The organism is Pontibacter populi (assembly GCF_040278685.1).
GTDB lineage: Bacteria > Bacteroidota > Bacteroidia > Cytophagales > Hymenobacteraceae > Pontibacter > Pontibacter populi.
In genome coordinates, this window is the sequence record NZ_JBEOKT010000008.1 from 57,672 (window position 1) to 115,342 (window position 57,671).

General features: G+C 44.9%; 56 protein-coding genes (2 of these 56 cut by a window edge). 36 read left to right on the forward strand and 20 right to left on the reverse strand.

What is annotated here, in order from left to right; genetic code table 11:
- The 3 genes from ABS362_RS10775 to mfd all read right to left on the reverse strand — a co-directional run.
- On the reverse strand, positions 1-740 hold the 5' end (the start) of the coding sequence (locus tag ABS362_RS10775) for a PAS domain-containing protein (protein WP_350412484.1). 3,463 nt of this gene lie to the left of the window's left edge; the window shows 740 of its 4,203 coding nt (coding positions 1-740); it begins with the start codon at positions 738-740; the stop codon falls past the left edge of the window.
- 126 nt (positions 741-866) lie between these two features.
- The gene (locus ABS362_RS10780) at positions 867-1,283 is read right to left on the reverse strand and encodes a PAS domain-containing protein (RefSeq protein WP_350412485.1); all 417 of its coding nucleotides are present in this window, start codon (positions 1,281-1,283) and stop codon (positions 867-869) included.
- 37 nt (positions 1,284-1,320) lie between these two features.
- Entirely contained in the window at positions 1,321-4,692 is a 3,372-nt protein-coding gene (mfd, locus tag ABS362_RS10785) for a transcription-repair coupling factor (RefSeq protein WP_350412486.1), read from the reverse strand.
- Between the two features lie 227 nt (positions 4,693-4,919).
- Here mfd and ABS362_RS10790 point away from each other — a divergent pair, with 227 nt between their 5' ends.
- The gene (locus ABS362_RS10790; protein ID WP_350412487.1) at positions 4,920-5,411 is read left to right on the forward strand and encodes a hypothetical protein; all 492 of its coding nucleotides are present in this window, start codon (positions 4,920-4,922) and stop codon (positions 5,409-5,411) included.
- 325 nt (positions 5,412-5,736) lie between these two features.
- Here ABS362_RS10790 and ABS362_RS10795 read toward each other — a convergent pair whose 3' ends face one another.
- Complete coding sequence (locus ABS362_RS10795; RefSeq protein WP_350412488.1) at positions 5,737-6,282, reverse strand: REP-associated tyrosine transposase; 546 nt, start codon at positions 6,280-6,282, stop codon at positions 5,737-5,739.
- Positions 6,283-6,484: 202 nt separating this feature from the next.
- Between ABS362_RS10795 and ABS362_RS10800 the strand changes: the two genes are divergently transcribed.
- Positions 6,485-6,940 (forward strand): YybH family protein, encoded by a 456-nt coding sequence (locus tag ABS362_RS10800; protein ID WP_350412489.1) that lies wholly within the window; start codon positions 6,485-6,487, stop codon positions 6,938-6,940.
- A 79-nt stretch (positions 6,941-7,019) separates the two neighbouring features.
- Here ABS362_RS10800 and ABS362_RS10805 read toward each other — a convergent pair whose 3' ends face one another.
- The 4 genes from ABS362_RS10805 to ABS362_RS10820 form a co-directional block, all read right to left on the reverse strand.
- Positions 7,020-8,807 carry a DUF6044 family protein gene (locus ABS362_RS10805; RefSeq protein WP_350412490.1) on the reverse strand — a complete coding sequence of 596 codons (1,788 nt, stop codon included), beginning with the start codon at positions 8,805-8,807 and terminating at the stop codon, positions 7,020-7,022.
- Positions 8,808-8,888: 81 nt separating this feature from the next.
- Positions 8,889-9,953: a coiled-coil domain-containing protein gene (locus ABS362_RS10810; protein ID WP_350412491.1), complete on the reverse strand. Its 1,065-nt coding sequence runs from the start codon at positions 9,951-9,953 to the stop codon at positions 8,889-8,891.
- 98 nt (positions 9,954-10,051) lie between these two features.
- Positions 10,052-10,690: a hypothetical protein gene (locus ABS362_RS10815; protein ID WP_350412492.1), complete on the reverse strand. Its 639-nt coding sequence runs from the start codon at positions 10,688-10,690 to the stop codon at positions 10,052-10,054.
- Positions 10,691-10,902: 212 nt separating this feature from the next.
- Positions 10,903-11,349: a PepSY-like domain-containing protein gene (locus ABS362_RS10820; protein WP_350412493.1), complete on the reverse strand. Its 447-nt coding sequence runs from the start codon at positions 11,347-11,349 to the stop codon at positions 10,903-10,905.
- A 217-nt stretch (positions 11,350-11,566) separates the two neighbouring features.
- On the opposite strand from ABS362_RS10820, the gene ABS362_RS10825 reads away from it, so the two are divergent.
- From ABS362_RS10825 to ABS362_RS10865, 9 genes are all read left to right on the forward strand, one after another.
- A complete protein-coding gene (locus ABS362_RS10825; RefSeq protein WP_350412494.1) occupies positions 11,567-12,094 on the forward strand; it encodes a DUF2911 domain-containing protein in 528 nt (175 codons plus the stop codon).
- Between the two features lie 140 nt (positions 12,095-12,234).
- Positions 12,235-13,626, forward strand: coding sequence for a hypothetical protein (locus ABS362_RS10830; protein WP_350412495.1), 1,392 nt, complete (start codon positions 12,235-12,237; stop codon positions 13,624-13,626).
- A gap of 1 nt (position 13,627) precedes the next feature.
- The gene (locus ABS362_RS10835; RefSeq protein WP_350412496.1) at positions 13,628-14,254 is read left to right on the forward strand and encodes a HEAT repeat domain-containing protein; all 627 of its coding nucleotides are present in this window, start codon (positions 13,628-13,630) and stop codon (positions 14,252-14,254) included.
- 83 nt (positions 14,255-14,337) lie between these two features.
- Positions 14,338-15,306: a DUF2157 domain-containing protein gene (locus tag ABS362_RS10840; protein WP_350412497.1), complete on the forward strand. Its 969-nt coding sequence runs from the start codon at positions 14,338-14,340 to the stop codon at positions 15,304-15,306.
- Positions 15,290-16,366 (forward strand): DUF4401 domain-containing protein, encoded by a 1,077-nt coding sequence (locus tag ABS362_RS10845; RefSeq protein ID WP_350412498.1) that lies wholly within the window; start codon positions 15,290-15,292, stop codon positions 16,364-16,366. The genes ABS362_RS10840 and ABS362_RS10845 overlap by 17 nt, the downstream gene beginning before the upstream one ends.
- Positions 16,356-16,913, forward strand: a complete 558-nt coding sequence (locus ABS362_RS10850) for a GDYXXLXY domain-containing protein (protein ID WP_350412499.1) — start codon at positions 16,356-16,358, stop codon at positions 16,911-16,913. Before ABS362_RS10845 ends, ABS362_RS10850 begins: the two co-directional genes overlap by 11 nt.
- Positions 16,888-17,373 carry a hypothetical protein gene (locus tag ABS362_RS10855; protein WP_350412500.1) on the forward strand — a complete coding sequence of 162 codons (486 nt, stop codon included), beginning with the start codon at positions 16,888-16,890 and terminating at the stop codon, positions 17,371-17,373. Before ABS362_RS10850 ends, ABS362_RS10855 begins: the two co-directional genes overlap by 26 nt.
- Before the next feature lie 117 nt (positions 17,374-17,490).
- Entirely contained in the window at positions 17,491-18,858 is a 1,368-nt protein-coding gene (locus tag ABS362_RS10860) for a serine hydrolase (protein WP_350412501.1), read from the forward strand.
- Positions 18,859-18,942: 84 nt separating this feature from the next.
- Entirely contained in the window at positions 18,943-20,127 is a 1,185-nt protein-coding gene (locus ABS362_RS10865; RefSeq protein WP_350412503.1) for a hypothetical protein, read from the forward strand.
- 21 nt (positions 20,128-20,148) lie between these two features.
- Here ABS362_RS10865 and ABS362_RS10870 read toward each other — a convergent pair whose 3' ends face one another.
- Positions 20,149-20,580: a GNAT family N-acetyltransferase gene (locus tag ABS362_RS10870; RefSeq protein ID WP_350412504.1), complete on the reverse strand. Its 432-nt coding sequence runs from the start codon at positions 20,578-20,580 to the stop codon at positions 20,149-20,151.
- Positions 20,581-20,736: 156 nt separating this feature from the next.
- On the opposite strand from ABS362_RS10870, the gene ABS362_RS10875 reads away from it, so the two are divergent.
- The 4 genes from ABS362_RS10875 to ABS362_RS10890 all read left to right on the forward strand — a co-directional run bounded on the left by ABS362_RS10875 (position 20,737) and on the right by ABS362_RS10890 (position 25,242).
- Positions 20,737-21,234 carry a YajQ family cyclic di-GMP-binding protein gene (locus tag ABS362_RS10875; protein ID WP_350412505.1) on the forward strand — a complete coding sequence of 166 codons (498 nt, stop codon included), beginning with the start codon at positions 20,737-20,739 and terminating at the stop codon, positions 21,232-21,234.
- 97 nt (positions 21,235-21,331) lie between these two features.
- Positions 21,332-22,123 (forward strand): TerC family protein, encoded by a 792-nt coding sequence (locus ABS362_RS10880; RefSeq protein ID WP_350412506.1) that lies wholly within the window; start codon positions 21,332-21,334, stop codon positions 22,121-22,123.
- A 112-nt stretch (positions 22,124-22,235) separates the two neighbouring features.
- Positions 22,236-24,569 carry a M20/M25/M40 family metallo-hydrolase gene (locus ABS362_RS10885; RefSeq protein ID WP_350412507.1) on the forward strand — a complete coding sequence of 778 codons (2,334 nt, stop codon included), beginning with the start codon at positions 22,236-22,238 and terminating at the stop codon, positions 24,567-24,569.
- Between the two features lie 106 nt (positions 24,570-24,675).
- Entirely contained in the window at positions 24,676-25,242 is a 567-nt protein-coding gene (locus ABS362_RS10890) for a DUF4142 domain-containing protein (protein ID WP_350412508.1), read from the forward strand.
- A 14-nt stretch (positions 25,243-25,256) separates the two neighbouring features.
- Here the strand turns inward: ABS362_RS10890 and ABS362_RS10895 are convergent, their stop codons facing one another.
- Positions 25,257-25,916, reverse strand: a complete 660-nt coding sequence (locus ABS362_RS10895; protein WP_350412509.1) for a hypothetical protein — start codon at positions 25,914-25,916, stop codon at positions 25,257-25,259.
- A 225-nt stretch (positions 25,917-26,141) separates the two neighbouring features.
- Positions 26,142-27,155: a dipeptidase gene (locus ABS362_RS10900; RefSeq protein WP_350412510.1), complete on the reverse strand. Its 1,014-nt coding sequence runs from the start codon at positions 27,153-27,155 to the stop codon at positions 26,142-26,144.
- Positions 27,156-27,460: 305 nt separating this feature from the next.
- On the opposite strand from ABS362_RS10900, the gene hemH reads away from it, so the two are divergent.
- Positions 27,461-28,489 (forward strand): ferrochelatase, encoded by a 1,029-nt coding sequence (gene hemH / locus ABS362_RS10905; protein WP_350412511.1) that lies wholly within the window; start codon positions 27,461-27,463, stop codon positions 28,487-28,489.
- 70 nt (positions 28,490-28,559) lie between these two features.
- Here hemH and ABS362_RS10910 read toward each other — a convergent pair whose 3' ends face one another.
- From ABS362_RS10910 to glmM, 4 genes are all read right to left on the reverse strand, one after another.
- A complete protein-coding gene (locus tag ABS362_RS10910; protein ID WP_350412512.1) occupies positions 28,560-29,006 on the reverse strand; it encodes a hypothetical protein in 447 nt (148 codons plus the stop codon).
- A gap of 72 nt (positions 29,007-29,078) precedes the next feature.
- Positions 29,079-29,660 (reverse strand): LOG family protein, encoded by a 582-nt coding sequence (locus ABS362_RS10915; protein ID WP_350412514.1) that lies wholly within the window; start codon positions 29,658-29,660, stop codon positions 29,079-29,081.
- Positions 29,661-29,746: 86 nt separating this feature from the next.
- A complete protein-coding gene (locus tag ABS362_RS10920; RefSeq protein ID WP_350412594.1) occupies positions 29,747-30,889 on the reverse strand; it encodes a cysteine desulfurase family protein in 1,143 nt (380 codons plus the stop codon).
- 134 nt (positions 30,890-31,023) lie between these two features.
- Positions 31,024-32,418: a phosphoglucosamine mutase gene (gene glmM / locus ABS362_RS10925; RefSeq protein ID WP_350412515.1), complete on the reverse strand. Its 1,395-nt coding sequence runs from the start codon at positions 32,416-32,418 to the stop codon at positions 31,024-31,026.
- A gap of 128 nt (positions 32,419-32,546) precedes the next feature.
- Here glmM and mazG point away from each other — a divergent pair, with 128 nt between their 5' ends.
- From mazG to ABS362_RS10990, 13 genes are all read left to right on the forward strand, one after another.
- A complete protein-coding gene (mazG, locus tag ABS362_RS10930; protein WP_350412516.1) occupies positions 32,547-33,356 on the forward strand; it encodes a nucleoside triphosphate pyrophosphohydrolase in 810 nt (269 codons plus the stop codon).
- Positions 33,357-33,876: 520 nt separating this feature from the next.
- On the forward strand, positions 33,877-34,749 hold the full coding sequence (locus ABS362_RS10935; RefSeq protein WP_350412517.1) for a MotA/TolQ/ExbB proton channel family protein: 873 nt from the start codon (positions 33,877-33,879) through the stop codon (positions 34,747-34,749).
- Positions 34,750-34,769: 20 nt separating this feature from the next.
- A complete protein-coding gene (locus ABS362_RS10940; protein WP_350412518.1) occupies positions 34,770-35,381 on the forward strand; it encodes an ExbD/TolR family protein in 612 nt (203 codons plus the stop codon).
- Between the two features lie 77 nt (positions 35,382-35,458).
- The gene (locus ABS362_RS10945) at positions 35,459-35,926 is read left to right on the forward strand and encodes an ExbD/TolR family protein (RefSeq protein ID WP_350412519.1); all 468 of its coding nucleotides are present in this window, start codon (positions 35,459-35,461) and stop codon (positions 35,924-35,926) included.
- Positions 35,927-35,931: 5 nt separating this feature from the next.
- Entirely contained in the window at positions 35,932-36,753 is an 822-nt protein-coding gene (locus ABS362_RS10950) for an energy transducer TonB (protein WP_350412520.1), read from the forward strand.
- 202 nt (positions 36,754-36,955) lie between these two features.
- The gene (locus ABS362_RS10955) at positions 36,956-37,801 is read left to right on the forward strand and encodes an energy transducer TonB (RefSeq protein WP_350412521.1); all 846 of its coding nucleotides are present in this window, start codon (positions 36,956-36,958) and stop codon (positions 37,799-37,801) included.
- Between the two features lie 128 nt (positions 37,802-37,929).
- The gene (locus ABS362_RS10960) at positions 37,930-38,187 is read left to right on the forward strand and encodes a hypothetical protein (protein WP_350412522.1); all 258 of its coding nucleotides are present in this window, start codon (positions 37,930-37,932) and stop codon (positions 38,185-38,187) included.
- Positions 38,177-39,118 (forward strand): PstS family phosphate ABC transporter substrate-binding protein, encoded by a 942-nt coding sequence (locus ABS362_RS10965; RefSeq protein ID WP_350412523.1) that lies wholly within the window; start codon positions 38,177-38,179, stop codon positions 39,116-39,118. The genes ABS362_RS10960 and ABS362_RS10965 overlap by 11 nt, the downstream gene beginning before the upstream one ends.
- Before the next feature lie 58 nt (positions 39,119-39,176).
- Positions 39,177-40,820, forward strand: a complete 1,644-nt coding sequence (locus ABS362_RS10970) for a tetratricopeptide repeat protein (RefSeq protein WP_350412524.1) — start codon at positions 39,177-39,179, stop codon at positions 40,818-40,820.
- A 703-nt stretch (positions 40,821-41,523) separates the two neighbouring features.
- Positions 41,524-42,411: a GTPase Era gene (gene era, locus ABS362_RS10975; RefSeq protein WP_350412525.1), complete on the forward strand. Its 888-nt coding sequence runs from the start codon at positions 41,524-41,526 to the stop codon at positions 42,409-42,411.
- Between the two features lie 69 nt (positions 42,412-42,480).
- The gene (der, locus tag ABS362_RS10980; RefSeq protein WP_350412526.1) at positions 42,481-43,794 is read left to right on the forward strand and encodes a ribosome biogenesis GTPase Der; all 1,314 of its coding nucleotides are present in this window, start codon (positions 42,481-42,483) and stop codon (positions 43,792-43,794) included.
- 80 nt (positions 43,795-43,874) lie between these two features.
- On the forward strand, positions 43,875-44,066 hold the full coding sequence (locus tag ABS362_RS10985; RefSeq protein WP_162428421.1) for a hypothetical protein: 192 nt from the start codon (positions 43,875-43,877) through the stop codon (positions 44,064-44,066).
- A 192-nt stretch (positions 44,067-44,258) separates the two neighbouring features.
- The gene (locus ABS362_RS10990; RefSeq protein ID WP_350412527.1) at positions 44,259-44,450 is read left to right on the forward strand and encodes a hypothetical protein; all 192 of its coding nucleotides are present in this window, start codon (positions 44,259-44,261) and stop codon (positions 44,448-44,450) included.
- Positions 44,451-44,508: 58 nt separating this feature from the next.
- Here the strand turns inward: ABS362_RS10990 and ABS362_RS10995 are convergent, their stop codons facing one another.
- Positions 44,509-45,078 carry a hypothetical protein gene (locus ABS362_RS10995; protein WP_350412528.1) on the reverse strand — a complete coding sequence of 190 codons (570 nt, stop codon included), beginning with the start codon at positions 45,076-45,078 and terminating at the stop codon, positions 44,509-44,511.
- A 205-nt stretch (positions 45,079-45,283) separates the two neighbouring features.
- Here ABS362_RS10995 and ABS362_RS11000 point away from each other — a divergent pair, with 205 nt between their 5' ends.
- Positions 45,284-46,369, forward strand: coding sequence for a hypothetical protein (locus tag ABS362_RS11000; protein WP_350412529.1), 1,086 nt, complete (start codon positions 45,284-45,286; stop codon positions 46,367-46,369).
- 10 nt (positions 46,370-46,379) lie between these two features.
- Here ABS362_RS11000 and murQ read toward each other — a convergent pair whose 3' ends face one another.
- The 4 genes from murQ to ABS362_RS11020 form a co-directional block, all read right to left on the reverse strand.
- Positions 46,380-47,198, reverse strand: coding sequence for an N-acetylmuramic acid 6-phosphate etherase (murQ, locus tag ABS362_RS11005; RefSeq protein WP_350412530.1), 819 nt, complete (start codon positions 47,196-47,198; stop codon positions 46,380-46,382).
- A gap of 30 nt (positions 47,199-47,228) precedes the next feature.
- Positions 47,229-48,101: a hypothetical protein gene (locus ABS362_RS11010; protein WP_350412531.1), complete on the reverse strand. Its 873-nt coding sequence runs from the start codon at positions 48,099-48,101 to the stop codon at positions 47,229-47,231.
- A 52-nt stretch (positions 48,102-48,153) separates the two neighbouring features.
- The gene (locus ABS362_RS11015) at positions 48,154-48,417 is read right to left on the reverse strand and encodes a cytochrome b5 domain-containing protein (protein WP_350412532.1); all 264 of its coding nucleotides are present in this window, start codon (positions 48,415-48,417) and stop codon (positions 48,154-48,156) included.
- 158 nt (positions 48,418-48,575) lie between these two features.
- A complete protein-coding gene (locus tag ABS362_RS11020) occupies positions 48,576-49,733 on the reverse strand; it encodes a formimidoylglutamase (protein WP_350412533.1) in 1,158 nt (385 codons plus the stop codon).
- A 241-nt stretch (positions 49,734-49,974) separates the two neighbouring features.
- On the opposite strand from ABS362_RS11020, the gene ABS362_RS11025 reads away from it, so the two are divergent.
- From ABS362_RS11025 to ABS362_RS11050, 6 genes are all read left to right on the forward strand, one after another.
- Entirely contained in the window at positions 49,975-51,738 is a 1,764-nt protein-coding gene (locus tag ABS362_RS11025) for an AMP-dependent synthetase/ligase (RefSeq protein ID WP_350412534.1), read from the forward strand.
- 149 nt (positions 51,739-51,887) lie between these two features.
- Positions 51,888-52,475 (forward strand): hypothetical protein, encoded by a 588-nt coding sequence (locus ABS362_RS11030; RefSeq protein ID WP_350412535.1) that lies wholly within the window; start codon positions 51,888-51,890, stop codon positions 52,473-52,475.
- A gap of 178 nt (positions 52,476-52,653) precedes the next feature.
- Positions 52,654-53,088 (forward strand): MarR family winged helix-turn-helix transcriptional regulator, encoded by a 435-nt coding sequence (locus ABS362_RS11035; RefSeq protein ID WP_350412536.1) that lies wholly within the window; start codon positions 52,654-52,656, stop codon positions 53,086-53,088.
- Positions 53,089-53,112: 24 nt separating this feature from the next.
- On the forward strand, positions 53,113-55,515 hold the full coding sequence (locus ABS362_RS11040; protein WP_350412537.1) for a 3-hydroxyacyl-CoA dehydrogenase/enoyl-CoA hydratase family protein: 2,403 nt from the start codon (positions 53,113-53,115) through the stop codon (positions 55,513-55,515).
- 89 nt (positions 55,516-55,604) lie between these two features.
- On the forward strand, positions 55,605-56,783 hold the full coding sequence (locus tag ABS362_RS11045) for an acetyl-CoA C-acyltransferase (RefSeq protein ID WP_350412538.1): 1,179 nt from the start codon (positions 55,605-55,607) through the stop codon (positions 56,781-56,783).
- A gap of 175 nt (positions 56,784-56,958) precedes the next feature.
- Positions 56,959-57,671: the 5' end (the start) of an acyl-CoA dehydrogenase FadE gene (locus ABS362_RS11050; protein ID WP_350412539.1), read on the forward strand. The gene runs 1,081 nt beyond the window's last position; the window shows 713 of its 1,794 coding nt (coding positions 1-713); it begins with the start codon at positions 56,959-56,961; the stop codon falls past the right edge of the window.

Sequence of the window (57,671 nt, forward strand, 5' to 3'; positions counted from 1 at the left end):
GAGTGATAAATGATATAGCCTTGGTCCAGTACCGGTATGTAGGTGCCATCTGCTTTCCTGAAACGGTATTCGCCGGTCCAGATCTTACTGCCAGTGGCGTTCGCTTTTTCTATGCTTGCCTGTACGGCTTCAAAATCATCGGGGTGGACGCGCTCATCCCACGACTCGCCTCCCGGGCCCATTTCTTCCGGTGTGTAGCCAAGTATCTGTTGCAGTCCCGGTCCCCATTCCATCTTGTTCAGAACAGGATCATATTCCCACGACACTGCATCCAGCGCGTTATTTAACACCGTAATTTGTTCGTTAGCCTGCGCTGTGCCATTTTTTTCAGATAACTCGCGGGCCTCGTGCAGAATATAGAGCAGGTTGCCCTTATCATCCAGAATCGGGGAGTTGGTCACACTCCAGTAGCACTCCTTATAGTTGCCACCCAAGGCCTCCGGCAGTTTTAAACTATAGCAAAAGGTTGAGATATGGTGTTTCTGGTTGGCAAAAAGTACGTGTTGTAATGATTGCTCCAAAGCCTGGGTAGGAGGTGTGTTAAGCAAAACGGAACACCCTTCAAACGTTTTTATCAACGATTTGCCTTGCAGTTGATCGCGCGAGGTATGGCGCGCTTGCAGGTAAGCATCTGTTACTTCTAAAATTGTAAACTCCGGCGAAAGAGCAATATACCAACCTGGTAAAGAGCGGAAAACAGGGCCAAGGTCGGGTAACGTAGTTATTTGCTGAGCTGACATGGAAAAATAAGTTTCCTCCCTCGGGTAAAAGGGTTGGTCAGTAAATTTAATTAAAGAATCTTCCTATTCAAATGTTTATTTGGCTGATAACCCTAAAATTAAACTATAGTGTATCCTGCTCAGCAACTAAAATGGCTCCATGTCCTGCTTTTCATTGTCTATATCGGTATAAGTGCCAAACCACATAATGATTTCGCCGTTTGCGTCGCGGATGGGCATGGCCTGTTCCAGGAACCATTTATATGAACCATCTGCACCGTTTCGGATGCGGCACTCCATGTGATAATCGCCGGACTGAAGCGACTTGTTCCAGGCTTCGATTACCTGGAAGGAGTCTTCAGGATGCACCGTTTTCAGCCAACCATCCGTGGGGCCGGCGGGTATGCGGGTATAGTCGTACCAGGCTTTGTTAAAGTATAAGATTTTACCACTGGGGCTGCCTGTCCATGCCATTTGCGGTAATGCATCCATAAACTCGATCAGGTACTCGTTACTTATTTGTAGCGCATTTTTAACCTGCTTGTATATTGATACATCCATCATGGCAAGAGTGTCTAAATCAGGAGTTTACGTCACCTCTTTAAGCAGGGTTAATTTCCCTGATACCTAACTCCTCGAAAACTTCCCTGGCATCTGCTATACTTCGGATGTCCTCAACTATAACTATAAGCTTGACCTTGGCCTCTTTTAAGCGTGACCGACGCTGGTGCTGCTGCACATACTTGAGGATATTACCAAACGTATCTGATTGAAAATACTTGTCATTGTTCTCGCTTGGCAGGTAGCCTTTCATCACTTCTTTTTTGATAGTCAGCTTCTCGAAACCAAGCTGCTGCGCCTGCCAGCGTAGTTTAACAATGTCTATCAGTTTCTGGACCTGCTCCGGCAACGGACCAAACCGGTCCACTATACTGGCACGCAATTTTTCCAGGTCATCCATGTCTTTGGTGCTGTCGAGTTTGCTGTACAGGTTAAGGCGCTCCGAAATGTTGCTCACGTACCAGTCCGGTATCAGCACTTCCATGTCGGTTTCGATGTTACAGTCGCGCACCGGCTCAATAAACTGCTCCAGGTTATCGCCCAGGAATAGCTCCCGGAATTCTGTTTCTTTCAGTTCCTTCACGGCATCATCTAGGATCTGGTGGTACATCTCGAAACCAAGGTCGGTAATAAAGCCGCTTTGCTCGCCACCCAGCAGGTTACCTGCCCCGCGGATGTCCAGGTCACGCATGGCAATCTTGAAGCCTTCGCCCAGATCAGAGAATTCTTCGAGGGTGCTCAAACGTTTGCGGGCATCACTTGGCAAACCAGATACAGGTGGTGTTAGCAAATAGCAATAAGCCTTTTTGTTGGAGCGACCCACGCGGCCACGCATCTGGTGCAGGTCAGATAAACCGAACATGTGCGCCCTGTTGATGATGATGGTGTTGGCATTCGGGATATCCAGGCCGGACTCGATGATATTAGTGGAAACCAGTACATCATATTCTCCTTCCACAAATTTCATCATGCGTTTTTCCAGCAGCTCGCCATCCATCTGGCCGTGGGCAAACGTAATACGGGCATCCGGCACCAGTTTCAGGATCATGTTAGCGATCTCGTCAATATCCTTCACACGATTATGTACAAAGAATACCTGGCCGCCACGCTTTAGCTCCGCCGCAATAGCATCGCGTATCAGCAACTCATCGAACACATGCAGTTCGGTTTGCACAGGCTGGCGATTTGGCGGCGGCGTAGCTATAACCGAAAGGTCGCGGGCACCCATCAGCGAGAAATGCAGCGTGCGCGGAATAGGCGTGGCGGTAAGTGTAAGCGTATCTACATTCACGCGCATTTCCTTTAATTTTTCCTTTGTCTTTACACCAAACTTCTGCTCTTCATCAATTATTAGTAAGCCCAGGTCTTTAAACTGGATATCCTTGCTCACAATTCGGTGTGTACCGATCAGAATGTCTACTTTGCCTTCGGCTACGCGCTTCAGGGTGTTTTTAACATCTTTGGCCGTTTTAAAGCGGTTGATGTAATCTACGGTAACCGGGAACTGCTCCAACCTGTCGCGGAATGTTTTAAAGTGCTGCATGGCCAATACCGTAGTAGGCACTAACACGGCAACCTGCTTGCCATCGCAGGCGGCTTTAAAGGCAGCGCGTATAGCAATCTCTGTTTTGCCGAAACCCACGTCGCCGCACACCAGGCGGTCCATCGGGTGCGGTTGCTCCATGTCGGCTTTTACATCTTCGGTAGCTTTGCCCTGATCCGGGGTGTCTTCGTAAATGAATGACGACTCCAGTTCGGCTTGCAGGAAGCCATCGCGGGTAAAGGAATAACCGGGAGCAGCCTTGCGCTTGGCGTATAGTTTAATAAGCTCGGCGGCAATGTCTTTAACCTTGCTTTTAACTTTCTTCTTCTTGTTTTCCCACTCCGGCGAGCCAAGTTTGCTCATGCTTGGCGGGCCGCCTTCTTTGCCGCTATACTTGCTTATTTTGTGCAGCGAGTGAATACTGGTATACAGCAGATCATCGTCGCGGTAAACCAATCTTATCGCTTCCTGCAAACGGCCACCCACTTCTACTTTTTCCAGTCCGGCAAAGCGGCCGATGCCATAGTCTACGTGCGTAATATAGTCGCCGGGCTGCAGCGAGCGCAGCTCTTTCAGCGTCATGGCCTTGGACTTGGAATGCCCTTCCTTGGCCTTGTGCTGGTAAAATCTGTCGAACAGCTGGTGATCGGTGTAGCAGGTAAGTTTTAAAGTCTGATCGATGAAGCCTTCGCGCAGGGAAATAGCCAGGTGCTGGAAACGAATATCGTGGTCGAGCTCATCGAAAATGGTTGTCAGGCGATTTATCTGGCGCGGCGAATCGGTAGCGATGATGTTTACAAAGCCATTATTCTGGTGCTCGTGCAGATCTTTAACCAGCCTGTCAAAATCTTTGTTGAAAGATGGTTGTGGCTTAGCTGAAAAAGGTATTACCTCGGCAGTTTTAAAATGGAAACGCTTGCCGATCTCGATGATATTAAAGTTATCTAACAGCTTCTTAAACTGCTTCTGTGTCTGGAAAAGCTGTTCCGGATCTGACACGATCTGGGTGCCGCCGCTGCCTGCCATTAATTTATCAAATGCATGCGATGCCTTATCGAAATACTCATCGATCACATCCAGCGTTTGGCGCACATCCTTGAACCAGATAGTAGTATCGGCAGGTAAAAAGTCCAGAAATGCTTCGCGGGTTTCCTGTAGTAGTTTTGTTTGTACGTTCGGTATGATCGAGATCGCTTTCTTTGTCTCAACAGACAGCTGTGTGTCCGGGTCGAAGGTTCTTATACTTTCAATCTCGTCGCCAAAAAGCTCGATACGGTAAGGCAGGTCGTTGGCGTACGAGAACACGTCCACAATACCGCCACGCACGGCATACTGACCCGCTTCATACACAAACTCGGTGCGCTCAAAACCATACTCTGCCAGCATCTCGCTCAGGAAATTCACGTCCAGTTTTTCGCCCACTTTAGCGCCCAGCGTATTCTCGACCAGCGATTTTTTGTTTATAACTTTCTCGGTCAGCGCTTCGGGGTAGGTAACTATAAGCTCGCCTTTGCCGGTTTTCTGGTTCAGGCGGTTCAGCACTTCGGCGCGCATGAGTATGTTGGCGTTCTCGGTATCGTCGAAACTATACGGCCGCTTGTACGATGTCGGGAAAAGCATGACCTCCTTCTCGTCGCCGAGCAGGTTTTTGAGATCAGTATAAAAATAAGCAGCCTCCTCTTTGTCGTGGAGCACGAAGAGTTGGTGCTGGTGATTTATAGTATAAACTGCCGAGGCCAGTACGGCATCCTGGCTACCGGCCATACCTTTTAGCTGCAGGCGGTGCGCTGTATTGGCTTTCAGGCGTTCGGCAATGGTTTGCACCACGCTGTCGAGGCGGTACAGTTCTAAGAAATCAGATACTTTCATTCAGTTCTATAACAAAACAGCAAAGGCAGAACACAAGGCTTATAGTTTAGCCGTGTTCTGCTGGTTGTACTTCTACAAAGATACGGAAGTTAATGTTTTGTTGGGAGTGGAGGAGTTGGGGGAGAAGGTTGGGCGGATTTATTGATGTTGAATAAAGTATATGTTCTTTTCAGAATGTATATATTTAATCTTTTATAAAAAACTCTAACCATTAGCACGTATTTACAATGGCGTTGAAGTCTCAAATTGTTTCTATTAATAAGTCTAAACTCATTATTCACATTGATAATGATTGGAGCTCAAATGAGTTTTTGAAATTATTTGAAGCTATAACTTGCTTATATGACTACCATTTTCTTCTAGAGCGTGCCATTTATTCATATAATTCAAAAGGGGATGAATTAAATTGGTCACAAAGTTTGAATAGTTTACCAGAGGTTCAATATCATCGCGAAAGCCTTAAAAAATCAGCATTTAGAATTCTTAATAATTCAGCAGATTATAGTTTAGAGGATGCTTTAATGAGTATTGGTGGTGGCAATCTTGTCACTTTACAAGTAAATAAAATAAAGTTTGGTTCTAGAGGTAATATAGATCTTATAGGATTAGGAAAGGTTTTTGAAATAATAAGAGATTTGATAATTCACTATTTGCCAAATAAGAATCAAAAGATAGAAAATGAGCTTAAGGAGCAAGAGGTTATTTCTGCGAAAATTTAGAATTTGAGAAAGATGGGATTTTCTAATCTTGAGGTACAAACACTAATTGGGCTTGAATCATATCAGGTGGAAAAAATCAATAAATTGATAGTAGATAATAAAATCATTGATTTCGAAATCTCTGAAGAGCAAGTCAATTAATCTCTCCCGCTCTTTCGGATTTGCAATCCGAAAGCACTTACTGCGAGGATTTGTAATCCGACCTCAACACCGCTTTACTAAAGCAGACTGCCAACATCAAAAGTGTAAAAGCGGATTACAAATCCTGATAATATTCGTTTTCGGATTGCAAATCCGAAAAAGCAAAATGGATTGCAGTTTGACCTTACTCCAGCAAAATAACATCCAATAACCCGGGTTCTCCGGCGTAGTTCAGAGCGGAGCTATACAGATAATGCTCAGGTTCGGCTACAATTTCTGCTACTACAGGGTTTTGATGAATGTACTGCAGCTTCTGTTCTATAAAACTGTTTGTGTGTAATTCTTTGGCTTCATTGCCGTCCTGCCAGAACTTGAAGTTTTTGGTTTTTATATCGTTACCCGCTGCGAAAGAAAAACGGTTTAGCAACCAGTCTTTGCGGCTTTCGCTTTCTTCCTGTATAGCCTTAATTACGGCTTTGCTGGAAAACTTCTTAAAATCGCGAAGTATATCCGAAAGGTTATATCCGTCTTCTGCACCGGCTATCAGATGCAGGTGGTTGCTCATCAGGCACCAAGCATACAACTCCAGTCCTTTGTGTTGCTGGCAATATTTCAGCGAATCTATAAGGATATGGCGGTATGTCGGGCGGGTAAATACGTCAACCCAATCTACAACAGTTAGTGTCAGGAAGTATAAATATCCTGCATGTACTTTGTTTTTCAGTCCCATTCAACTGAATACGTGATTGAAATCGGATTATAAATCCTTGCAGTAGAAAACTTTCGGATTGCAAATCCGAAAGAGCGGCGGCGGAGTGGCACGGTGAATGCAGGCAAGTATAAACCCAGCCTATTTATACTTCGCCTGTGATAAATATTTTAAAATCTGCATATTTGCCATACGAAATCCATACTTCTAACTACTGCACAAAATGAAATTATTGAACGCTATAAGCGGCGCTATACTTGCTGCTTCCCTTTTATTTACCGCTTGTAACACTCCTGAAACTGCTACAAAAGAAAAGGCAGACTTTACGCAGGTTATCCCGACCCTGAATGCCATTACAGCCGACTGGAACAAAGGTGACCTGGACAAGTTTGTAACTGTTTATGACAGCGCGGCTACTTTTATGCTGCCAAAAGGCCCGATAGGAGTAAATGAGATGAAAGAGCACTACAAAGCTGCTTTTACCGAAACCGGCACACCAACCTCAACCCTAAGCTTCGATAGCCTGGAAATGCGCCCGTTAGGTGATAGCCATGCACTGGTTACAGGCCGTTATATTCTAACTGCACAGGATTCTTCGAAGCAAAGTGGCCGCTATACGTTGGTGTTTGAGCATTCTGAGGATAAAGGCTGGAAAATACTGCACGACCATTCGAATTAAATTTTTTCTATCATACACTCGCATTGTGCTTAGCTCTTGCGAGTGTATGGTATTTTGTCTATAGAAATAGCTACTCAACTTAAATAGAATACAAATAAATCCTCCAGGGTGAATCTTCGCGCTCAAACACTTTCTCAAGGTGCATTTCATTTTCAGTGGCATTCTCAATTTTAATGGATGAGAATATATACTCAGCTCCCATGCTTTTTGCAGCAGATGTGTTAATGTCTAATTGCCTGATTCTGGCTTCTTTGGTTTTTACATTATCATAGTAGTTTTCCAGTTCTGCAGGAAGAATATAAAACCTACTTCCCCAACCTTCAAAGTAGTTATACCATTTTTTGTTTTTTGCAAGTTCTTCGGAGATTATCTTTCTGAACTGTCTTTTATATTCCAGCGGATAGTTGTTCTGATAACCATCCAGGGTATAGAAGCCATTAAACTGAGCGATACTTGGGTGAAAACCAATACTCAGTACACGATAGGACGCCTGCGGTCTGTTTATGTATTCTTTGATCTGTGCAAATAGCTCCTCAGAGTAAAACTCTTTGTAAGTTACAGACAGGTTTTGCGGAGGCCTTGGTGTGCCTAAATACTTTGCCATGAGCAAATGACGGTTTTCATTAAACTCATTTGTAGTTTGCGTGGTGCTTTTGAGACAAAAAGCTAACTGAAGCAGCACACAAAAGCCAGCCAATATTTTCCCCCATTTGGTGTCTCGTGAGATAACTACCAGTGACAATGCAAAAGTTATGAACCACACTAGTGGTCTGAACCAGAAGAACCTGGAGAAGTCGAATGTTTTAACAATACTAATAGTGTTTTTTAACTCTACCAGTATAAAGCTTTTATAAATGGTGTAGGATAACGATAAAAGCAGGGCAATAATTAAAAGCGTTATGATATTACCATAAGATCTATAATCCTTCCTTCTCCAGGCAATAAATAAAGCAATTATGGCTGTAATAAGTACCGGGCGATGCACTGTGGCGGCATGATAATTCCCAAACACGAAGCTATCTGCTGTCTGCTGTACCAACTCTATAATATCATGTGAAACGATGTTTTCAGGGGTGTAATCAGTTCTATGTGAAACATAACTAGTATCCAGTAACATCATGTATAGGAGATTGTGCTCCGTAATTACATAACAAAGACCTAATACTATAGTACCTAAAAGTAATGGGAGATTAACTACGCGGTTTTGGTAGTAATACACTATGAGCCAACCTGCAAGTGCAACAAGTATAAAAAAGCCTGTTAAAGGTAGGCTCGAGTAGAAAGCATACAAAACGATTATAGCATAGCTCTTCCAGTTATGGCCTTTGTTTAAAAGTGTTAGAAAAGCGTAAAGCAGCAGTGGTTGTCCTGTTATGGATAGGCCGTACACAGAGTAAAAAGGCAATGCAGCAAATGTTACCGATACTCCCAAAACTATCCAACTATAGTTCTTTGCAGGTAATACGTACTTTTTAAGTAGCAGGAACATGCCTATAAAAGCTACAGCATGAACTACTATTTCATTAACCACATATGCCTGAAAGGGACTCAAGAACAGGAAAAACCAAACGGAAATGTTCAGCTGGCTTGGGTATAGTTTGGACGGAAAACCGTTCATAACCCGCTGGGTAACTGCATTGTCGCCAATCAGTTGCCCGCCCTCGGTCATGATCATTTTCCAGACTAGTTCGGAGTCCAGGTTATCATGTATGGTTATGTAAGAGTCTTCGCCTAGTATTATTCTGGGCAGCGAAAAGAGTAATACAATAAATGCAAGGCCTATCCAAAAAAGAAAGCTTATTGGCTCTTTGGAATTGTAAATATTGGTGTTATTGATCTTATCTGCTGGTACTGTTTTTAAAGCCATTTCAAAAATAATCTTACATAACAAATGTACTTATTTTTCTTAAGTGCTTTATAGTTTACCAAGCGCTCGAAGTATATAACTCTACTTCAAAATAACCTTGATCATCTGCGGATCATCCTGCAGGGTGCGGACGTTTTGTTTTAGCTGGTCCAACTCTCTGGTCAGGTCTTCTTTGGCGGATTTAAATTTCTGATCCATTTGTTTGGGGCTGCCACAGAAGCGGGTGTAGAAGCCGGCATCGTGACCGGTTGCCAGTGCCTGAAACTCTGCCTTTAACTCATCCAGCTGGTCGGTCAGAATCTTTACATAGTATTGTAGCTGCTCATCCTGCAGCGAGTCCAGTGGCTGGCCTTGTTCCTGCATAAACTCCATTTGCAGGCGAAGCAGCTCAAAAAAGTCGTCGTAGTGATAGGCCTGGGTGACGCGTTTCATGGCTTCCTCTTTCCAGGCTCGTTTAGTTTCGTCGCGTTCTTTGTCGGGGTGAAGTTGTTTGGCTAGCTCGGTGTACACGCGGCGACTGGCTTTGCTGATGTTGCTGAGTTCTGTTTTTGCCTGGGCTTCTTTAGCTAATTGTGCTTTGGTTTTGCGACTTTTCTGGCGGTTCTGCTTTTCCTGTTCGCGTTGCTCGCGTTCCCGGTCCAGCTGGGCTTGTATGCGCTCAAAATCATCCAGGTCATCAAAGTCGTCTTCTATAATTGGCTCATCGTCAACTATAGTTTCATCCAAGTCTTCTTCTGCAGTAAAGGTAGTGCGTTCGGCGTAGGTATATTCGGCATAGCGGTCGTGCAGTTCTATCATATCCCGGCGCTCATAGTTAGAGATCAGGTCGAAGGTGATGTTCTCGATAAGAGCGGATATTTTTAGCTTCTCCCGGATACTGAAAATGGGAAGTGAGAATGCCTGATCTAATAGATTAGCTAACTCAACACGTTTTTCCAGTTGCAACTCTATTATGGGACGTAATTCTTTTTCGATGCGCTTCTGGGCCAGATTTATGCTTTCGCGGCGGGTGCTTATTTCCTTTTTAAGCAACTCTATCTGTTCGGTTTTCTGGTTAAACTCCTGCTGCAGCTTACTTAGTCTCCGCTCTGCTGATGTGGAGATCTGGGGTGTGAGATTAGGAACAGGTTTTTCGGAAGCGGGCATACAAAAAGTGTAACGGATAGTCAGAACAAAGGTACTTGTTTCGTGCCTATCCGTTTCTAAAAATTGATTTTAGTGTAGTGTTAGTCAGCTATAGTTTATTACTGCGCATCAAACGGTATAAAACGCCCATTCTGCAATAAATACATAGTGGTCCGGTTGTCTTTCAGCACAGAGATTCCATCTGTTTTCAGGTTCATGCTTTTTTGTAAACGAGGGTTGCGCACAAGTGAATCCTGAGGAGCAAGCTTTAACTGGTAGGGACTATAATACTGGTTGTTCAGCTTCTGGGCAGGGTAGGCAGCTACCTTTACTTCGCGGGCATTTTGGGTATAATCCAGGAACGCAATAATGTGAATGGAGTCGTTTTGCAATACCTGAACCGCGTAATCGGGCGTTTTGTTGCCGTTAAGGTTGCCCCGTACATAAAGCGGATTGTCGACCTGCAGGCGCTTGTTTGCCATTGTCTGATCTGTAAGGGTTGCAACTTTAGTGGGCTGTTGCCTTTTTTGTAGCAGCGTTGTTAAGGTATCCGGGAGCGGATGCAGAATGTTACCTTCAGCGGTGGCCTGTGCGACACTATCTATGGCGTTTTTGGTATCGCTGTCTACCTGGTCTTCTATCAGTTTATCGTCAACAGCGCGATTATAGTTACCATCCGCTGAATCGGAGCCGCATGAGGCCAGAGCCACCAAACAAGTAAATCCTAAAATGTATAGTTTCATTAGCATTTGTTTCATAGGTACGGTTTATCCATTATGCCTGCATACAGTGCTGCTTACCTGAAGGTTACGAAGGCGAGTGCCTGTGCTATCGGGGGCAAATCTACATTACGGTCCCCTATCTGCTGGTGGCAAATAGTACAATATAGTCGATCAGCACGAAGATCTTAGCATAAAAAAGCACCTGTAACTATAGCTACAGGCGCTTTTTACTATGCGAAAGCTAACGGTTAGTCCCAGTAAGTGATGTTGGATGCGGCACTGCCATCGGTAGTAAATACAAGCTGTTTGCCGCTGGCTTTGTCATTCAGTTCTACCTGGTAATAGGTGGTGCCACCTTTTTCCAGTATTTCTACATCATCCAGCTTCAGGCCCTTGTAGTTCTGGGTTATAGATGCGTTAATAGCCTGCGGTAGCTCCTTTTTATCCACGTCGCGTTTGGTCATCAGTATTCTTCCGGTTGGGTCTACTAATACCGTATGCTCTGTGCGATTAATCTTAAATTCTGCTTCGTAGTTCGATTCATTCATCTCCCAGTCAATTTTAGTGGCATTCGTGTATTTCTGAGATATGGCATTTGTAACTGCAGTTGGCACGTCCTTAGGATTTACGTCCTGTGCGTTTACTGCCAAGCCGGTAACGCCTGCAAATACAAATCCAAATAATAGCGTCTTCATAATCAGTTAGTTTTAAGTTAAATAATGAATCAATGCTGTAAACTTACCAGCCAATTCTGAAGGAAATCTGAACAGGTGAAAAAAGTACAGACACCTGTTACCAACTATAGTTAGCTGCAGTTATACTTTAGATTACCTCTTCTGCGTTAGTCTCGTAGACAGAATTTATTATAAAATAACTTTGTTAAATTTAACTTTAACTTTAAGTAAGAGCACTATGAAGAACACGCGTATTTTTAGCTTGCTAGCCCTGTTACTGGCATTTGTATTTTCAACTGCTGTTATGGCCCAGGAACAAAAGCAAAAGGCCAGCCCAGCAGCGACAGCAACAGGTAAAATTGGCGATGCTACTGTAACTGTAAACTATAGCAGTCCGTCGGTAAAAGGCCGTACCATTTGGGGAGATTTGGTGCCTTACGGAAAAGTTTGGCGCTCTGGTGCAAACGAGGCAACTACTGTTACTTTTGATAAGGCTGTGATGGTGGAAGGTAAGCCGTTGGCAGCAGGTACGTATAGTTTCTACACCATTCCGGCTGAAGATAAGTGGACCGTGATATTTAACAAAACTGCCAAGCAGTGGGGTACGCAATACGACGAAAAGCAGGATGCCCTGCGCGTAACTGTATCTCCAACCAAAGCTAAAGCTATGAATGAGCGCCTGAAATATGACGTGACAAGCGATGGCTTATTATTAAGCTGGGAAAACCTGGCTGTGCCGGTTAAAATTACCACAGCTAAAAAATAACTCAACGCATAAGCTTACCTAAAGCGGCAGTTGCTACCAGGCAGCTGCCGCTTTTTTTATTGCCTGAAAGCCAGTTTGTATATGGGTTTTACTATATTGATTGCTGAAATCATTTATAGTTTATACTTAACCCTGAAAACATGCTTAAAACATTTACTGCAAACCTGAAGCAAACCGCTTCCGACCTGCTCAGCTTCCTGAGAAAACCAACCGACAGCCCAGAAACTGATATGCCAACCAAAGGTAAATTAAGGGAGTTATTGAACATGATAATCATAAAGGCCCTTATTGCTATAGTTTTTTCAGGTCTGATCTGGCTCATACAGGAATTAGGTTTGTACAAAATTGATGGGCATGCGATGGAAGGAATGCTCAGGAACAAGCCTGTTTGGGAAATTATACTGTTAGGTATCGTTCTTATTCCGTTGCTGGAAGAAATCATTTTTAGGTTCGGGCTAAGGTTCAGGAGAGGCTATTTTACCTTCCTGTTATTGGTAGTATTGCTGGCAATAGGTGTTTATGCCTTTAAGATGATGCCTTTGATGTGGGCACTAACTATAATATTTCTATCAAGTGTGCTGATGGTTCTATACCTGATCAAGGCCTACGCTATTGGCGAGTTCCTGGAGCGTATCTGGCCACGCGTATATGGCATGCTGTTTTATGGTGTAGCTATAACTTTCGGGCTGGTGCACATCTTTAACTATTCAGACTTCGACTTTACTTCTTTAGCTGTGTTGTTAATTCCTGTACTGATAGGGTCGCAGATCTGGGGCGGTTTATCGATGGGGTATATGCGCGTAAAGTATGGTTTTGCCTGGGGCTTCTTCTTGCATGCTGCGCATAACGCTGTCTTTATGATCCCTGGATTATTATTTATAAATCAGTTGGAAGAAAAACTGAATGTTAATAACGATACTTATAGTTTGACGGTGGAAGAGCATTTCTATTACGATAGAACTTTAGATTCTAAAAGAATGATTTCAGTTGATACAGCGGCATTTGTAAATACAAAACTTAATGAAGTGATCGTGCACTTGATTCAGGCAGAAGATGTATCGATAGTAAATAACACCGGCAGCAATTTTACACCAGCAGTTAATCTATACTATAAAAGCGAAACAGCAGATCTTGCCAAAACCAACAAAACTATACTTTCTGAATTACAGAAGCTCTATAAGTTTGATATAACCAAAGCGAATGTTGAAAAGGAAATGTGGGACGTGGAAGTGGAGAACAATACCGCTTTAGCAGCCAGCGCATCTGATAGAGGCGGCATAACATCAGAAGTAACTATAGATAAGAAGGGGATTGAGATGCATAACGTAACTATAGAGCAGCTGATTTCAACGCTGCAAAACGAGTACAGCGTAGCGATGGCCGATAAAACTACGGATGCAGGCAGGTATAACTTTACGTTCTCTAAAAAGGGTTTTGAGGAATTAAAGGAAGAGTTAAAGGGAAAATACGGCTTAGTCTTGCAATCTAAAATGATAGAGGCACAGCAGGTATTAGTTGAGTTCAGAAAGTAAGATGGCGCTGATAGACAAACTGGCCACCAGCCTGAACCGCCGCGATGAAGAGCCGAACAAGCAACTGGCGCAAACTATATCTGAAGCCAACGACGAATCAGCTATAAAGGAACTGGTTGGTTTACTGCATCACAAAGACAAAAACATACAAAGCGACGTCATAAAGGTGCTAAATGAGACTGGCAAACTGAAACCAGAACTGGTAGTGCCTTATATTCCGGAACTGGTAAAGCTACTGCGATCGAAAAATAACCGTATGGTGTGGGGCGCGATGGCTGCACTTAGCGCTGTTGCCCCAGCCGCACCAACTATACTATACAAAAACCTGAACGCGATACTGGATGCCGCCGCTAAAGGCTCGGTTATCACCAAAGATCACGCAAATAAGATACTGGTAATACTTGCAGTCACGCCCGCTTACACCGACGATTGTATAGTTCTGCTGCTCGACCAATTAAAAGACGCGCCTGTAAACCAGCTACCCACTTACGCCGAAAATACTGCAACTATAGTTACATCCAACTATAAACCGGAAATGGTTCGCATCCTGACAGAAAGGTTGCCCGACATAACACAGGATACCAAGCGCAAACGACTTACTAGACTTCTGCAAAAGTTACAGAAATAGCCAGAGATTTATAGTCATAGAAATCCATTGTTTAACAGCTGCAATTTTTGTAAATTCCTTAACCTAAACAACTTACCAAAACTATGGAAAAAATAAACCGCGAACTGATCCACAGCATTGCCCGGCACAGCAACTGGAGCGGGCAAAGTATAGCTGCCTGGCTCCGGAAAGAAAAAGTATATGCCGGCACACAGGATTGGATAAAGTTTCTGCAGTTGTTTTTGCTAGGCCTGGGCGGGAGTTTTATAGTTGCCGGTGTGGTGTTCTTTTTTGCCTACAACTGGGCTGATATGCACAAGTTCGTGAAGCTGGGTATGCTGGAAAGCCTGCTGATCATTGTTACACTGGTAGCTGTGTTCGGTAATTTTAGCAAAGTGGTGAAAAATGTACTGCTTACAGCCAGTGTCATGCTGAGCGGGGTGATGTTTGCTGTTTTCGGGCAGATCTACCAGACGGGCGCCAATGCCTACGACTTCTTCCTGGGCTGGACACTAAGCGTAGCAATTTGGGTACTGATTTCACGGTTTCAGCCACTATGGCTCCTTTTTATGGCGCTCATCAACACCACTTTTATACTCTACACCAACCAGGTAGCCACCAACATGCCGTTCAGTTATGTCGTGAATATACTTTTCGGGATAAATGCCTTGGTTGTTATAATTTGGGAAGTATTACTGTGGCGCAACGCTATTTCGGACAGGCACAAATGGTTTCCGAGAGTGGTGGCGCTGGCTGCCATTTCGGCGTTAACTATAAGCATGATCGTGGGGATGTATGATGATTTCAGGGGAGATTATGGGTTGGCTTTTGTATTGGCGGCAATTGCTTTCTCGGCAGGCATATGGCACGGGCTACGCACCAGAGACCTGTTTTACCTCTCGGTTATTCCGTTCAGTGTAATTATAGTGGCGGCGGCAGGTATCATTCGGTTGGCTGGTCCTGATCCGGTTGGTATATTTTTGCTGGCCAGCGTGTTTGTGATCGGAAGCATCGCGTTGCTTATTCATAACATCATCCAGATAAACCGTAAGTGGCATGGCACAGTTCAGTAACGACAATCTGCAGCAGGTGCTGCAAGCTATAGCGCAGGAAGAAGGCGTAAGCTTTACTTTTGATGCTGCTGCGATCGAAACCGAGGAGCGTCTCAGTTCATCGCTCTACACCAACCTGCCTATAAAGCTGCTCACCATTTTCGGCGGTTTCCTGGCGACTTTCTTTTTTATGGGTTTTCTGATGACAACGGGGCTTTACAATTCCAATGTAGCCATGCTGGTGTTTGGCGTGTTGTTTATAGTTGGCTCCGAAGTAATAAGCCGCCTGCGCAACGACCTGCTCCTGGATTCTGTGAGTGTATCACTGAATATAATTGGTTACCTGCTTTTCGGGATCGGGGTGAGTGAGCTGAGTAACGATGTAACGCTGGCCTTAACGCTGGCTACTATAGCAACTGCTTTTATACTGGTGTCGGATGGCCGGGTGCTGGTGTTCTTGTCGGTGTTGGTGCTGAATGGCAGTTTAATGAGCCTGCCTTACATCTTTGAACTGCCTGGGTTGCTGCATTTATATGTTGGGTTGGCAATAGCTTTATTAGCTTATATGAGCCTGCACGAATCAAGACTAATCTCAGCCAGCCCGAAACTGAACAAGCTTTATAGTCCGGTGCGCATCGGTATGGTTTTCTCGCTGGTTGGCGTGCTAATCCTGCTGTCGCACCAGGATTTTGCAACCGAACAAATACAGCATACCTGGATTTCGACTATACTTTTTGTGATTTCCATACTTTTTGTATTGCGCCATGTAATGCAGGATACGGGTGTTATAGACAGCAGAACGCAGGCTATAGTTTATGTTTGCTGCCTGGTAATGCTGGCGCCAACTATAAGCACACCCAGCATTGCGGGCTCACTGTTTATCGTGCTGTCCGGTTTTTACATCGGGCACCGGCTTAGTTTTATAATTGGGTTGATGGCACTGGGGTACTTCATTATTTTATACTACTATAATTTAGAGATTACGCTGTTGGCCAAATCGGGTATACTGGTACTTACCGGCTGCTTGTTTTTAGGTGGATTATATTTGCTGAACCGTTATATCAGAACACATGCAAAATAAGCTAAAATGGGTAGTTGTGCTGGTAAACCTAGTGCTGGTGCTGGCACTTTTTAACTGGTCGGTGGTGCAGAAAGAAGACATATTAGAATCCGGTGAACTGGTATTGCTTAAACTGGCCCCGGTTGACCCACGCTCACTTATGCAGGGCGATTACATGCGCCTGAGTTATGCCATCAGTCAGCCCCAGCAACAGCAACGCAACTTTGACAAGCTCGAGAGCCGTGGCTATGCTATTGTAAAGTTAGATGCACAGCAGGTAGCGCAACTGGTAAGATACCAACCCGACAAAGAACCACTGCATGATGACGAATTGCTGCTGAAATACAACAAAGGTGATTGGGCACTGAATCTTGGTGCAGAGTCTTACTTTTTTGAAGAAGGGCAAGCCAAGACGTTTGAAAATGCAGAGTATGGTGGCTTACGCGTGGATGATGAGGGTAACAGTGTGCTGGTAGGTTTGTATGATAAGAACAGGAAGTTGCTGAAGCCAAAACGGACTAGAAATTTCAGGAACGACACAGATGGAGAAATCAATACACAGTTATAATGCCTGCCACTACTTTGAGACTACTCCGAGAGTGTTTGGGTGGATTATTAGTATATGGGCGCTTGTTGCTGTTCTTGGTGGTTCTATAGCTGCTTTTCTGGCTTTACCTGTAGGAGTTTTAATGCAGTTCTCTTTTCATAGAGTTGAGTTCGACCTTTTAAACAGGACCTACAAAGAGGGCGTGCGGATTTGCGGCCTTACATTCGGGAAGCAGCTGCCACTGCCGGGCACAGACTTCCTTTACCTTAATAAAAACAGCTACAACCAAAGGGCTGAGTCGAGAGCTTCCAGTATGGAACATCGTGGTGAGAAGTATGATGGTTACGTAAAGCTGGCCGGTACTAAAAAGCTGCATCTGGTAAAGAAATACAGCAAAGAGAAGGCGATGCATAAGATGGAAAAAATATCAGACGACCTGGGTATTGAACTGCGTGATCAGACAGATATCAAATATTATTAGTAGTGCTATGCCTGGAGTAGTGGCGTAACAGGTAGGGCTAAACAGCACCTGTAAAGCATAAGATAAACATAAAGAACCTGTGTGAGGTAAGACAATTAAACTATAGCATAAAGACCTATGAAAAAGATATACCTGTTTCTCATACTGCTACTGATGGCTGCACCATTTGCGCAGGCCCAGAAAAAAACAAGCACCCGCCAGGATTCAGTAAAGCTATACCTGCAGGAAATGGTGCAGGAAGAGTTGGTACCGGGTATAATACTGGGTGTTTATGAGAACGGGAAAACACAGTTTTATACTTATGGTGTAGCTGATAAAAACAAAAAGTCAACTATAACCGAGAACACAGTTTTTGAGATAGGATCCATCACTAAAACCTTTACCACTTTACTGGCACAAATGCTGGTAAAAGAAGGAAAGATCAACTGGGGTGATCCAGTAAATAAATACTTGCCGGATTCGCTTAAGGAATTGGAAAAAGATGGGAAAAAAGTAACACTCCGGCACCTGGCATCTCATACTGCAGGCTTACCAAAAGTCCCGGGCAATCTCCAGCCTAAAGACAATTTCGATCCTTATGCCGACTATACGGTTAAAAATCTTTATGCTTATCTGCAGCAAGTGCCTTTACAAACTACACCGGGCGAGAAGATAAATTACTCCAACACCGGAGTAGCTCTGCTGGGGCAGGTGCTCGAGAATGCTACCGGCAAAACTTATCAGGAGCTGGTGCGCGAGCGGATCTTAAAACCTTTGCAGCTGAAAAGCGCAGTATTTGAAGGAGTAAATCCGAATTATACCAGAGCCCAGGGCTACTTAGAAAGCGAGCCTGTGAAAGACTGGAGTGCAAAGGCCATAGCGCCGGCCGGTATGCTGGATATGAGTGCAAAAGACCTGATGCAATTCACGCTGGCGCACATGGGAGCAAACAAAACCAAGCTTTACCCAAACATGAAGCAGGTGCTGCAGGTGCAAAAGATAATGAGCAACGATAAAGGGCTGCAGGGGGGATTATCGCTGGGGTGGCAGGTGCAGGTGAAAGACGGAGATACGCTGTACTGGCATAATGGTGGCACAGGTGGCTTCAGGTCTTTTACCGGGTTTATACCTAACCAAAATAAAGCAGTCGTGATATTGACCAACTCTGTTTACGACGCAGATCCTGTTGCTGCTTATGCCTTAGGGTTTGTACCGGAATTACCTAAGCTCCGTAAGGCTGCTAAGCTACCGGATGATGTACTGAAACAGTATACAGGCGTTTACCAACTGGCACCGAACTTTAACATTACCATACTACATGAAGGCGGGCAGCTAAAGGCACAGGCAACCGGCCAGCCATCAATCGCGATTTACCCGGAATCTGAGACAAGGTTCTTTATGAAAGTTGTAGATGCCGAACTGGAATTTAAGAAGGAGAACGGCAAAGTAACTTCGCTTGTGCTGCACCAGGGCGGCAGGGAAACAACCGGTAAAAAAATTGAATAGAGGTATCTCAGGTATAGAAACGGGAGTGTAAGACTTTTGCCATATCCGGTAGTTTGCTGTATACTTGCGCACTAGCTAACCTTTATGCCTTTACGCACCCGCACAGAAGATATTCTCTTTACCTTGATCGGAGTATTGATTCTGGCTGCCTGCCTAAGGGATGGCATCGGTATAACCTTCGATTCATATTTATACCTGCTGGGTGGTTCTTACTTGCTTCAAAACGGCTTTTCAGATATTCTGGCTGTACCTGCTTTTCAGGCAAAGCCACCTGTGCTATCCGGGCTGTATGCTCTGCTGCAAAATGATCTCTGGCTGATCAGGATTTCAAATCTCCTTTTCCTGGGTGGCTCGTTGTGGGCGAATTTTAAGTTTGTAAACCTGCTTGTCGGCACCACATTTTTCAGGCGGTTCATAAAGGCTCTTCTTGCCACGGCTACACCTTTTATGCTGGTGCATAGTTTCCTGTGGTCGGAGCCGTTCTTTATTTTTATACTTAGCCTCTACTACCTGCTGAGTTACCAGGCGTTGGCTAAACCTGCGATTACAAAACAGCTATACTTGCTGCCGCTGCTGGGGTTGCTGCTGGTCGGGCTGCGCCATATCGGGGTTGTGTTTGCTATAGTTTGTAGTTTATACCTGCTGCTGCACTATAAAAGATTTACCAAGCGCCAGCTCATACCTGTTTTACTGAACGTGATTTTACCCCCGCTTGCCTTACTGGGCTGGCACGTTGGCGTACTGGTTCACGGAAGCGATACTGAAGCATACAACCTGCTAAAAGATCTGGACCTAATGCGGAATTTCCTGGTGTATGCTGATGTGTTGAAAGTATGGCTGGTGCCGCCCGGGCTACCATTCCCAAATGTGCTTGCTGTGCTTGCTTTTATAATTTATGGAGCGGTTGCAGTTATAGCAGTTAAGCAAAGTTATAGTTCTGAGTTAAAGCACCTGGTTATCTTATTTATAGTAAGCGCTACAGCCTATGCCGGGCTTATGCTGTTTAAAGGAGACCTGTTAGTAGATGACAACGAACGCTACCTCTCTGTAGTTTATGCCCCGCTAACAATGCTGCTTTTTTACGTGGTGAGTAACTGGGCTGTGCAAACAACTATAAACCGCAACCTTATATACCTGCTGTTGCTGCTCTGGTTTAGTTACCCGTTGGTGCGAACGTTATATAATGCCAACCGCTGGGCACATAATGGTATCAATGCCTATAATCCTGCACTTGCCCCACCAGAAATCTTAGAGTACAGTAATCCCTGAGCCTGTCTGCCGAACTATAAGTTATAGTTGCTTTTCCATTTTATAGTGTTGTATAGAGCCAAACAGCAGGTGTGTTTTCGCTGTTATGTGGTATCCGTTTCGTTCGTAAAAACTTACTGCTTTTTCGCGGGCCTGCAGTACCATGGTTGTGGCTCCCATACTTCTTGCTTTTTCTTCCAGGTAATCCAGCAGCAGCTTGCCCAGGCCCTTGCCCTGGTAATTCTCATGGATGCCCATGAACCTTAGTTGCGCTTCCTGTGGCGTTTGCAGGTGCATGCGGCACACACCTACGGCTTCTCCGGTATCGTTTACCAGCATAGCATGTATGGCGGTTTCGTCATCATCGGCCCGCTCGCTGCCTTCCGGCTGGCCCCATGGCTGGCGCAGGGTCTGGTAACGCAAACGGTAATACTTTTCGAATTGCTCTGGTGTAGATGGCTCTAAAATGTTCATGGTTCTGAAGTTAACGTATGCAGGGACAAAACTGCAACACAGAAGTAAATATCAGATTTTAGCAATATAACAATTTAACAATTCAGCAATTAAGAATAACTTTGTTGGTTTATTTCAGGTAAATCAACTTTTAAAGTATAAACCACAAGAAGAACTATGGCATCTTTTGATATTGTAAGTAAAGTGGACCCGCAGGTTATGGATAACGCCGTAAACGTGGCCCGCAAAGAGATCATGAACCGATACGATTTCAGGGACACGAAAGGCAGCCTGGAATATGATAAAAAGGCCAGCGAGGTGAAGATTGTGATGGAGAACGACATGCGCGTGCAGCATACCGAGGATGTACTGATGAGCAAGATGGTGAAGCAGGGACTGGATGCGACCGCACTTGATTTCTCGAAAGAAGCTTATCAGAGCGGTGCCATGATCAAAAAAGATATCAAAGTAAAAGCCGGTATCGACAAGGAGTCGTCTAAAAAAATAATGAAGCTGATAAAAGACAGCAAAGTAAAAGTATCGGCGGCGATAATGGATGAAACCATACGGGTAACAGGCAAAAAAATAGACGACCTGCAGCAGATAATAGCTGTGCTGCGTGGCAACTCCGAAGAGATCGGGATGCCTCTGCAGTTCGTGAACATGAAAAGCTAATTAAATTGCTGATTGTTAATTGTTAAATTGTTGACCTGCGTTAAATCAGTTTCAGCAATTTAACCATCAAACCATTAAAAACTAACAATACGACCTTATGGATTTTGAAATATTTGCGAACCCGGATACCTGGATAAGTTTGCTTACACTAACCTTTATGGAGGTAGTGCTGGGTATAGATAACATTGTATTTATCTCCATTATAGTTGCCCGGTTACCGAAAGAGCAACAGGCAAAAGGCCGCACCATTGGTCTTACACTGGCGCTTGTATTCAGGGTAATACTGTTACTGTTCATAAGTTACATTGTGCAGGCTAAGGAGCCATTATTTACCTGGGACTTACCATTCACTGATAACGAGTTGGCTGTATCTATCCGCGATCTGATATTGTTTGCCGGTGGTTTGTTTTTGCTGGCTAAAAGTACAACCGAGATACATAACAAACTGGAAGGTGAAGAAGAATCGCATGAGGTTTCGAAGCCAACCGCTACACTGGGTAAAGTGTTGATACAGATCATTCTGATAGATATTGTATTCTCTTTCGACTCTATTTTAACAGCTGTCGGTCTTGTAAACAATGTACTCATTATGATCATTGCAGTTGTTATTTCGATGGTGATTATGCTGATATTTGCGAAAGCCGTGAGCGATTTTGTGAACAAGCGCCCAACTGTGAAAATGCTGGCGCTGTCGTTCCTGTTGCTGATCGGGGTAATGCTGGTGGCCGAGGCCTTCCACGTGGAAATTCCGAAAGGCTACATTTACTTTGCCATGTTCTTCTCGCTGATGGTAGAGATACTGAACCAGAAGCTCCGCAAGAAAACAGAACCTGTACATCTGCGCCAGAACGAGATCATAGACAAAGAAGAATACTCTATAATAGACTAGCACTTACAGCAATCACAAAAAAGGCTTCCGGTACTATCTGCTGGAAGCCTTTTTTATTTACTCTAACAGCCTCTGTTCCTGAATTATCGTTATATTCGGGTAGTTATATACTTTGCTGAGACACTATATTATGCGCCATCGTAATTATGCCATTGCTACTTTTCTGCTGTTAGCGCTAACCGGTTTCGCGTTGCTCAGTATTTACCTGGTACGCGCTCCTGAAGCACTGCCAGCCAATGCGCCTGCAACAGATTTTTCGGCAGAGCGGGCCATGGCACATGTGCAGCAAATAGCAAAAAAGCCGCATGCTATGGGTACTGCCGCCCATGCCGATGTGCGCAATTATCTGGTGAGCCAGATGCAGCAACTAGGTTTAGCGCCCGAAGTTCAGGAAACTATAGTTGTAAACGACGGAGGCAATGCAACGCAGGCGGGGTATGTGTATAATATAGTTGGCAGGCTGAAAGGGAAAGGAAAAGGCAAAGCAGTGTTGCTGATGGCGCATTACGACTCGCAGCCAAACACCCTGGGCGCTGCCGACGATGGCGCAGGAATTGCTGCTATGCTGGAAACTGCCAGAGCAATTAAACAGGGCAAACCGTTGCAGAACGATGTGATCTTTTTGATGACGGATGGGGAAGAGTATGGCTTATATGGTGCAAAGGGTTTTTTAAAGCACCCGTGGGCAAAAGGGGTCGGGGTTATAGTTAACGTGGAAGCGCGTGGCAACAGCGGCCCCAGCATGACCTTCGAGATGAATTCTGAAAACGGTTGGGTGATAGAACAGTTTGCCGAAGCAGCCCCTTACCCCATTGCCAATTCGCTGGCCTACGAAGTGTACCGCAACATGCCCAACGATACCGATTTTACCGTGTTCCGGAAAGAAGGCTACGCAGGCGTGAACTCCGCTTTTGTAGATGGCTTTGTGCATTACCATAAGCTCACAGACTCCCCTGAAAACCTGGACCTGAATAGCCTGCAGCACCACGGCAGCAATATGCTGGCACTGGCCCGCCACTTCGGGAATATATCGTTAGAAAACACCAAAGCAGCAGACAAAGTATTTTTTAACCCCATCGGAACCTGGCTGGTACATTACCCGGCGTGGCAATCTATAGTTTGGGTGATACTTACTTCAGTACTCCTAACTATAGTTTTTATAGTTGGGCTGAAGAAAAAAGCATTTACAGTGTTACAGGTACTTGGCAGCTTTATTCTCTATCTGTTAATGATAGCTATAGTTGCCGGGTTGTTTATGCCGTTGAATGCCTTTGTAACCGGTTTGTTGCCTTACTTCCATGGGCATAATGGCGTGTATGGCAGCGACAGTTTTTTTGTGGCTTACCTGCTGCTGGCAATGGGCTTATTTATGATGCTGACCTGGCTGGCCTTAAAGTGGGTACGATTGTTCTCGCTGCTGCTGGGTATTTACTTTGTTTGGTTCGCGCTGCTGCTGGCGGTGATGGTTATAGTTCCGTCCGTCTTATACCTTTTCCTGTTTCCGTTGCTGTTCTGCCTGGCAGGTTCGTTAGTAGTATTGCTGAAGGACCTGCACCAGCGGGAGGAGATCTGCTGGGTATATGTTATCGTTATGTTGCTGGCCCTGTTGCCTGCTATTTCTATAGTCTTCCCGATAGTTAAGCTCTTGTTTGTGGTTTTTGCCTTACAGATGCCGGTTGTTATGGTTGCTGTGCTGCTCTTGTTGCTCGGGCTGGGTGTGCCATTGCTGGTAGTTTTAGAGCGCAGTTTTAGCTGGAGGTTTATGCCTTTGCTGCCACTTTTACTTTTACTGGCTGGTGCGGTACATATTACGCAGGCCGTTGCTGGCGAAAAACCAACTGCCGAACGCCCACTGCACAGCCATGTTAGCTATTACCTGAATGCGGATACAGGTAAAGCCACCTGGGCATCTGCCTTTACGAGAACAGACGACTGGAATCAGCAATTCTTCCAAAACCCAGTAACTGCCCCCCTTTCCGAAATGTACCCAATAGCTGCCCGCGAATACCTGAAGAACGAAGCTGAAACTATAAACCTGCAGGCTCCGGTAGCTGAACTAGTGCAGGAGGTGCCTATAGGCAGAGAACGTTTCCTGCAGCTAAAACTAAGCTCCCCGGCAGGCGCTGCACATATGGAGATCATTCTGCAACCTCAGAGCCCGGATGATACAATAGAAGCAAACCTTAATGGCGAAGCGCTAACTTTGCAGCCGATTAAAACTGATACAGCAATGTTTTACCTGGTGCGCGTCCATGGCCTGCCAGTAACTAAAGAAATGATGCTGGATGTGAAGCTGAGCAAAACCAGTAAACTTAACGTGCTGCTTTACGACCAGCACATCGGTTTACCTGAGCAACTTGTTCGCAAGCAACAGCCAGACCATGTTGTGCCGGAGCAGGGCCGCGACAGTAACCTGACCGTGGTTAGGAAAAGTTATAGTTTCTGACAACTTATTTTAAGGTTGTAAAGGTATAGCTGTACTTTTCTGTGGAATTAGAACTATAGTTAAACTTACGCTGCCGGCAACGTACTATAAGAATTAAACCCGCAACATGACCATGTTTAAACCGAAGCTTATACCCTTTACCCTAAGTCTTATAGTTCTGTTTTTTACGGCCTGCGATAATCGAAGAACCACCCACAGCGGTACCACCGAAGTTACTTACATGCTGGACAAGCACGAGCCAAGCCCCATGTTCTGGGATTATGCTGCCAGCACCAGTATGCTGCAAACCGAATTAGGTAAACTGGCCACCCAAAAGTCTCAGGATTCGATGGTGCTGACTTTTGCCGACAGTGCGCTGGTCATTCACTCAAAAGCGCTGAAGAACCTGCGCAACATTGCCGGTAAATACGAGCACATTCAGTTGCCGGATAGCCTGACCGGTTCGGATAAAGAGATGGTGGAAGAGTTTAAATTGCTGGAAGGAGAGGAGTTTGAAAGCCGCTACCAGGAATACCTGATGCTTACCCACAAAGCCCAGCTAAGCCGCTACCAGGAAACATTAAGCGAAACCGAAGACCCGGCACTGCGCCAGTGGCTGAACACCATGCGAACGCGTTTGCGCAACCAGCTACAGTTTTACGCCGAAGCAGATACGGTAAAAGAAGAGGAATAACTATAGTTAGGATGCTAGCTCCAGAGCTCCGACGCTTTGCGGGCCATCCTGAAGAAAAGGTCGCGCTCCAGGCCTGCTACCTGGCGTGCTTCGGCTTCTTCGTAGCCGTTCTCTATCGCGTTCAGGTAATCATAGTATAGTTGGGCAAGCTCCAACGAGTCGTCTTCAAAGCATTCGGTCAGTTTGTCTTTTGCCAGTTTTTCGGGCTCAAACACTTTAGACGGGTATAGTTTGTCGAGCTGGTAGATCAGGTATTTCTGCGACGTTTTATTCTGGCGGGCGCCAAACATTTCTTCTATCGGCGTGTCATCGTCGTCCTCAAAATCAATATCTAATTCATCTTCAACAGCCAGGGGCTCATACACTATAATATCAAAGCCGAGCAGTTCCAGGTACTCGTCAAACTGTTCTTTTATTGGTATAAGGGTAGGTACGTCGTAAGGTTTGTTGAGGATGTTGGCCAGGTGCAGCGATATCTCTTTTCCTTTTTCGCCGGCAGCCAGCAGTATCTGGTTAAACTGCGTAAAGTCGCAGCCCAGGTAAATGAATTTGTACTCATCATCCAACATGGTGAAGCACCACAGGGTTATAAACTCCGTATCGTCGATTACTACTGTATCGATGTAGAGTTCATTTATCTGAACGTAGTAAGGCGAATATTCCGGAGTATCCATGTTGGTTCGGCTTAATGTACGAAATTCAATTATATAGCATAACTATAAATGAGAGGGCTTTGGGAGCGTATACGGCATTTCCGGAGATATGGCAACCCTTCTATATAGAAAGTTTGGTAAACTGCAGTATTTATTTTTAACGATGGATTGTAAGCTGTTGATATATAATTTGTTGTGATTCTAGTTATAGTCCTGATTTTTTGTGAAAGTATAGTTTATGCCATGTTAAGGTTTAGCCCAGATCCGCTCCAGAAACTGCTGTGCATTTCCGTAGGACAGCTTGTGTAGTTGCGCTTCGTTTAACTGGTTATGTAGCTTTTTCAGGATGTAACTATAGCTTACGCCGGCGTGCACCAGGTCAGGGAAATAAAAGGGCTGCTGATCGGCATACTTTTCGTCGGCGGTATAAAAGTAATCTGCCCCAAAACAAATGGCGTTCTCGGCACCGTTTGCAAAACCGTATTTAATGTGCTCAAATATGGCCTCGGGCTCATCCGTGTTCAGGAAAGACCTTAAAAAGTTTATGCCTATCAACCCGTTGCGATGTACAATTTCCTGCACCAGTTCGCGCGGTAAATTGCGAGCATGGTCCCACACCTCCCTGAAGTTAGAGTGGCTGGCAATAACCGGGATATCTAGTTTTTCTTTGTCAATGTGCTCGAGTATATCGTAGGCCAGTGCATCGCTGGTGTGCGACATGTCAATGGCAATGTGGCGACCGTGCATATAGTCGAGCAGCATTTTTCCGTCGCGGGTAATGCCCTGCGTAGTATAGTTGCCGCCGCCAAAACGGTTCGCCAAACTATGGGTCATGCCGATATAGAGTACGCGGTCTACATCCTCTATCATCTTTTCCAGCTTTTTAAAACCATCTTCCAGCGGCTCGCCCTCCTCACAAAACCCCGATGCATTTTCGATGGCTGCAATCATGCCGGTTGTATTTGCCTGCAGAGCCAGCTGTAGTTCGTCGGGGCCGGTAACGGGTGTTAGATTATTGTCGGCTTCGGCTAACAGCTTAAATGCTTCGCTCTGTTTTTTTGCATAATCGGTGCTGCCCGCATGCGTTGCACAGTAAATAGCCATTACCTGTAGTTTCAGGTTTCCTTGGGCCAGCGAGGGCAAGGCGCATCCTATTTCTTCCACATTATCCTGCATCGCTCCCGGCACATCGGTGAGGTATACTAACAGGTCGCAATGCATGTCGATGATCGGGAGCCGGGCTGGTGTTTCGGTGTTCATAGGGTATAAGTTGTTTGGGTGGTAATACGGCAAGCAAGTGCGTTTATGTTCAGAATGAAACCAGGTTATAGTTGATAATGTCCTTTTAGGCGCATTTCAAACTATATCTGAACTATAACTGCATCATACAAAGCTTAACTATAGCAGACTTTATTATTCTGATTTTATAGTTGCTGTAAGTATAAACATTTTCCGTACTTAATTTTTAATAAGCAGTACATGCAGTTTGGGAACAGTGATATTTCTCATAAAACTGATAGCGTTATAGTTTGTATCTTTGAAGCTTATAAGCATCTATACTTTACATGAGCAAAAAAAATATAGGTAAAATAGGCGTTCTGCTGGTGAATCTCGGCACTCCGGACACAGCAGAAACCCCTGACGTAAGAAAGTACCTGCGCGAGTTCCTGATGGACAGACGCGTGATAGACATAAACCCGGTTGGGCGCTTTTTCCTGATAAATGGTATAATTGCTCCTTTCCGGGCTCCAAAATCAGCAAAAGTTTACAAAGAACTCTGGACAGAACGCGGCTCGCCGTTGCTATATCATGGTATAGACCTGAAGGAGAAATTACAGGTTGCACTTGGCGATAATTACCATGTTGCTTTTGGTATGCGTTACCAGAGCCCGAGCATACAAAGTGCTTTAGAAGAGCTGCGCGATAAAAGTGTAGACAGAATCATAGTGCTGCCATTGTTTCCGCAATATGCCGCGGCATCTACAGGGTCGGTGCAGGATAAGGTGATGGAGATCGTGAAAGAATGGTGGGTAATTCCGAGTATAAACTTTATCTCTTCTTTCTGCGATGATCCGGGTTTTATAAATGCTTTTGCAGAACTAGGCAAGAAGCATATGGCCCAGGATACCTATGATCATGTGATCTTTAGTTATCATGGTTTGCCGGAAAGACAGGTTTTAAAAGGCAGCGACAAAGGCTATTGTAAACTGGGGTCGTGCTGTAACAGCTATAACAAACGCAACAAGTACTGCTACCGCGCCGCCTGCTTTGCAACATCCAGGTTGCTGGCAGAGCAGCTTGGTATAACCGAAGACCAGTACACGGTTACGTTCCAGAGCCGCCTGTTAAAAGACCCGTGGCTGCAACCATACACCGACGAAGTCCTGAAAACGCTTCCTGCAAAAGGTATCAAAAAAGTGCTGGCGTTTAGCCCTGCCTTTGTAGCCGACTGCCTGGAAACAACTATAGAGGTAGGTGAAGAATTTAAGGAGATGTTTGAGCACGCCGGCGGCGAAAAATGGCAGCTCGTAGAAAGCCTTAACTCAAACGACACCTGGGTAGAAGCAGTAAAAACACTGGTACTGGAAAATTAAGATCAGCACTGAGCTATAAAAAAAGGGCCGGTAACATGCGTTGTTACCGGCCCTTTTTTATAGTTGCTGGTTAGTCCCAGTCCCAATCGTCGTCACCGTCACTGTTTTCTTCAGGGTCCGTAACGATAGGTGCTTTAATGTATAGGCCAAAAGCTTTCTTCGTTCCTTCTTTGTTATACCTCACTCTATAGTTCAGGCCCAGGTAATAGTTTACCCAGTAGTCGGTTTGCAGGCCAACTATAGTTGGTTCTTCTTTTCTGAACTCTACATATGGTCCTGCGGAAAGCCCGGCAATTGCAACACCGGTTTGTGCCTGGGTATAGAGTATGGTGCTTCCTTTTCGCCTGTCAAAGCCAAAGTTGGCACTTACCGGAACATTGTTGTCCTCATACCACCATAAAGCGGCTTCAACGCCCCAACTTACTTTAGGCTTTTTGTCGCCAAAATTAAAATGAAAGGTCGGGCCTACAGAAAAAACATCCTGTGCTTTTATTTCAGAAAGGGGGAGTAACAACATGACAAACAAAAGCAGTTTATACTTTACAACCGCTTTCTGGCAAACAGAGGGATTCAATTTTTCTCGGGGTGATTAGATTCTTTTAAAGTCGATCCAGTAATCTGAAGTAGCGTCAGAAAATTCGCGTATTTTTTGCAGCAATATAACAGGATTATCTTCTATTATAAGATTCTCCAGCTGATCTTTTTTTACAAATCCTTCAGTTATAGTATGGCTGATCATCTCAAAGAATTTATCATAGTAACCATTGATGTTATAAAAGGCTACCGGCTTCTTAATAATACCCAACTGATTCCAGGTAATGATCTCGCAGATCTCATCAAAAGTGCCGAACCCGCCGGGCATGGCAACGAATGCATCGGAGCGGGCGGCCATAATGGCTTTGCGCTCGTGCATAGTTTGTACCACGTGTAGTTCGTGCAGGCCTTTGTGCGCTACTTCACGGTCAACCAGGCTTTGTGGAATTACACCAATTGCTTTTCCTCCGTACTCCAGCACCGCATCGGCTATCACACCCATCAAACCAACATTGCCGCCACCATACACCAGGGCTATAGTTTGTTCGGCCATTAGTTTTCCCAGCGCCACCGACGCCTCACTGTATATCGGATCCTGACCTGTATTAGCCCCACAGAAAATACCTATACTCTTCATTATCTTTTATCTGAATTAAGTTCTGGCAAAAGCAAAGCTCCGTCATTTCTGACGGAGCCCCGTTTTATAGTTTATAGTTGCAGCTATTAGGCTGTTACTTTAGCATACATTTTGGCTAAGGTCTCTGCTGCGTAGTCAATCTCGGCTTCGGTGTTGTACTTGCTGAAAGAGAAACGAACAGACCCACGTGCAGGGTCAACGTTAAGGGCGCGCAACACATGTGAACCGGCATTGGCACCACTGCTGCAGGCGCTACCACCCGAGGCAGAGATCTTGGCAATATCCAGGCTGAACAGCAACATCTCGTTCATGTCAGACGCAGGTAAGCTTACATTCAGCACGGTATACAAGCTCTTATCACCAAACTCCGAAAGGCCGTTAAAGCTTACATCATCCATCTGCTCGCGCAGTTTATAGATCATTCTGTCTTTCAGTCCCTGAATGTGGCGGGTGTGGTCTTCCATGTCGCGGTAAGCAATCTCCAGTGCTTTTGCCAGGCCAATAATGCCATACACGTTTTCGGTACCGCCGCGCATGTTACGCTCCTGCGACCCTCCCTGTATCAACGGCTGAATTTTATAGTTCGCATCGCAGTACAGGAAACCAACCCCTTTAGGCCCATGAAATTTGTGTGCCGAACCAACTATAAAATTAGCGCCCAGCGTTTGCAGGTCGTGCTTGTAGTGGCCCATGGTCTGCACCGTATCCGAATGGAAAATAGCGTTATACTTTTTGCAGATCCCCCCTATAGCTTCGATGTTGTTCAGGTTGCCAATTTCATTATTGGCATGCATGATAGAAACTATAGTTTGCGGTTGATTTGCCAGTAGTTCTTCCAGGTGTTCCAGGTCCAGGATACCGCGATCGTCATGCTTCAGGTAACTAACCTGTACGCCATCCTGCTTTTCCAGCATCTCCATAGTATGCAACACGGCGTGGTGCTCCAGTTTGGTACTGATAGCGTGCTTTATACCTAAGGTGCGGCAAGTGCAAACTATAGCAGAGTTATCTGCCTCGGTTCCACCAGATGTAAAAAAGATCTCGGCAGGAGAGGTGTTCAGTAAGCCTGCAACTGTTTTGCGTGCCTTTTCGATAGCTGACCTTACCTCGCGCCCATGTGAATGGATAGACGACGGGTTGCCATAGTGCTCCAGCATAAAAGGGGCCATGGCATCAAAAACTTCCTTGTCTAAAGGAGTGGTGGCAGCATTATCTAAATATACACGCATGTTGGTAAGGGTTTGCATTACTATATAACGAACTACTAAAGTATTAAAAAAAGTTGCGCCAAGGAGAAAGAAAATGATTTTCTCTCCTTGGCGCGTATAGGTTGCCTGTTAAACTATATGTCTACAACAACACATTATGCTTTTGTAGATATGATCTCTTTAATGTCATCAATTATCTTATTTGCCAGGTGGTCGGCCGTAGCATTGCTTTCCGATTCGGCATAGATACGGATGATCGGCTCGGTGTTTGACTTGCGCAGGTGCACCCACTCTTTGTCAAATTCTATCTTTACACCATCTATCGTATTGATTGGCTGTTTGGCATAGCGCTGCTGCATTTGAGTCAGTACGGCATCCACATCCACATCCGGTGTAAGCTCTATTTTGTTTTTAGAGATATAATAATTAGGATAGCTGGCACGCAGGCGCGTCATGCTCATGTTTGCTTTGGCAAGGTGCGTCAAAAACAAGGCTATACCAACCAGGGCGTCGCGGCCATAGTGCAGTTCCGGGTAAATAATGCCGCCGTTACCTTCGCCACCGATCACAGCGTTCTGCTCCTTCATCATGTTCACCACGTTCACTTCGCCAACGGCAGCAGCATAATAGTTGCCACCCGCTTTCTCGGTTACATCGCGCAGCGCTCTTGTAGATGACAGGTTAGATACAGAGTTACCTTTTTTATTCTTTAAGATATAATCAGCAACAGCAACCAGTGTATATTCTTCGCCAAACATACTTCCGTCTTCGTTTATCAGCGCCAGGCGGTCTACATCCGGATCTACTACTATACCAAGGTCAAACTTGCCTTTTTCTATTACTTTAGATATCTCACGCAAATTCTCAGGCAGCGGCTCCGGGTTGTGTGGGAAATGTCCGTCCGGCTCGCAGTATAGTTTTTCTATCGTCTTAACGCCTAAGGCATTCAGCAGCATTGGTACTGCTATACCGCCCGTAGAGTTAACGCAATCTATAGCTATCTTAAATTTCTTTTCTTTTATCGCCTCCACGTCTACTAAAGGCAGGGCCAGTATAGTTTCGATGTGTCTGGCAATGGCATCTTCGCGCTGCGTGTAGGTACCAAGTTCTGTAACCTGTGCAAATTCAAAGGCTTCTTTGTCGGCCAGTTCCAGCACCAGTTTGCCTTCCGCATCCGAAATAAACTCACCTTTATAGTTAAGGAGCTTCAGGGCATTCCATTGTTTGGGGTTATGGCTGGCTGTTAGTATAATGCCGCCACCTGCTTTTAGCTCAGGCACAACCATTTCTACAGTTGGTGTGGTAGATAACCCGACATCGATCACGTTTATGCCTAAGCCTTGCAGCGTAGCGCAAACTAGTTTGTTTACCATGTCGCCGGAGATACGTGCATCGCGGCCAACAACTATCGTATTATTGTTATTGGTGGTCTGCAGTACCCAGGTACCGTAGGCTGCGGCGAATTTAACCACATCCACAGGGGTGAGTGCTTCACCTGCCTGCCCGCCTATCGTTCCTCTTATTCCTGAAATTGATTTTATTAAAGCCACTTGTATTAATGTTTATGGGTTGCAAAAGTAGCAATAATTCGATTTATAACTTTACTCTTTCATCAATTTATCCCCACCTGAATACCATGCAAACAGCAGCAGCCGTATTTTAGTATATTTGCCATATTATGGATAAAACTTTTTTTGACGATACCCCGCGCGGCAGACAACTACAGGCCTTTGACCGGCTACTTGATGTAATGGACGACTTGCGTGAAAAATGTCCCTGGGACCGCAAGCAAACCCTGGAAAGTTTGCGCCACCTAACTATAGAAGAAACCTACGAACTTTCGGATGCCATATTAAAGCAGGATATGCCGGAGATTAAGAAGGAGATAGGCGACCTGATGCTGCACATGGTGTTCTATGCCAAAATAGCTTCGGAGCAAAAAGCATTTGATATGGCCGATGTGTTAAACTCACTTTGCGAGAAGCTGATATTCAGGCATCCACACATTTACGGCGACGTAACAGCAGATACAGAGGAGGAAGTAAAGAAGAACTGGGAACAGCTGAAACTGAAAGAAGGTAATAAGTCGGTGTTGGGTGGGGTGCCCTCGTCGTTACCGGCGTTAGTTAAAGCAATGCGTATACAGGAAAAGGCCCGCGGTGCCGGCTTCGACTGGGACGATAAAAGCCAGGTATGGGAGAAAGTACAGGAAGAACTGGGCGAGTTTGAACAGGAATTTAACGTACAGGACATCACAACTATAGATAAACAACGGGCAACAGCCGAGTTTGGTGACCTGTTATTTTCGCTCATCAACTTTGCACGTTTTGTAGACATCAATCCGGAAGAAGCCCTGGAGCGAACCAACCTGAAGTTTATAGATCGTTTTCAGTACCTAGAAACGGAAGCAACGAAAGACGGTAAAAAATTACAGGATATGAGCTTGGAAGAAATGGATTTTTACTGGAATAAGGCAAAAAATAAGTAGGTATGCATACAATCTAAAAATTCATTTCCTATATTTAAATCGCGTATTCCGGTTTTTCCGGGAACAGATTTTCAGATATTTTGTACATAGTACCATTGGAACTTAGTCAGAGTATCGCATCATAAGTTATAGTTCCTGAAAGGTTAAGGAGTTGTAGCTTTTTTCTGTTGCCCTCTCATTACATATTTTAATGCAACAATTGTGTGTAAGCCATGTATAATGGTAGTGCTCAATTTTTATATTGAAATTTTTTAAGAGAATGAATTCAGATTAGTGTTTATACTTTGGATAATATTTGAAATTATATAGATTTGTAGATGCGCACCTGTTTATTGTACTTAAAAGGCTGATCCATCGCTGGATTTAACAGGTGCAAACGGCTGCTTTTACTGTCTTGATTTATTATTAATTTTAAAAAATCGGGGTGTTAAAGAACTAAAACTGAAACAATTACATTTTTATAATTACACAATCAATTTAATTTACAACACAAACAGCTAAACTTTAAACTTTAATCAAAATGGAAAAAAAGACTGCAGTAGTGAGCAAAGATGCTAATGTAGAAGCAAAGACTAACCCGGGAGGTTCTTTATTTGCCACTATCGTTATTCCAGTTGCCGTTCTTATATGCGTACTTATTTATATGTTCGTGCTAGGCAACCCTGCAAACTTCGAAGGTGGTAGCAACGAAAATCATCCACTTCCAGGTAACTATTTAGGTATCGTTTACAAAGGTGGTTGGGTAGTTCCTATCCTGATGGCTCTTGTTCTAATGGTATTTATCTTCGCTATCGAGCGTGTGCTTACAATCAGCAAAGCAAAAGGTACTAAAAACGTAGCCGGCTTTGTTCGTACAATTTCTTCTAGACTGAACCAGCGCGATATCAACGGTGCAATTGCTGCCTGCGATGCTCAGAAAGGTTCTGTTGGTAACGTGGTAAAAGCTGGTCTGCTTAAGTACAAAGAGATGCAGAACGAGCCTGAGCTGTTAAAAGCTGAGAAAGTTGCTGCTATCCAGAAAGAGATCGAAGAATCTACTTCACTTGAGTTACCAATGCTTGAGAAGAACCTGGTTGTTATTTCAACTATCGCTTCTATCTCAACACTTGTTGGTCTGATCGGTACTGTACTTGGTATGATCAAAGCGTTCTCGGCTCTTGCTGCTGCAGGTACACCGGATGCTACAGCCCTTTCAAACGGTATCTCTGAGGCCTTGATCAACACAGCACTTGGTATTACAGGTTCTGCTCTTGCGATCATCGCTTACAACTACTTCACCAGCAAAATTGATGAGTTAACTTATAGCATTGACGAAGCTGGTTTCAGCATCATCTCTACTTTCGCTGCTCAGCACGACACAACTGGTGAGCCTGTAAGAAGACAAACTGTTTAACTGACTCTTAACACAAGAAAATGCCTAAAGTAAAAGTAAAAAGGACCAAACCCACCCTGGACATGACACCGATGGTGGACCTTGCCTTCTTGCTGGTTACTTTCTTTATGCTAACAACACAGTTCTCTCCGGAGGAAGCGGTGATCGTGGATACGCCATCGTCTGTCTCTGAGATAAAACTGCCAGAGTCTAATGTAATTACGATAACGGTTGATAAGAACGACCGCGTATTCTTTGGAGTTGACAGCAAGCAAACAAAGGAAGCACTGCTTAACAAGATGGCGGGCAAATATGGTGTTAGCTTCAGTCCGACAGAAACAGAGACTTTCTCGTTGTTATCTAACTTTGGTGTGCCGATGAACAGGCTTAAGTCTTACTTAGCCCTGCCAAGCGATGACCGTAAAAAGTTCGATAAATCAGCTCCTGGCATACCAGTTGACTCACTTAATAATGAATTAGGTGACTGGGTACACCAGACACGTTTAACAAACCCTAAAGTAGTTATTGCTATCAAAGGTGACCAGGACGTGAGCTTCGAGACTGTACAGAAGGTTATAAACACCCTGCAGGACAAAAAGGTAAACAGGTTTAACCTGATTACTGACATGGAAAATAGACCGCAAACGCTTTAATTTAAAGGAGAAAGAAAATGGCAGAAATACAAGAAAAAGCCGACTCCGGTAAAGGCGGGAAAAAGAGAGCCAAAAAGATGTCTGTCCACCTGGACATGACACCGATGGTAGACCTTGCGTTTCTTCTCTTAACATTCTTCATGCTTACTACAACATTCAGTAAGCCACAGACCATGGAAATTAACATGCCTGTGAAAGATGTGGATGAATCAGAGCAGATCGCCCTGAAGGCAAGTAATGCGATGACTATAATCCTTGGTGAGGATGACAAAGTATTCTATTATTTCGGCTTAGGCGATCCTGCTGAAAACCCTGAAGTGATAGAAACTGATTATTCAGCATCAGGCATCCGTAAGGTATTGATCTCTCCACGTGTGAAGTCAAATGCTAAGATGACTGTGATGATAAAGCCAATGGAGACGTCGCGTTACAAGAACATGGTTGACATCCTGGACGAATTGAAAATTACGGATACCAAGAAATTTGCTCTTGTTGAAATTACTGACACGGATAAGCAATTGGTACAATCTAAATTAGGACAATAACAGATATGGACGAAAGTAAGTTAGCAAAAGCCTCGCTTGATGATATCGTCTTCGCCGGACGAAACAAAGCTTATGGTGCCTATCTACTTCGCAAGCTGTATAATAGCCATATCACAAAAGCTGCTATAATTGCCACTATATTATTTGCATTATTTATCAGTATTCCGCTGATAAGCAAAATGATAGGTGGTGAAGAAGAAGTAGTAGTGGATGAGCGAATTATTACAGAGGTAGATCTTGCCCCACCACCGCCACTAGAAGAACAGGCTCCGCCGCCGCCGCCGCCGCCGGATCTTCCACCGCCACCACCGCCAGTGCGTGCGCAGGTGAAGTATACACCGCCGGTAGTTAAGCGCGACAACGAAGTTGTTGAAGAGGAAGAAGTTCCGGATGTGGAAGTACTGGAAGAAATTGACGCCGGTACTAAAACTGTAGAAGGAAGCAAAGACGCACCACTTGACTTAGGTGATATCGACGGTACCAGCGACGTAGTTGCAGAGGTAGTAGAAGAGAAGCCTTACGAGTATGTGGAGCAGATGCCAACCTTCCCTGGTGGTGAACTTGAAATGCAGAAATACATTGCGAAGAATATTCGCTATCCTGCAGCAGCTCAACGTGCCGGTATCGAAGGACTTGTAGTTGTATCGTTCGTAGTTGGTAAAAGTGGTGAAATCTCTGAAGTAAAAGTACTGAAGGGATTAGGAGCCGGAACTGACGAAGAAGCGATGCGCGTAGTTAAAACGATGCCGAAATGGAATCCAGGTAAACAAAATGGTCGAGCTGTACCAGTAAGATTTACCGTTCCGGTTCGTTACACGATCAAATAATATAGCTCAGCTATATTTTAAAAACCCGACTAATTTATTAGTCGGGTTTTTTGTTTGAAAAAATAATATACTCAGCATGCATACAATTTAAAACGAAAAGCGTATATTCAGTTTATACTATAAATCGAACTATAACCCTAAACCAATAGCATACCTCAAAATGATCACCTGATATATTGTTAAACTATAAAACCCAAAGCCCATGAAAGAGAGCTATTTATTCGACATGACCTTTAACAACATCGTTTTTAAAGGCAGAAACAAAGCGTATGGAGCATACAAGCTGCGCCGCGTTTACCACAGGCACATACTTATAGCAGCCATAGTTGCTATAGCTATCTTTTCAGGAGGGCTTATAGGGCCGATAGTCAACAATATATTCTTTGGGGCACCAGAGAAATATGTAAAACCTGTTTATGACATTATAGAGCCGGTTACTATTATACTGCCTCCGCCACCAGTAAAACCAGACCCTGAGAAAGTAGTTTTACCACCAGCAGCACCTGAAAAAGTAGAGGTTAAAACTGAAGTATATGTTAAGCCTGAGATCGTTCCGGACAATACCCCGCTTAAAGAAACAGAGCTTGCTAACCAGGAAGATTTGAAAAATGCCAACTTCGGTTCAAAAAAAGTAGAAGGTATTGACCCTGCAGACCTGCCGGCTATAGTTCCTGCTGATGACTTGAATGGTATAGATGGGGGCACTGGCACTGAGCCAGCACCGGAAACCAAAATACATGATTTTGCAGAAGTAATGCCTGAGTACAATGGAGGCCTTGGTGCAATGAGCAAATACCTTAGCCGAAAACTGAACTACCCGGCAGCAGCCAGATCAGAAGGTATTGAAGGTACAGTAGTAGTTACATTTGTAGTAGGCCGCAACGGAGATATTGAAGACGTGAAGGTTTTGAAAGGCCTGGGCTTCGGCACAGACGAAGAAGCGATGCGTGTAATAAAGAGCATGCCCCGCTGGAAACCAGGAAAACAGAATGGTGTACCAGTTGCTGTTCGCTACACCTTGCCTATCAAATTTGCGCTCAGGAACTAAAAATTAAATTAGAAGTATAAGGCAGAGGCCATAAAAGAAACAAGCTTTTATGGCCTCTGCTTTCATATTTAATGTGATACCATTAACTTTAGTGGTTTATCACTGCGTATGTTACTAAAAAGCGTGGCATGTTAAGACCTGAAAGACCCAGACCAAGTACCGGTGGCTTTGCAAAATTTGTAAGGATATTCGGCCTCCTGATGACTACCCTGTATATTGTATTGGGCGTGTTCCTGATATTTATAGATGAGCAGACCATGAACCTGAACATGTCTCAGGAGTTCAGGTACATACTTGGCGGTATCATGATACTATACGGCATTATCAGATTTATAAAAGTATACCAGACCAATACCCAAAAAGATAAAAAAAGGTATGAAGAATAAATTATGGGCAGCTATAGTTGCCGCAGGTACACTTTTTTATACAGGTTGTGGCAGTAACTCCGGCGACGCCCCCACCGACACACCTACTTCAGGTAAGGTTAGCATCAGTGTTGATGAATCTTTTAAGCCGATCATTGAGTCGCAGGTAAGTACTTTTGAAGGTATTTACAAGCGGGCCGATGTGAATGCAGTTTATAAACCGGAAGGAGATGTCGTAAAAGATATGCTCAATGACAGTATCCGGGTGATCGTATTGTCGCGGGAGCTAACTCCGGAAGAAAATGCCATTATAGAACAGAAAAAACGAATACCACGGGTTACTAAAATTGCGATAGATGCAGTAGCGATCATCGTGAACAGGAACAACCCGGATTCGCTGCTGACATTAGATGAACTGAAAACGATATTTGATGGCAGAACGAAATCGTGGAAGCAACTGAACGAGAACAGTAAACTAAAAGACATAACTATAGTTTTCGATAACAATAATTCGGGTACTGCACGTTATGTAAAAGATTCTTTAACCACGAACCATAAATTACCATCCAACACGTTCGCAGCCGAATCGCATGAGGCGCTTATAGACTATGTGGAGAAAAACGAGAACGCACTTGGCGTAATAGGTGTTAACTGGATAAGCGATTTTGATGACAGCACGGTAGTTGGTTTCCAGAACCGCATAAAAGTAGTGGGCATAAGTGCAGATCCGCTGCCACGCACCACTGAGAGCTATTATCAGCCTTACCAGGCCTACATTGCACAGGGCACTTACCCACTGCGCAGGTACATTTATATCATAAGTACGGAAGGTCGCGCCGGCCTTGGCACAGGTTTTGCATCATACGTAGCCGGGGACCAGGGACAACGTATAATACTTAAATCCGGCTTAGTGCCTGCCACAATGCCAGTGCGCGTAGTAGGTATACAGTAAACGAAGAACCTTTACTCAATTTTAGTACAATTAATATAACCTTAACAAGCAAATTACAATGACAAACAACTGGAAGTATATCCTTCTGATGGCCACTGCCTTCCCAACTGCTGCTGCTTTTGCACAGACAGGTGATGCAGGAAAGAAAGCATTAGAAATGGAGCGCTATGAAGAGGCAAAATCTATCTATAAAAAGCAGCTTAACGACAAGAAAGCAGATAACGCTTATTATACATTAGGTGACATATATCTTAAAACTGAGAAATTAGATTCAGCTAACTATTACTTTAACCAGGGTATAGCCAAAAATAAAAAGTCGGCTATCAACTTTGCTGGTTTAGGTAAGGTTGCTATGAGCCAGGGTAACAGAGCGGAAGCTGAAAAACAATTTGGCCAGGCTCTTAAGCTTAGCAAGTCTAAAGATGCTGCTGTACTTACAGCTGTTGCTGAAGGCTACATAAATGCTCCTGAGCGCACAGATGCTGATCTTCAGAAAGCAGTAGGCTACCTGCAAAAAGCTGTTCAGCGTGATAAGAACAACACAAGTGCTTACCTGATGCTGGGTGATGCGCAGCTGGACCTTAAAAAAGGTGGCGAAGCGATGACAGCTTATGACAATGCTGTACGAATCAATGCCAACAATCCGAACGCTCACCTTAGAATAGGTCAGCTGTATACACGTTCAAGAAACTATACAGAAGCTGAGCAGGCATTCCAGAAAGCGATCTCTATCGATCCTAACTTTGCGCCGGCTTACAGAGACTTGGGTGAACTATATTACTTTGCAGGCCAGTACGACAAAGCTCTTTCTACATTCAAGAAGTATGTAGATATGGCTGAGGATTCTCCTGAGACAAAAGCAAAATATGCGTCATTCCTGTTCCTGACCAAGAACTACGACCAGACGTTGAAGGAAGTACAGGAAGTACTGAAGACAGATCCGAATAACACGGTAATGAACCGTCTGCAGGCTTATTCTTACTTAGAGCTAGGTCAGCCAGAGAAAGCTTTACAGGCAATGGAAGGTTATATTCAGAAAGTTGGTAAGGATAAGCTTATCGCTGAAGACTATGAGTACTATGGCCGTATCCTGAGCAAGAACAACCAGCACGCCAAAGCGACTGAAAACCTGCAGAAAGCGCTTGATCTGAACCCTGATAAAGTAGAGATATACCAGGAACTTGCTTCGGCTTATGCAAAAGCAGGACAGTATGATAAAGCTGTAGCGGTATATGATAAGAAGCGCGAGAGAACAGAGCCTTCTAATGCTGACTTCTATTACATGGGTAACATTTATATGCAGGCCGGTGCAGATGCAAGAGAAGCTAAGAACGAGCAGAAAGCAGTAGGTTTCTTTAAGAAGGCTGATGAAACATATGCAAACGTTACTACAAGTAACCCAACATATGCATATGGCCACTACTGGAGAGGACTTGCCAATGCCAACCTGGATACTGAAAGCACAGGCGGTTTAGCAAAACCTCACTTCGAAGAGTTTATTAAGCTAGCTTCGGCTGAGCCAGATAAATACAAGGCAGCACTTGTAGATGCTAACAACTACTTGGGATACTACTACTATGTAGTTAAACCAAACAGAGACTTAGCTATTAAGCACTATAACGAAGTGTTAAAATTAGATGGCAGCAACGAACAGGCAAAAGCCGCTCTTGCTGAGATCAACAAATCTGCAAAGAAAAAGTAAGCTACCAGCTAACTATAAAAACAGGAAAGCCTGCTCCACTGGAGCAGGCTTTCCTGTTTTTATAGTTTCTTTTAGGATGTAAGTTTTTTTGTAGATTTCTTCAAGAGCTGGCGCGAGTCTCCAGACTCGTGACTTACGGTGGATGTTGAGTCTCCTGACTCAACTGGGCCGACAGGGACAGGCATGGCAAAAGCGATAGCTATAGTTTTATAGTTGCCTTTATCCAACCACCCCCAACCTCTCAGAGCTACGCTCGCTACCTTCGAAATCGCTTCTCGGTAGTCTAAGGCGGGGAGCTTTTCGGACTTTGCTATAGTTAGTTTTATAGTCTCATTGTTTGCGTATAGACACTCCTATTGAGCTATGCTCGCAAGTTTCGAACTCCTGTTCTCACTTGTCCTCAAGGGGATACTTCTGCTATTGTTATAGTTAGACCATTGTTCTATAGTTCCCTTCCCTACAGAATGAGATTGTAGACACGCAATACTTTGCGTCTTGTTTCGGGTTGTAAGAACTCTAACTATAGAATAATCAACTTCAACTATAGCACATATAAGATCCTTCGGCTAGCGCTTGGGATGACAAATTGAAACTATAAAACTATAAATCCATCACAAACCTATCAACCTGTCAATCAATTATTCAGCTAATGGCAGGCGGTCTCGTAAAAAAGAAGTAATTTTGCATCCTTAAATTTTAGAGTATGGCAGAGACTCCGCACAAGGCCGGTTTTGTAAGTATAGTTGGTAAGCCGAACGTAGGTAAATCTACGCTGATGAATGCGCTGGTAGGCGAAAAGCTGTCAATCATCACATCTAAAGCGCAAACCACCCGCCACCGTATCATGGGTATCTTGAATGGCGACGACTTCCAGATCGTGTATTCGGATACGCCGGGTATCATCAAACCACAGTATGCCTTGCACGAGTCGATGATGAGTTTTGTGCGAACCTCGCTGGAAGATGCTGATGTAATTCTGTTTGTGACGGATATTTATGAGCAGCACGATGAGGATGATGTGATCAAAAGGCTACAATATGCGCAGGTCCCAATCCTGCTACTGATCAACAAGATCGATCAGGCAACAGAAGAGGAAGTGCAGCAGAAGGTGGCTTACTGGCAGGAGAAAATGAACCCGACGGAAATTCACCCGATCTCAGCACTTCATAACTTCGGGCTTGACCAGTTATTTCAGCGATTGCTGCATTATTTGCCGGAACATCCTGCTTTTTACCCAAAAGATGAACTGACTGATAAGCCGGAGCGTTTCTTTGTGTCGGAGATCATCCGGGAGAAGATTTTCCTGAACTATAAAAAAGAGATTCCTTACAGCTGCGAAGTGGTGATAGAGGAATTTAAAGAGGAAGAAGAGATCATTCGTATCAGGGCCGAGATTAGTGTGGAGCGCAAAAGTCAGAAAGGCATTGTGATCGGCAACAAAGGCGAAGCTTTGAAAAAAGTGGGTACGCAGGCTCGTTTGGATATGGAGCAGTTCTTCCAGAAAAAGATATTTCTTGATTTGTATGTGCGCGTGAACGAAAACTGGCGAACAGACCAAAAGCTTTTAAGGCGATTTGGCTATAACGAGTAAGTAGGCGCATGTATTAAAGCTTCGGGGCAAGGTGCTCCGGGGGCACTTTAACTATTTTATATTTTAATAATGTCAACAAACATTATTGCGATTGTAGGCCGCCCGAACGTGGGTAAGTCTACATTATTTAACCGCCTTGTCGGACGTCGACAGGCTATTATGGATAACGAAAGCGGCGTGACCCGCGACAGAAGCTACGGCCACGGCGAGTGGTGCGGTAAGTTCTTTACAGTAATTGACACCGGTGGTTATGTACATGGCTCCGACGATATTTTTGAAGGTGAAATTAATAAGCAGGTAGAACTGGCTATAAAAGAAGCCGACGTGATCCTGTTTATGGTAGATGTGGACGCCGGCCTTACAGGCTTGGACGAAGAATTTGCCAGCGTACTGCGCCGCTCAGATAAGCCTATCTATGTAGTAGCCAACAAGGCCGATACGAACGCGCGTGCGCATCAGGTAGGAGAGTTTTACTCCTTGGGTATTGACGGAGAGATCTTCGCCATTTCCTCGCAGAGCGGTTCCGGAACCGGAGACCTGCTGGATGAAGTAGTAAAGCACTTTAAAGACGAAGGCATTGAAGACCCGACTGCCGGTATTCCTAAGATCGCAGTGCTGGGCCGCCCGAACGTAGGTAAATCATCTTTTGTGAACCTGCTGCTGGGCGTAGAGCGAAATATAGTAACAGATATTGCCGGTACTACCCGCGATGCCATCCACTCGCACTACAATGCGTTTGGTAAAGAGTTTATTATAGTTGATACAGCTGGTCTGCGTCGTAAGAGCAAAGTAAGCGAAGATATCGAATTCTATTCGGTGATGCGCTCGGTGCGTGCCCTGGAAGATGCTGATGTGTGTATTGTAATGCTTGACGCTACGCGTGGTATTGAAGCGCAGGACGTAAACATTATTACCCTGGCCGAAAAGAACCGCAAAGGCATTGTGATCCTGGTTAACAAATGGGACCTGGTAGAAAAAGATACGAACTCAACAAAAGAGTTTGAAGAAGAGATACTGGATAAGATCGCGCCAATAAAGTACGTGCCGGTTATCTTTACTTCGGTGCTTACCAAGCAGCGTATTCACAAAGCCATAGAAGTGGCCATGGAAGTGTATGACAACAAGACACAGAAAATACCTACTTCTAAGTTAAACGATGCCTTGCTGCCTGATATAGAGCGTTATCCGCCGCCGGCTATTAAAGGTAAGTTTATCAGGATAAAGTATGTGACCCAGTTGCCAACGCACAACCCAACGTTTGCCTTTTTCTGTAACCTGCCGCAGTATATTAAAGAAGCCTATACACGTTACCTGGAGAATCGTATCCGGGAGCATTTTGGCTTTAAAGGTGTGCCGATAAAGGTGTTATTCAAAAAGAAATAAAAAAATAATTTGCAGAAAATTAGTGTATTGAAATATAGTGCTATATTTGTAACTCGTTTTCAAAAAAACAACAAAACATCATGAAAAAAGTATTCGGTTTATTATTCGTTGCTGGTCTTTTCGCTTTCGCATCTTGCAACAATGCAGAAGAAACAGCTACTGAAGTTGAAACTACTGAAACTACAGTAGAAGAAACTGTAGTTGAAGACACAACTTCTATGGAAGTTGACACTACAACTGTACCAGTTGATTCAGCTTCTGCTGCTCTTTAATTAGCAACAGTAACCGCTTGGCGCATGGCCAGGGAAAGAAAGGCACCTGATAACTCAGGTGCCTTTTTGCTTTTAAAACTATATATTTTAAAACTATATAGATGTATTCCCGTATTCGTTGTCATATTAGCTAAAGCTTGCTTATGTAAAGCAGGCAGCTATAAAAGTGATTTAAACCAAAACAAATACATCATGAAAAAGCCAATTTTTATGCTAATGGCCGCTGGCCTGTTTACTTTTGCATCTTGCGACTCGCCTGCTGAAAACCAAGCTGAAGAGCAGGAAGAAGTAGTAGAAGAAGCAGAAGACAATGCTGAAGAAGCTGCAGACGATATGGAAGATGCTGCAGATGACATGGACGATACAACTACTGTTGTTCAATAAGTAGCAATACATTACAACTATAAAGGCGGCGCTGGTATTCCAGGGCCGCCTTTATAGTTTATGCCCCTAGCCGCCGCTGCATCATGGCGTTTATCAGGGCATAAAGCCGTTTGGGAGCCAAGGTTCGCCAGTTTACCATTTCCAGGTTGCCGCCATAGTTCAGGTAATAGTCCAGGTTATAGCTTTTCATCTCGTTCAGCACAAAATCCTGGAAACCGATGGCCACGATCCAGCCGTCTTCTACATCCTCAAACCACTCTTCGTAGTAATCGTCTTCGGAGCCATGAAAGTTGAATACATTCTCGCCGATCAGTATAAAATGTTTGATGCCTTCCTGTATCATGGGGTCTATGATGTTGCGCTTCAGCTTCATAATATCGTTATGCAGCGTGTCGTTCCATTCGCCTATAAACTCGATCACGGCAAAGCCTAATTCATAGTCTGTAAATAGTATCTTTATGAAGAGCGTTTCAGAATCTATCTCATCCCATTGCGGATGGATGTAATAACCATAAATGGTATTGGTATATTGCGAGAGACTATTTTCGGCACCATATAACGGCGAACGCGGGTCTTCGGAGGCACTGTATAGTTCCAGCCAGTTATAAAAAGGCTCTATAGTATGCATAAACGTAAAAATCTAGCGTTAAAGGATAACACAGGCTGTGCTGCAGTCTGCAAAGTACCTGTTTCTGTTTTGGATATACTATAGCTTTAAACTATAGTTGTTGCTTCAGAGTATAGTACTGAAAGATTTATGTCACAACCCGAAAGATAATAGTAGCGGCAGCATAGCCTGCCATTTTACCCTTGCATGTAGTATGTTCTCAGTTATGCCCCTTAAATTCTCACGTCTGCTGTTATTGCTTTTTGTTGTATTACTGGTGCAGCAGGCAAGCGCCGAAAAGAAAGATGCAGATTACATAAAAGCCTATTACCCGGTCATATACGAGGCTGAAATGCTGGTGCTTAACAAAGAGTATAGTGCTGCCCTTGATAAATATGCCGCCGCTTTTAAGGCAGTGCCGGAGCCCTTTGCCCGCGACTACTATAACGCCGCCGTGTGCGCTACTCTTTCAGAGAACTATAAACATACCTTTACTTACCTGGAGGAGCTTGCACTGAAAGGAGTGAAGCTTTCTTATCTAGAAAAGCAGGAAGTATTTAAGCCGTTGCACGAATCGAAGGAGTGGGAAAAGCTGCAGAAGAAATACCCGAAGTACCGCAAGAAATTTAAACGCCGCGCTAACCTGGATGTAAGAGCCGATCTGGACGAGCTATACGCCCGTGACAGATATTTCAGGTTTGCGGAAGGTGGTCTGCGGGTATATGCCGATACCCTTCGTAAAATTGAGAACGACAACGTAGACAACCTGCTCAGAGCGATACAGAAACATGGCTACCCCGGTGAGAAACTGATTGGTGTTGGCGATACTATAGAACAGCTGCCACGGTTTAGTATAGTTATACAGCGACAGACCACCGCCAAAAAAGGCTTCGATTTTTCAGAGATATTAAAGGAGGCTGTACAAAATGGGAGGTTATCGCCGCAAGCAGCAGCTTACCTCATGGAAACGCAAAAAGGCACACGCTATTATAAAACCAGGGCGCTGGTGCGCGTAGCCTGTACTAACAAAAAAGACTGCGAAGGCGACAAAAAACTGAAAGCACTGAATAAATACCTGGTAGAGGACCTGAGTAAGAAAGAAGAGAAGACAGTAAACGATCTACGTGCCGAAATAGGCCTGGAGCCTGTAGATGACTACCGTCGGAAAGTACTTTATAGTTTAAGCGATAACCGTTTTAAGCTGGGATATAAATGGTCGGTAACTAATTTTATTGTGCCAGGCAGAGATGCTGCCGAAGAGCTTACCCGTGGATTAGTATTGGCAGAAACAGCACTTGCAGCTAAAAAATAACAAACTATAGTTACGCCTGTGTATCGCCGTTTCGGTAGGCAACTATAGCCGCACGTACACTTCCGTATTTTTGTAATAAGGCAGCAGCTTCGGGCCGGGCCAGTTGCAGTTCTTCCATCAGCATACGTGTGCCGCGGTCTACCAGCTTTAAGTTCGATAATTGCATATCCACCATCTTGTTGCCTTTAACCCTGCCTAGCCTTATCATAGTAGATGTGGTGAGCATGTTAAGGGCAAGCTTCTGGGCAGTTCCGGCTTTCATGCGGGTGCTGCCGGTTACAAACTCAGGGCCGGTCACAACCTCAACGGGGTAATCGGCGGCGGCGGCAACGGCGCTACCGGCATTGCAAACGATGCAGCCGGTAGCTATGCCATTTTCGCGGCAGGTATTCAGGCCCCCGATCACGTAAGGTGTACGTCCGGAAGCGGCTATGCCTACCACTATATCTTTATCTGTAATGTTATGTTGCTGCAGGTCTTTCCAGGCTTGCTGTTCATCATCTTCTGCAAATTCTACGGCTTTGCGTATGGCTGCGTCGCCACCTGCAATCAGGCCTATCACCATGCCATGTGGCACGCCATAGGTGGGCGGGCATTCCGAGGCATCTACCACACCCAAACGACCACTGGTGCCGGCACCGATATAAAACAGTCGGCCACCCTGCTGCAATCTTTCTACGGTAGCATTAACCAGTAACTCCAGTTGCGGAATTGCTTTCTCTACAGCCAGCGGAACGGTTTTGTCTTCGTTATTAATGCTCTCCAATAACTGGCGAACAGGCATTTGCTCCAGGCGGTCGTAGTTAGATGCTGATTCGGTAGTAGACACAGTATAAATGATGAATTACGAATTAGATAGTTATGCTTTTTTAGGGATGCCGAATTTTTCGAGCAGTTCCTGGTGGTATTTGATAAGGCCTTCGCTTGGGCTCTGGATGATCGTTTCGATGCGGAGGCCATACTTCTGTGCAGCTACTTTCAGGTTCTCTGAAAAATAGAAAGCAATAGAGCCTACAAAGTTTACAGGCAGCTCCATGTGACCTTTGTATTTTAGCACGTGGCGCTCAAAAAAGTTTTCGAAGTTAGTATAGATCAGCTCCTTTATAAACGGGTGCTTGCGCTTGTCGTGTGCAAACTTGGCAAATGTGGCCATATAACGGCTTGGCACTTCAGCGCTATAAACTGTATCCAGAAATTCGTCTTTAGTAATGTTATAGGTGTTTTTCAGTGACTGCGCCAGTTCTTCAGGCATCTCGCGGTAGAAGTAAGCACGCATCAGTAACTTACCCAGGTAAGCGCCACTGCCTTCGTCGCCCAGTAAAAAAACCAGCGATGGCACGTTGTCTGTGATCTGAGCTCCATCGTAAAGGCAGGTATTAGAGCCGGTACCCAATATACAGGCAATGCCCGGGTTATGTCCGCAAAGCGCACGTGCTGCACTCAGCAGGTCATGGTCAACGTGTATCTCACTTCCGGGGAACAAAAGCTCCAGGGCATCTGAAACTTTCTTGTTACGCTCCGGTGAACTGCAACCTGCACCATAAAAATATATAGCCGATGGATTCTTATCGTTCAGATTCGGGAGCAGGGATTTGCTGAGCTCCTCAAAAATATCTTCTGTTTCCTGGTACATCGGGTTAAAACCCACTGTCTGTACATTCTGTAACACTTCTGTCTGGTTTAGAGCGTTCCAGTCTGTTTTTGTAGAGCCACTATCTGCAATAAGAACCATATGCTGTAAGGTAAAATAAAAGTTGTTGTTTATTTATAGTTGCGGATATCAGTTATCCGGATTGTTCTGTACGGTACACGGAGTTCTTTACGACCCCGATCGCCTCAAATTTATCAAAAACATATTCAGTATGCGGTGCATCTTTTAATTCTTCTGTCAGGTCCTGGCCTGCCCAGTGCTCATAATGGTTGCCCGTGCGCCACAACCTCGACTTTCTGACATCATAAATTACACCTTTATACGCCACCCAAACCTCATCTCTGTCCTGTCCGTTGCGCGAGGCAAGCTGCTGTAAAGTGTATTCGGGTAAGGTCATGTTCGGGTACGGATATTTTAAGAGGCAGCTATGGTTATAATTCTATAGTACTTTAGGTGTGTTTGCTGAGCAGTAAAATAATGCTGCCTTAAAACTATAGTTTATTTTTAGAGTTTCTAGTTTCAATTTCTTACATCTTCAGATTTCCGGATAAAACACTACCCGATCCTTGCCTGTGTCAGTATCCAGCGGTTTGGTACTTCGCCTTTGGTTGCTTGAAGGTAATCTTCGTAGCTGCAAGGTACCACGCGGGTAGCCTTACCTTCTGTAAGCGATTCTACTTCAAGCCACCACTTTTCGCTTTGCTTGCTTTTATAGAATACCATCCTGTCTGGGTTGTCATTGAAGGCAACGGCGTATTTTGTAAACTGTTTGCTGTTAAAGCTGATCTCGTTCTTGCGGTGGTAAAACCCTTCAATAAAATACCAGATCATTGTTGCAACGGTCATGGCTGTCAGTTCGCGTTCATCCACGGCTGGGTTGTATTCATAAATGCCAAGCGAGGTCAGGTTGTCGTTCAGGCCGGCGTACCAGCATAGTTGGCAGGCTTCTTCGCCAGTTAAGCCAAACGGGTTGGCAGGTTCGTACCCCGGTGCATCCTGGTGCCTGATGGCAGCTACATCTATAGTTAGCAGGTCGGCCAGGCGCACGACAGGCTCCATCTCCTGTACATTGCGGTGCACTTCGCCTACGCGGTACGCTTCAAAATGCATTTTCTCGAGCGTGGCCATTACTTCCGGCTCTACTAAATACGACTGGTACCCGATCTGCCCAAGGCTGAACAGGTAATTGGGCTCATGCATCAGTATCGTGCGCAGCTGCTTTTTATTGGGGTTGGCATCGGCATCCTCGGTCATGTCTACGCTGCTGTCTACGGTCACCATGTTTACCACACGCTCCAGGTGCTCGTAGCCCATAAACTGGCCATATTCCAGGTCATGCGATCCGCCTATAATTACAGGTATAGTGCCATGCGAGATAAGTACTTCCACGATCTCTTTCAGGCGCAGGTACGTATCATCGAGGGTAATTCCGGGTCTCAGGTTGCCCAGATCTACTATGTTGCAGCTGCCTGCCCCTTTGTTCAGGGTGTACAGTTTTTTTCGTACGGCACGGGCAGGAGCCAATGCTGCTTCTGTGTTCTCTTCGTTACCGCTGCCACGTGTTTCGTTTATGCCAACTATAGCGATATCTGCAGACCGCCAGTCGGGAAACTTGCTTACAAATCGGCTGATATAGGAGCCCAGGGTGCGGGGCTTGTTAAGTGCTGCAAAAATGTCTTCGTTCAGCGGTTCGAAAAAGATCGACAGGTTCATGCGGTGTCTGCTTTACTTTGCTTTTAAAATACCATAACTGCTGGGTGGCAACTATAGGTGCCCACACGTAGCCAGGTAATGGTAAATTAATGAGTGTAATATAACTCATATTAAATATTTATGAGAGCGAAAGTGGGAGAAATAAAAAAAAATAATTAAAATGCACTAATGATGAGCCGCTAACAAAAATCCGGCCCCAGTTATAGTTACAGGTTACACGCTATCTAAAGATATAAACAGCATGAGCATTACCCGCACCATTGACTTTTTGTCGCATCAGTTAAACAACTTTCCTAACCAAGATTGCCTTGCCGTAAAGCGGGAAGGCCAGTGGGTAAAATACAGTACCCAGGATGTGCAGAACATGGCAAACCTTGTGGGGCTTGGCCTGCTTAAGCTGGGCATAGGCAAAAATGATAAGGTAGCTATTATCTCTTTTAACCGCCCGGAGTGGGTATTTGCGGATTTCGGTATACAGCAGATTGGCGCTATAAGCGTGCCGATGTACCCAACTATAACTGTTGAAGATTACCGCTACATTTTTAACGATGCAGAAGTAAAAGCCATATTTGTTGCCGACAGCGAACTATACAATAAAGTGGTAGCCGCTACCGAAGGCATGGACAGTGTAAAAGAGATCTATACATTTGATGAGGTGCATGGCGCCAAGCACTGGTCTGAAGTAGTAGAGATGGGTAAGTCGGCGGAAAACATGGACCAGATGAATGCGCTGCGTAATGCGGTTGCTCCTGAAGACATCCTGACCATTATTTATACTTCCGGAACTACCGGAAACCCGAAAGGCGTGATGCTGACGCACGATAACATTGTAAGCAACGTGCAGGGCATTGTAAACTATGTGCCGGTAAACAATTCGCACCGTGCCCTGAGCTTCCTGCCGCTGTGCCATATTTTTGAGCGAATGCTATTGTATATGTACATGCGTATCGGGGTGTCTATCTACTATGCCGAAAGTATAGAAAAGGTAGCTGATAACCTGAAAGAAGTACAGCCACACATATTTACAACCGTGCCTCGCCTGCTTGAGAAAGTGTATGACAAGATCGTGGCCAAAGGTATGGAGCTGACAGGCGTGAAGCGTAAGCTGTTCTTCTGGGCGTTGGAGCTTGGCCTTAAGTACGATACCCAGAAAGACAATGGCTGGTGGTACAACCAGCAGCTGGCTCTTGCCAACAAGCTTATCTTCAGTAAATGGCGCGAAGCACTGGGCGGTAATGTGATCGCTATCGTTTCGGGTGGTGCTGCGTTGCAGCCACGCCTGGCACGTGTGTTCTGGGCTGCCAACATAAGGGTTATGGAGGGTTATGGCCTGACAGAAACATCCCCGGTAATTACCTTTAACCGCTACGAGCCTGAAAACAACATGATCGGTACAGTTGGTTTGCCGCTGGATAATGTTGAGGTGAAGATTGCTGAAGCAGACGGCGAAATACTTACCCGCGGACCACATGTAATGAAAGGCTACTATAACAAACCTGAACTAACTGCCGAGGTGATAGACAGCGAAGGCTGGTTCCATACAGGTGACATTGGCGAAATGGTGCACGGCAAATACCTGAAGATCACTGACCGTAAGAAAGAGATGTTTAAAACATCGGGCGGTAAGTATGTGGCCCCACAGCCAATCGAGAATAAGCTGAAAGAGTCTGTGGTAATTGAGCAGGTAATGGTTGTAGGCGACGGACAGAAATATGCTGCTGCGCTTATAGTTCCGTCGTTTATGGGTTTACAGGATTACTGCCTGCACAAGCACATTCCTTACACTACTGATGCCGAAATGATCACGAAGCCGGAGATCCTGGATAAATTTAAGCGTGAGATAGAGAAAGCCAACCACGGCCTGGCCCAGTACGAAACCGTTAAGAAGTTTAAGTTGATCCCGAATATGTGGACCGTAGAGAGCGGCGAACTTACTCCAACCCTTAAAGTGAAGCGTAAGATCATCTCTGCAAACTATAAAAAAGAGATCGACAGCATGTTTTAAATTATAAACTATAGCTGCTCTTGTAGCTAAAGCTATAGTTTACTATCGGTAATGTCATCCTGAAAGGATCTTTGTTAAAGGTAGGTTGAACACCTGCTACTGACTCAGGCCCTTTCAGGATGATTTTTTTGAGCCTAACTGTAGTTGCTATGAGCAGATATGTATTTATACTTCTAACTGTACTTTGTTTTTCCTGTCAGGACAAGAAGCAGGCTGAAACTATAGTTGTGGAAAGTAGTGACCCAGTAATGTCTGTATATCAAAGAGACAGTTATTTTAATAAGATCACGTTTTCTATTCGCTATGGTATGAGCCGTGATAAATATGATAAAGATGTTGAGATATTAGCAGACAGTACTTTTTACTATCGTTTGCGAGAGCGTTTCATGCCAACTATAAAAGCAAACTATACAGGTAAGCTTAATGCTCAAAGTATGAATACAGTTTACGCAATCCTCAATTCCATTGATTTTAATAAGTTAAAGTTTGCTGAATATGATGCGGAAGATGCACCTGAAGTAAACATTTACTTTACTATGTATAATGGTGGGCTTAGTATGAAAGGATATCTTGATGAGAAAGTAATGCGAAATATCTGGAATTTAATGGAGCTTGTTGAAGCTCAGGAGATGAAACAAAGTGCTAACCATAGATTCAAAACTACCAAAGATGTTATAATTCCACCCTCAGCAGAGTTCAAACCTAGAGACTATAATAGGTTACTTGATAGCCTTTAATACTAAAGCCCTTCCATCGCCGGAAGGGCTTTTTTGTTTTTAACCGTTTCTGTTTCAAACTATAGTATCTGTAAAGCGCTTCTTTCGTACTATATTTTATGCATGCCGAATAAATTTCTTAAAATAGTATGCTTGCATAACATTTATTTCTATATTTGGTATATACCATCATTTATACATGAAGCCAGAAGAAACAGTAGACTATAATGTGAAGGTTTGTTGGCATGCCATATCGCGTATGTATAATACCGAGGCCGCTAAAAACGACATTACAACATCTATAGGGTTTGTGTTGTTAAACATAGACCAGGAGGCCGGTACCCCTGCTACCAAAATTGCTCCCTTACTTGGCCTGGAGGCACGCAGCCTTACCCGCATCCTGAAAAGCATGGAGGAAAAGAAACTCATCTTTAAAGTTTCTGACCCAAGCGATAAAAGACTGGTGCGCATTTTCCTGACAAAAAAAGGACTGCAGAAGAAAGAAGTATCGCGGAAGACGGTGCTGCACTTTAACCACAAGGTGCGAGAGCAGGTACCCCAGGAAGAACTGGATGTGTTTTTTAAAGTATGCGGCCGCATTCAGGGCCTGATCGAGAACAAAGAGATCTTTTAAACCATAGACAACTATAGCTATTCTATGAAGAGAATAATAAAGAAAGTAGCCGTACTCGGCTCCGGTGTAATGGGCTCGCGCATTGCCTGCCACTTTGCCAACATCGGGGTGCAGGTGCTGCTGCTCGACATCGTACCAAAAGAGTTAACGCCCGACGAAGAGAAGAAAGGCCTGACACTGGAAAGCAAAGCTGTGCGCAACCGTATAGTTGATAGTTCGCTAAAGGCTGCTATTACTTCAAACCCGTCGCCGCTTTACCGCAAGTCAGACGCCAGTCTGATACAAACCGGTAACTTCGAAGACAACATGAAGGACATCGCTACTGCCGACTGGACCATTGAGGTGGTAGTAGAGAACCTGAAAATTAAAAAGATCGTGTACGACCAGGTAGAGCAGCATCGTAAGCCGGGTACACTTATCTCTTCCAACACATCGGGTATTCCGATCCACATGATGCTGGAGGGGCGCTCTGATGACTTTAAGAAACACTTCTGCGGCACACACTTCTTTAATCCGCCACGCTACCTAAAACTTCTGGAGATCATCCCAACGCCTGAAACCGATCCGGCTATAGTTGATTTTCTGATGCATTACGGTGATCTATACTTAGGTAAAACTACAGTGCTGGCTAAAGATACGCCTGCTTTCATCGCAAACCGTGTGGGTATTTACGCTATTATGCAGGGCCTGCAGGTAATGAACAAGCTGGGCCTGAATGTAGACGAAGTAGACAGAATTTCCGGCCCGATCATCGGTCGCCCGAAGTCGGCTACTTTCAGAACGTTGGATGTGGTTGGTTTGGATACGTTGGCTAACGTAGCAAACGGTCTTTACCAGACTGGTGAAAAGGATGAGTCGCGTGAGCTGTTCCAGTTGCCGGGCTACCTGCAGAAAATGGTTGAGAACAAATGGCTGGGCGATAAGACTGGTCAGGGCTTCTACAAGAAAACCAAAGATGCTAAAGGCAAAACCGAGATCCTGACGCTGGACCTGAATACGCTGGAGTATGGACCAAAGCAGAAAGCTAAGTTCCAGAGCCTGGAAGTACTAAAGCCAATCGAAGACCTAAAGAAGCGTGTGAAAACTTTCTCTGGTCAATCAGACAAAGCAGCTCAGTTCTTCAACGAGTCGCTTTACGGCTTGTTCCAGTACGTGAGCAACCGCATACCTGAGATATCCGACGAACTTTACAGAATAGACGACGCCATGCGTGCCGGCTTTGGCTGGGAGCTTGGTCCGTTTGAGTACTGGGATGCCATTGGTGCACGTGAAGGCGTCCAGCGCATGATCGAGAACGGCTATCAGCCTGCCGCCTGGGTAGAGGAGATGCTGAACAAAGGCAAAGAGTCCTTCTACATTGTACAGGATGGCCAGCGCCGTTACTACGACATCCAAAGCAAAGCATACAAAGCTATACCGGGCGCCGAGAACTTTATTATACTGGAGAACCTGCGTGGCAACAACGTCATCTGGAAAAACACCGGCGCAACTATAACTGACCTGGGCGATGGCATCCTGAACGTAGAATTCCATACCAAAATGAACACCATGGGCGGCGACGTGATCATGGCGCTGAACAAAGGTATAGATTTAGCTGAGAAGGATTTCCGAGGATTGGTAGTAGGTAACCAGGGAGCTAATTTCTCTGCCGGTGCCAACGTGGGCCTTATCTACATGTATGCCTTGGATCAGGATTACGATGAGTTGAACATGATCATCCGCCAGTTCCAGAACACTATGATGCGCATGCGTTATTCAGCTATACCTGTTGTGGGTGCACCGCATGGTTTAACACTAGGTGGTGGCTGCGAACTTAACCTGCACGTCGATCATATACAGGCTGCTGCTGAGACTTACATGGGCTTGGTAGAGTTCGGTGTTGGTCTGATACCAGGTGGTGGCGGTACCAAAGAAATGACGTTACGTGCGGCTGATATGTATGCTGATGGCGATATCGAGTACAACGACCTGAAAAACGTGTTCCTGAATATCGGTATGGCAAAGGTTTCTACGTCGGCTAAAGAAGCGGTAGACCTGGGCTTTATGCGCAAATCGGATGGCATAACTATAAACAGTAACCGCCTGATAGCCGACGCCAAAGCGCAGGCTATACTTCTGGCTGAAGCTGGTTACACGAAACCGGTACAACGCACAAACATTAAAGTACAGGGTAAAGGTGCGTTAGGTATGTTCCTGACGGGTGCCAACGCCATGTTTACCGGCCGTTACATGTCGGAGCACGACCTGAAAATATCTCAGAAACTGGCTTATGTAATGTGCGGTGGCGACTTGTCTGCACCAACAGAGGTGAGTGAGCAATACCTGCTGGATCTGGAGCGTGAAGCCTTCTTGTCGCTGACAGGGGAGCGTAAAACGCTGGAGCGTATTCAGAGTATCCTGACAACAGGCAAGCCGCTGAGAAATTAATGTTAATGAATAATGGGTAATGACTAATGATTAAGCTCTTAAAAGAGAAATCAACAATCAACCATTTAACAATTTAGCAATTAGAAAATATGAACAATGCATATATCGTAGCCGGATTTCGTAGCGCCGTGGGTAAAGCGGGCCGTGGCGGATTTCGGTTCACCAGACCTGATGACCTGGCCGCTGATGTCATCAAACACTTAATGGCTTCTGTGCCAAGCTTAGATCCGGAGCGTGTTGACGACCTTATAGTTGGTAACGCTGTGCCGGAGGCAGAGCAGGGCCTTCAGATCGGTCGAATGATCTCCCTGTTGTCATTGCCACTATCTGTAAGTGGTATGACGGTGAATCGTTACTGCGGATCCGGACTGGAAACTATAGCTATTGCCGCAAACCGTATCTCAGCTGGTATGGCCGATTGTATAGTTGCTGGCGGTACGGAGTCTATGTCGCTGGTGCCAACGGCTGGCTGGAAAACTGTTCCTAACTATAAGATCGCTAAAAACAACCCGGACTGGTACCTGAGCATGGGCTTAACAGCTGAAGCAGTAGCCGCAGACTATAAGGTTTCACGTGAAGACCAGGATGAGTTTGCTTACCACTCGCACCAAAAGGCTATCAACGCGATTAAGAATGGTTATTTTAAAGAGCAGATCGTGCCGATTACGGTAGAGGAAACTTACCTGGATGAGAACGTCAAAAAGAAAACCCGCAGTTATGTTGTAGATACTGATGAAGGCCCACGGGCTGATACTTCTATGGAAGCCTTAGCTCGCCTGAAGCCGGTGTTTGCGGCAGGTGGCTCGGTAACGGCAGGTAACTCATCTCAGACATCAGACGGTGCTGCTTTTGTAATTGTGATGAGCGAACGCATGGTAAAAGAACTGAATCTTGAGCCGATCGCACGCTTGGTTAGCTATGCCACAGGTGGCGTAGATCCACGCATTATGGGTATGGGCCCGATTGCTGCTGTTCCGAAAGCCCTGAAAATGGCTGGCATGACGCTGAACGACATTGACCTGATAGAGATGAACGAAGCTTTTGCTGCACAGTCTATAGCTGTAATGCGTCACCTGGACTTTGATCCTGCTAAACTAAACATAAGTGGTGGCGCTATTGCATTGGGTCACCCACTGGGTTGCTCTGGTGCTAAACTGTCTATTCAGCAGTTTCATGAGCTTCGCCGCTTAGGTAAAAAGTACGGCATGGTAACCGCCTGTGTAGGTGGCGGCCAGGGTGTAGCCGGTATCTATGAATTGCTGAAGTAAGCTAGGTAATTGCTGGCGCGAGTTTGCAACTCGTGCCTTACTATGATGTTGAGTTTGTAACTCAGTTGGGCCAGAGGCCCAAACTATAGTTCGACACGAGCGAGGACGCTCGCGCCAGCATAATATTGAAACAACTAACTATAACTGTATCCAAAACCTTAAAACATACATCACCATGGAAACTCAAAATAAAGCCGCAATACTAAAAGGTGGTGAGTTCCTGATAAAGGAAACGAATCCGCAGGACGTATTTACGCCCGAAGATTTTACCGAAGAGCAGCGCATGATGGCGCAAACCTGCCTCGATTTTGTGCAGGAAGAAGTGCACCCGCTATTAGACAGACTGGACAATCACGAAGAAGGCCTGATGGAAGGTCTGATGAAAAAGGCTGGTGAGCTTGGGTTATTCGCAGTGTCTATTCCGGAGCAGTACGGTGGCCTGAACATGGACTTTAATACAGCCTTATTGGTAACAGAATCAGTAGGTGGTGGTCATTCGTTCCCGGTTGCATTTGCGGCGCACACAGGTATCGGTACATTGCCAATTTTATACTTTGGTACCGAAGAGCAGAAGCAGAAGTATGTTCCTAAGCTGGTGAGTGGCGAATGGATGTCGGCTTACTGTTTAACGGAGCCAGGATCTGGTTCTGATGCTTTAGCTGCTAAAACCAAAGCTGTGCTGAACGAGGCTGGTACGCATTACATCCTGAATGGCCAGAAAATGTGGATCACCAACGCAGGTTTTGCCGATGTGTTTATCGTGTTTGCACAGGTGGATGGCGATAAGTTTACAGGGTTTATAGTTGAGAAAGATTACCCGGGCCTGAGCCTTGGTAACGAAGAGCATAAGATGGGTATCAAAGGTTCGTCTACGCGCCAGGTGTTCTT

Coding starts and splice junctions, on each gene's coding strand:
- ABS362_RS10780 (WP_350412485.1), bottom strand. CDS start 1,283: ATGATGGATGTATCAATATACAAGCAGGTTAAAAATGCGCTACAAATA.
- mfd (WP_350412486.1), bottom strand. CDS start 4,692: ATGAAAGTATCTGATTTCTTAGAACTGTACCGCCTCGACAGCGTGGTG.
- ABS362_RS10790 (WP_350412487.1), top strand. CDS start 4,920: ATGGCGTTGAAGTCTCAAATTGTTTCTATTAATAAGTCTAAACTCATT.
- ABS362_RS10795 (WP_350412488.1), bottom strand. CDS start 6,282: ATGGGACTGAAAAACAAAGTACATGCAGGATATTTATACTTCCTGACA.
- ABS362_RS10800 (WP_350412489.1), top strand. CDS start 6,485: ATGAAATTATTGAACGCTATAAGCGGCGCTATACTTGCTGCTTCCCTT.
- ABS362_RS10805 (WP_350412490.1), bottom strand. CDS start 8,807: ATGGCTTTAAAAACAGTACCAGCAGATAAGATCAATAACACCAATATT.
- ABS362_RS10810 (WP_350412491.1), bottom strand. CDS start 9,953: ATGCCCGCTTCCGAAAAACCTGTTCCTAATCTCACACCCCAGATCTCC.
- ABS362_RS10815 (WP_350412492.1), bottom strand. CDS start 10,690: ATGAAACAAATGCTAATGAAACTATACATTTTAGGATTTACTTGTTTG.
- ABS362_RS10820 (WP_350412493.1), bottom strand. CDS start 11,349: ATGAAGACGCTATTATTTGGATTTGTATTTGCAGGCGTTACCGGCTTG.
- ABS362_RS10825 (WP_350412494.1), top strand. CDS start 11,567: ATGAAGAACACGCGTATTTTTAGCTTGCTAGCCCTGTTACTGGCATTT.
- ABS362_RS10830 (WP_350412495.1), top strand. CDS start 12,235: ATGCTTAAAACATTTACTGCAAACCTGAAGCAAACCGCTTCCGACCTG.
- ABS362_RS10835 (WP_350412496.1), top strand. CDS start 13,628: ATGGCGCTGATAGACAAACTGGCCACCAGCCTGAACCGCCGCGATGAA.
- ABS362_RS10840 (WP_350412497.1), top strand. CDS start 14,338: ATGGAAAAAATAAACCGCGAACTGATCCACAGCATTGCCCGGCACAGC.
- ABS362_RS10845 (WP_350412498.1), top strand. CDS start 15,290: ATGGCACAGTTCAGTAACGACAATCTGCAGCAGGTGCTGCAAGCTATA.
- ABS362_RS10850 (WP_350412499.1), top strand. CDS start 16,356: ATGCAAAATAAGCTAAAATGGGTAGTTGTGCTGGTAAACCTAGTGCTG.
- ABS362_RS10855 (WP_350412500.1), top strand. CDS start 16,888: ATGGAGAAATCAATACACAGTTATAATGCCTGCCACTACTTTGAGACT.
- ABS362_RS10860 (WP_350412501.1), top strand. CDS start 17,491: ATGAAAAAGATATACCTGTTTCTCATACTGCTACTGATGGCTGCACCA.
- ABS362_RS10865 (WP_350412503.1), top strand. CDS start 18,943: ATGCCTTTACGCACCCGCACAGAAGATATTCTCTTTACCTTGATCGGA.
- ABS362_RS10870 (WP_350412504.1), bottom strand. CDS start 20,580: ATGAACATTTTAGAGCCATCTACACCAGAGCAATTCGAAAAGTATTAC.
- ABS362_RS10875 (WP_350412505.1), top strand. CDS start 20,737: ATGGCATCTTTTGATATTGTAAGTAAAGTGGACCCGCAGGTTATGGAT.
- ABS362_RS10880 (WP_350412506.1), top strand. CDS start 21,332: ATGGATTTTGAAATATTTGCGAACCCGGATACCTGGATAAGTTTGCTT.
- ABS362_RS10890 (WP_350412508.1), top strand. CDS start 24,676: ATGACCATGTTTAAACCGAAGCTTATACCCTTTACCCTAAGTCTTATA.
- ABS362_RS10895 (WP_350412509.1), bottom strand. CDS start 25,916: ATGGATACTCCGGAATATTCGCCTTACTACGTTCAGATAAATGAACTC.
- ABS362_RS10900 (WP_350412510.1), bottom strand. CDS start 27,155: ATGAACACCGAAACACCAGCCCGGCTCCCGATCATCGACATGCATTGC.
- hemH (WP_350412511.1), top strand. CDS start 27,461: ATGAGCAAAAAAAATATAGGTAAAATAGGCGTTCTGCTGGTGAATCTC.
- ABS362_RS10910 (WP_350412512.1), bottom strand. CDS start 29,006: ATGTTGTTACTCCCCCTTTCTGAAATAAAAGCACAGGATGTTTTTTCT.
- ABS362_RS10915 (WP_350412514.1), bottom strand. CDS start 29,660: ATGAAGAGTATAGGTATTTTCTGTGGGGCTAATACAGGTCAGGATCCG.
- ABS362_RS10920 (WP_350412594.1), bottom strand. CDS start 30,889: ATGCGTGTATATTTAGATAATGCTGCCACCACTCCTTTAGACAAGGAA.
- mazG (WP_350412516.1), top strand. CDS start 32,547: ATGGATAAAACTTTTTTTGACGATACCCCGCGCGGCAGACAACTACAG.
- ABS362_RS10935 (WP_350412517.1), top strand. CDS start 33,877: ATGGAAAAAAAGACTGCAGTAGTGAGCAAAGATGCTAATGTAGAAGCA.
- ABS362_RS10940 (WP_350412518.1), top strand. CDS start 34,770: ATGCCTAAAGTAAAAGTAAAAAGGACCAAACCCACCCTGGACATGACA.
- ABS362_RS10945 (WP_350412519.1), top strand. CDS start 35,459: ATGTCTGTCCACCTGGACATGACACCGATGGTAGACCTTGCGTTTCTT.
- ABS362_RS10950 (WP_350412520.1), top strand. CDS start 35,932: ATGGACGAAAGTAAGTTAGCAAAAGCCTCGCTTGATGATATCGTCTTC.
- ABS362_RS10955 (WP_350412521.1), top strand. CDS start 36,956: ATGAAAGAGAGCTATTTATTCGACATGACCTTTAACAACATCGTTTTT.
- ABS362_RS10960 (WP_350412522.1), top strand. CDS start 37,930: ATGTTAAGACCTGAAAGACCCAGACCAAGTACCGGTGGCTTTGCAAAA.
- ABS362_RS10965 (WP_350412523.1), top strand. CDS start 38,177: ATGAAGAATAAATTATGGGCAGCTATAGTTGCCGCAGGTACACTTTTT.
- ABS362_RS10970 (WP_350412524.1), top strand. CDS start 39,177: ATGACAAACAACTGGAAGTATATCCTTCTGATGGCCACTGCCTTCCCA.
- era (WP_350412525.1), top strand. CDS start 41,524: ATGGCAGAGACTCCGCACAAGGCCGGTTTTGTAAGTATAGTTGGTAAG.
- der (WP_350412526.1), top strand. CDS start 42,481: ATGTCAACAAACATTATTGCGATTGTAGGCCGCCCGAACGTGGGTAAG.
- ABS362_RS10985 (WP_162428421.1), top strand. CDS start 43,875: ATGAAAAAAGTATTCGGTTTATTATTCGTTGCTGGTCTTTTCGCTTTC.
- ABS362_RS10990 (WP_350412527.1), top strand. CDS start 44,259: ATGAAAAAGCCAATTTTTATGCTAATGGCCGCTGGCCTGTTTACTTTT.
- ABS362_RS10995 (WP_350412528.1), bottom strand. CDS start 45,078: ATGCATACTATAGAGCCTTTTTATAACTGGCTGGAACTATACAGTGCC.
- ABS362_RS11000 (WP_350412529.1), top strand. CDS start 45,284: ATGCCCCTTAAATTCTCACGTCTGCTGTTATTGCTTTTTGTTGTATTA.
- ABS362_RS11010 (WP_350412531.1), bottom strand. CDS start 48,101: ATGGTTCTTATTGCAGATAGTGGCTCTACAAAAACAGACTGGAACGCT.
- ABS362_RS11015 (WP_350412532.1), bottom strand. CDS start 48,417: ATGACCTTACCCGAATACACTTTACAGCAGCTTGCCTCGCGCAACGGA.
- ABS362_RS11020 (WP_350412533.1), bottom strand. CDS start 49,733: ATGAACCTGTCGATCTTTTTCGAACCGCTGAACGAAGACATTTTTGCA.
- ABS362_RS11025 (WP_350412534.1), top strand. CDS start 49,975: ATGAGCATTACCCGCACCATTGACTTTTTGTCGCATCAGTTAAACAAC.
- ABS362_RS11030 (WP_350412535.1), top strand. CDS start 51,888: ATGAGCAGATATGTATTTATACTTCTAACTGTACTTTGTTTTTCCTGT.
- ABS362_RS11035 (WP_350412536.1), top strand. CDS start 52,654: ATGAAGCCAGAAGAAACAGTAGACTATAATGTGAAGGTTTGTTGGCAT.
- ABS362_RS11040 (WP_350412537.1), top strand. CDS start 53,113: ATGAAGAGAATAATAAAGAAAGTAGCCGTACTCGGCTCCGGTGTAATG.
- ABS362_RS11045 (WP_350412538.1), top strand. CDS start 55,605: ATGAACAATGCATATATCGTAGCCGGATTTCGTAGCGCCGTGGGTAAA.